51 protein-coding genes and 9 pseudogenes are annotated in these 49684 nt (G+C 68.7%); 30 read left to right on the forward strand and 30 right to left on the reverse strand.

Annotated features, from left to right (window positions below):
- The first annotated feature begins 152 nt into the window (after positions 1-152).
- Positions 153-1084 (forward strand): IS5 family transposase gene (locus tag ACIRVH_RS45035; RefSeq protein ID WP_403966604.1). Its coding sequence is split into 2 segments (ribosomal slippage): positions 153-519 and positions 519-1084, totalling 933 coding nucleotides; the frame shifts between segments, so codons are not numbered across the junction.
- A gap of 35 nt (positions 1085-1119) precedes the next feature.
- Here ACIRVH_RS45035 and ACIRVH_RS45040 read toward each other — a convergent pair.
- The 3 genes and pseudogenes from ACIRVH_RS45040 to ACIRVH_RS45050 all read right to left on the reverse strand — a co-directional run bounded on the left by ACIRVH_RS45040 (position 1120) and on the right by ACIRVH_RS45050 (position 3672).
- Positions 1120-1467, reverse strand: a pseudogene (locus ACIRVH_RS45040) (VOC family protein).
- A gap of 88 nt (positions 1468-1555) precedes the next feature.
- A complete protein-coding gene (locus ACIRVH_RS45045; protein ID WP_381659069.1) occupies positions 1556-1759 on the reverse strand; it encodes a cold-shock protein in 204 nt (67 codons plus the stop codon).
- Between the two features lie 503 nt (positions 1760-2262).
- Positions 2263-3672 (reverse strand): hypothetical protein, encoded by a 1410-nt coding sequence (locus ACIRVH_RS45050; RefSeq protein ID WP_403966466.1) that lies wholly within the window; start codon positions 3670-3672, stop codon positions 2263-2265.
- A gap of 734 nt (positions 3673-4406) precedes the next feature.
- On the opposite strand from ACIRVH_RS45050, the gene ACIRVH_RS45055 reads away from it, so the two are divergent.
- From ACIRVH_RS45055 to ACIRVH_RS45065, 3 genes are all read left to right on the forward strand, one after another.
- Positions 4407-5000 carry an NACHT domain-containing protein gene (locus tag ACIRVH_RS45055; RefSeq protein WP_403966468.1) on the forward strand — a complete coding sequence of 198 codons (594 nt, stop codon included), beginning with the start codon at positions 4407-4409 and terminating at the stop codon, positions 4998-5000.
- Positions 5001-5361: 361 nt separating this feature from the next.
- Positions 5362-5490 carry a hypothetical protein gene (locus tag ACIRVH_RS45060; RefSeq protein ID WP_403966471.1) on the forward strand — a complete coding sequence of 43 codons (129 nt, stop codon included), beginning with the start codon at positions 5362-5364 and terminating at the stop codon, positions 5488-5490.
- Positions 5491-5514: 24 nt separating this feature from the next.
- Positions 5515-5964: a hypothetical protein gene (locus tag ACIRVH_RS45065; protein ID WP_403966473.1), complete on the forward strand. Its 450-nt coding sequence runs from the start codon at positions 5515-5517 to the stop codon at positions 5962-5964.
- Between the two features lie 527 nt (positions 5965-6491).
- Here the strand turns inward: ACIRVH_RS45065 and ACIRVH_RS45070 are convergent.
- Positions 6492-6610, reverse strand: a pseudogene (locus tag ACIRVH_RS45070) (IS5/IS1182 family transposase); the annotation flags it as partial.
- Between ACIRVH_RS45070 and ACIRVH_RS45075 the strand changes: the two are divergent.
- Positions 6611-7309 carry a hypothetical protein gene (locus tag ACIRVH_RS45075; protein ID WP_403966610.1) on the forward strand — a complete coding sequence of 233 codons (699 nt, stop codon included), beginning with the start codon at positions 6611-6613 and terminating at the stop codon, positions 7307-7309.
- 510 nt (positions 7310-7819) lie between these two features.
- Here ACIRVH_RS45075 and ACIRVH_RS45080 read toward each other — a convergent pair.
- The 5 genes and pseudogenes from ACIRVH_RS45080 to ACIRVH_RS45100 form a co-directional block, all read right to left on the reverse strand.
- Positions 7820-8512 carry a hypothetical protein gene (locus ACIRVH_RS45080; protein ID WP_403966476.1) on the reverse strand — a complete coding sequence of 231 codons (693 nt, stop codon included), beginning with the start codon at positions 8510-8512 and terminating at the stop codon, positions 7820-7822.
- A complete protein-coding gene (locus ACIRVH_RS45085; protein WP_403966479.1) occupies positions 8512-9120 on the reverse strand; it encodes a hypothetical protein in 609 nt (202 codons plus the stop codon). The genes ACIRVH_RS45080 and ACIRVH_RS45085 overlap by 1 nt, the downstream gene beginning before the upstream one ends.
- A gap of 726 nt (positions 9121-9846) precedes the next feature.
- Positions 9847-10086 (reverse strand): annotated as a pseudogene (locus tag ACIRVH_RS45090) (helix-turn-helix transcriptional regulator); the annotation flags it as partial.
- Positions 10087-10128: 42 nt separating this feature from the next.
- Positions 10129-10560 carry a hypothetical protein gene (locus tag ACIRVH_RS45095; protein WP_403966482.1) on the reverse strand — a complete coding sequence of 144 codons (432 nt, stop codon included), beginning with the start codon at positions 10558-10560 and terminating at the stop codon, positions 10129-10131.
- A gap of 957 nt (positions 10561-11517) precedes the next feature.
- Complete coding sequence (locus tag ACIRVH_RS45100) at positions 11518-11883, reverse strand: hypothetical protein (RefSeq protein WP_403966485.1); 366 nt, start codon at positions 11881-11883, stop codon at positions 11518-11520.
- 951 nt (positions 11884-12834) lie between these two features.
- Here ACIRVH_RS45100 and ACIRVH_RS45105 point away from each other — a divergent pair.
- The 5 genes from ACIRVH_RS45105 to ACIRVH_RS45125 all read left to right on the forward strand — a co-directional run bounded on the left by ACIRVH_RS45105 (position 12835) and on the right by ACIRVH_RS45125 (position 17051).
- Positions 12835-13287 (forward strand): hypothetical protein, encoded by a 453-nt coding sequence (locus ACIRVH_RS45105; protein WP_403966487.1) that lies wholly within the window; start codon positions 12835-12837, stop codon positions 13285-13287.
- Between the two features lie 73 nt (positions 13288-13360).
- Complete coding sequence (locus ACIRVH_RS45110) at positions 13361-13618, forward strand: hypothetical protein (RefSeq protein ID WP_403966490.1); 258 nt, start codon at positions 13361-13363, stop codon at positions 13616-13618.
- Between the two features lie 239 nt (positions 13619-13857).
- Positions 13858-14709, forward strand: coding sequence for a hypothetical protein (locus tag ACIRVH_RS45115; RefSeq protein ID WP_403966493.1), 852 nt, complete (start codon positions 13858-13860; stop codon positions 14707-14709).
- A 101-nt stretch (positions 14710-14810) separates the two neighbouring features.
- Positions 14811-15653, forward strand: coding sequence for an IS5 family transposase (locus ACIRVH_RS45120; protein WP_403966496.1), 843 nt, complete (start codon positions 14811-14813; stop codon positions 15651-15653).
- A 198-nt stretch (positions 15654-15851) separates the two neighbouring features.
- A complete protein-coding gene (locus ACIRVH_RS45125; RefSeq protein ID WP_403966499.1) occupies positions 15852-17051 on the forward strand; it encodes a flavin-containing monooxygenase in 1200 nt (399 codons plus the stop codon).
- 748 nt (positions 17052-17799) lie between these two features.
- On the opposite strand, the gene ACIRVH_RS45130 is transcribed toward ACIRVH_RS45125, so the two are convergent.
- The 3 genes from ACIRVH_RS45130 to ACIRVH_RS45140 all read right to left on the reverse strand — a co-directional run bounded on the left by ACIRVH_RS45130 (position 17800) and on the right by ACIRVH_RS45140 (position 22396).
- Positions 17800-19218, reverse strand: a complete 1419-nt coding sequence (locus ACIRVH_RS45130) for a hypothetical protein (protein WP_403966502.1) — start codon at positions 19216-19218, stop codon at positions 17800-17802.
- Between the two features lie 111 nt (positions 19219-19329).
- Positions 19330-20601, reverse strand: a complete 1272-nt coding sequence (locus ACIRVH_RS45135; RefSeq protein ID WP_403966505.1) for an integrase — start codon at positions 20599-20601, stop codon at positions 19330-19332.
- Positions 20602-21481: 880 nt separating this feature from the next.
- Positions 21482-22396 (reverse strand): alpha/beta hydrolase, encoded by a 915-nt coding sequence (locus tag ACIRVH_RS45140; protein ID WP_403966508.1) that lies wholly within the window; start codon positions 22394-22396, stop codon positions 21482-21484.
- Positions 22397-22591: 195 nt separating this feature from the next.
- On the opposite strand from ACIRVH_RS45140, the gene ACIRVH_RS45145 reads away from it, so the two are divergent.
- Positions 22592-23644 carry an Lrp/AsnC family transcriptional regulator gene (locus tag ACIRVH_RS45145; protein WP_403966511.1) on the forward strand — a complete coding sequence of 351 codons (1053 nt, stop codon included), beginning with the start codon at positions 22592-22594 and terminating at the stop codon, positions 23642-23644.
- Between the two features lie 265 nt (positions 23645-23909).
- On the opposite strand, the gene ACIRVH_RS45150 is transcribed toward ACIRVH_RS45145, so the two are convergent.
- Positions 23910-24296 (reverse strand): DUF6415 family natural product biosynthesis protein, encoded by a 387-nt coding sequence (locus ACIRVH_RS45150; protein WP_403966514.1) that lies wholly within the window; start codon positions 24294-24296, stop codon positions 23910-23912.
- 220 nt (positions 24297-24516) lie between these two features.
- On the opposite strand from ACIRVH_RS45150, the pseudogene ACIRVH_RS45155 reads away from it, so the two are divergent.
- The 3 genes and pseudogenes from ACIRVH_RS45155 (at position 24517) to ACIRVH_RS45165 (ending at position 26159) form a co-directional block, all read left to right on the forward strand.
- Positions 24517-24777, forward strand: a pseudogene (locus tag ACIRVH_RS45155) (hypothetical protein).
- On the forward strand, positions 24749-25276 hold the full coding sequence (locus ACIRVH_RS45160; protein WP_403966517.1) for a DUF6879 family protein: 528 nt from the start codon (positions 24749-24751) through the stop codon (positions 25274-25276). Before ACIRVH_RS45155 ends, ACIRVH_RS45160 begins: the two are co-directional and overlap by 29 nt.
- A gap of 28 nt (positions 25277-25304) precedes the next feature.
- Complete coding sequence (locus ACIRVH_RS45165) at positions 25305-26159, forward strand: helix-turn-helix domain-containing protein (protein ID WP_403966519.1); 855 nt, start codon at positions 25305-25307, stop codon at positions 26157-26159.
- A gap of 340 nt (positions 26160-26499) precedes the next feature.
- Here the strand turns inward: ACIRVH_RS45165 and ACIRVH_RS45170 are convergent, their stop codons facing one another.
- Both ACIRVH_RS45170 and ACIRVH_RS45175 read right to left on the reverse strand, forming a co-directional pair.
- Entirely contained in the window at positions 26500-27870 is a 1371-nt protein-coding gene (locus ACIRVH_RS45170) for a hypothetical protein (RefSeq protein WP_403966522.1), read from the reverse strand.
- 226 nt (positions 27871-28096) lie between these two features.
- The gene (locus tag ACIRVH_RS45175) at positions 28097-28573 is read right to left on the reverse strand and encodes a hypothetical protein (RefSeq protein WP_403966525.1); all 477 of its coding nucleotides are present in this window, start codon (positions 28571-28573) and stop codon (positions 28097-28099) included.
- A gap of 139 nt (positions 28574-28712) precedes the next feature.
- Here ACIRVH_RS45175 and ACIRVH_RS45180 point away from each other — a divergent pair, with 139 nt between their 5' ends.
- Positions 28713-29519 carry a CGNR zinc finger domain-containing protein gene (locus ACIRVH_RS45180; RefSeq protein WP_403966528.1) on the forward strand — a complete coding sequence of 269 codons (807 nt, stop codon included), beginning with the start codon at positions 28713-28715 and terminating at the stop codon, positions 29517-29519.
- A gap of 172 nt (positions 29520-29691) precedes the next feature.
- The gene (locus ACIRVH_RS45185) at positions 29692-29904 is read left to right on the forward strand and encodes a hypothetical protein (RefSeq protein ID WP_403966531.1); all 213 of its coding nucleotides are present in this window, start codon (positions 29692-29694) and stop codon (positions 29902-29904) included.
- Between the two features lie 374 nt (positions 29905-30278).
- On the opposite strand, the gene ACIRVH_RS45190 is transcribed toward ACIRVH_RS45185, so the two are convergent.
- A complete protein-coding gene (locus tag ACIRVH_RS45190; protein ID WP_403966534.1) occupies positions 30279-31259 on the reverse strand; it encodes a zinc-binding dehydrogenase in 981 nt (326 codons plus the stop codon).
- Positions 31260-31343: 84 nt separating this feature from the next.
- Positions 31344-31928, reverse strand: a complete 585-nt coding sequence (locus ACIRVH_RS45195; protein ID WP_403966539.1) for a TetR/AcrR family transcriptional regulator — start codon at positions 31926-31928, stop codon at positions 31344-31346.
- Between the two features lie 13 nt (positions 31929-31941).
- On the opposite strand from ACIRVH_RS45195, the gene ACIRVH_RS45200 reads away from it, so the two are divergent.
- Together ACIRVH_RS45200 and ACIRVH_RS45205 are read left to right on the forward strand one after the other, a co-directional pair.
- Entirely contained in the window at positions 31942-32358 is a 417-nt protein-coding gene (locus tag ACIRVH_RS45200) for a transposase (RefSeq protein ID WP_403966542.1), read from the forward strand.
- Positions 32355-32763 (forward strand): annotated as a pseudogene (locus ACIRVH_RS45205) (IS5 family transposase). The gene ACIRVH_RS45200 and the pseudogene ACIRVH_RS45205 overlap by 4 nt, the downstream one beginning before the upstream one ends.
- A 169-nt stretch (positions 32764-32932) precedes the next feature.
- Here the strand turns inward: ACIRVH_RS45205 and ACIRVH_RS45210 are convergent.
- On the reverse strand, positions 32933-33847 hold the full coding sequence (locus ACIRVH_RS45210) for an NADP-dependent oxidoreductase (protein ID WP_403966545.1): 915 nt from the start codon (positions 33845-33847) through the stop codon (positions 32933-32935).
- Between the two features lie 361 nt (positions 33848-34208).
- Between ACIRVH_RS45210 and ACIRVH_RS45215 the strand changes: the two are divergent.
- The 3 genes and pseudogenes from ACIRVH_RS45215 to ACIRVH_RS45225 form a co-directional block, all read left to right on the forward strand.
- Positions 34209-34559: pseudogene (locus tag ACIRVH_RS45215) on the forward strand (transposase family protein); the annotation flags it as partial.
- A complete protein-coding gene (locus ACIRVH_RS45220; protein WP_403966548.1) occupies positions 34553-34870 on the forward strand; it encodes a transposase in 318 nt (105 codons plus the stop codon). The pseudogene ACIRVH_RS45215 and the gene ACIRVH_RS45220, both read left to right, overlap by 7 nt.
- 206 nt (positions 34871-35076) lie before the next feature.
- On the forward strand, positions 35077-35715 hold the full coding sequence (locus ACIRVH_RS45225; RefSeq protein ID WP_403966551.1) for a hypothetical protein: 639 nt from the start codon (positions 35077-35079) through the stop codon (positions 35713-35715).
- A 98-nt stretch (positions 35716-35813) separates the two neighbouring features.
- On the opposite strand, the gene ACIRVH_RS45230 is transcribed toward ACIRVH_RS45225, so the two are convergent.
- On the reverse strand, positions 35814-36251 hold the full coding sequence (locus ACIRVH_RS45230) for a hypothetical protein (RefSeq protein ID WP_403966554.1): 438 nt from the start codon (positions 36249-36251) through the stop codon (positions 35814-35816).
- 23 nt (positions 36252-36274) lie between these two features.
- Here ACIRVH_RS45230 and ACIRVH_RS45235 point away from each other — a divergent pair, with 23 nt between their 5' ends.
- Entirely contained in the window at positions 36275-36715 is a 441-nt protein-coding gene (locus tag ACIRVH_RS45235; protein WP_403966557.1) for a MarR family winged helix-turn-helix transcriptional regulator, read from the forward strand.
- 230 nt (positions 36716-36945) lie between these two features.
- On the opposite strand, the gene ACIRVH_RS45240 is transcribed toward ACIRVH_RS45235, so the two are convergent.
- A complete protein-coding gene (locus ACIRVH_RS45240; RefSeq protein WP_403966560.1) occupies positions 36946-37866 on the reverse strand; it encodes an alpha/beta hydrolase in 921 nt (306 codons plus the stop codon).
- Between the two features lie 104 nt (positions 37867-37970).
- Here ACIRVH_RS45240 and ACIRVH_RS45245 point away from each other — a divergent pair, with 104 nt between their 5' ends.
- Positions 37971-38537, forward strand: coding sequence for a PadR family transcriptional regulator (locus ACIRVH_RS45245; RefSeq protein ID WP_403966563.1), 567 nt, complete (start codon positions 37971-37973; stop codon positions 38535-38537).
- 80 nt (positions 38538-38617) lie between these two features.
- On the opposite strand, the pseudogene ACIRVH_RS45250 reads toward ACIRVH_RS45245, so the two are convergent.
- The 3 genes and pseudogenes from ACIRVH_RS45250 to ACIRVH_RS45260 all read right to left on the reverse strand — a co-directional run.
- Positions 38618-38734: pseudogene (locus tag ACIRVH_RS45250) on the reverse strand (IS5/IS1182 family transposase); the annotation flags it as partial.
- A 49-nt stretch (positions 38735-38783) separates the two neighbouring features.
- Complete coding sequence (locus ACIRVH_RS45255) at positions 38784-39131, reverse strand: VOC family protein (RefSeq protein ID WP_403966565.1); 348 nt, start codon at positions 39129-39131, stop codon at positions 38784-38786.
- A gap of 74 nt (positions 39132-39205) precedes the next feature.
- Positions 39206-39868: a MerR family transcriptional regulator gene (locus ACIRVH_RS45260; RefSeq protein ID WP_403966567.1), complete on the reverse strand. Its 663-nt coding sequence runs from the start codon at positions 39866-39868 to the stop codon at positions 39206-39208.
- A gap of 113 nt (positions 39869-39981) precedes the next feature.
- Between ACIRVH_RS45260 and ACIRVH_RS45265 the strand changes: the two genes are divergently transcribed.
- Both ACIRVH_RS45265 and ACIRVH_RS45270 read left to right on the forward strand, forming a co-directional pair.
- Positions 39982-41010 (forward strand): hypothetical protein, encoded by a 1029-nt coding sequence (locus tag ACIRVH_RS45265; RefSeq protein ID WP_403966607.1) that lies wholly within the window; start codon positions 39982-39984, stop codon positions 41008-41010.
- On the forward strand, positions 41007-41510 hold the full coding sequence (locus tag ACIRVH_RS45270) for an ABA4-like family protein (protein WP_403966570.1): 504 nt from the start codon (positions 41007-41009) through the stop codon (positions 41508-41510). Before ACIRVH_RS45265 ends, ACIRVH_RS45270 begins: the two co-directional genes overlap by 4 nt.
- Positions 41511-41979: 469 nt before the next feature.
- Here ACIRVH_RS45270 and ACIRVH_RS45275 read toward each other — a convergent pair.
- The 5 genes and pseudogenes from ACIRVH_RS45275 to ACIRVH_RS45295 form a co-directional block, all read right to left on the reverse strand.
- Positions 41980-42129, reverse strand: a pseudogene (locus tag ACIRVH_RS45275) (MBL fold metallo-hydrolase); the annotation flags it as partial.
- A gap of 101 nt (positions 42130-42230) precedes the next feature.
- Entirely contained in the window at positions 42231-42599 is a 369-nt protein-coding gene (locus ACIRVH_RS45280) for a DUF6234 family protein (RefSeq protein ID WP_403966573.1), read from the reverse strand.
- 47 nt (positions 42600-42646) lie between these two features.
- Positions 42647-42970, reverse strand: coding sequence for a hypothetical protein (locus ACIRVH_RS45285; protein ID WP_403966576.1), 324 nt, complete (start codon positions 42968-42970; stop codon positions 42647-42649).
- Positions 42971-43049: 79 nt separating this feature from the next.
- A pseudogene (locus ACIRVH_RS45290) lies at positions 43050-43190 on the reverse strand (serine hydrolase); the annotation flags it as partial.
- 137 nt (positions 43191-43327) lie between these two features.
- A complete protein-coding gene (locus ACIRVH_RS45295) occupies positions 43328-44275 on the reverse strand; it encodes a LysR family transcriptional regulator (RefSeq protein ID WP_403966579.1) in 948 nt (315 codons plus the stop codon).
- Positions 44276-44346: 71 nt separating this feature from the next.
- Between ACIRVH_RS45295 and ACIRVH_RS45300 the strand changes: the two genes are divergently transcribed.
- The 4 genes from ACIRVH_RS45300 to ACIRVH_RS45315 all read left to right on the forward strand — a co-directional run bounded on the left by ACIRVH_RS45300 (position 44347) and on the right by ACIRVH_RS45315 (position 47146).
- Positions 44347-45081: an SDR family oxidoreductase gene (locus ACIRVH_RS45300; RefSeq protein ID WP_403966582.1), complete on the forward strand. Its 735-nt coding sequence runs from the start codon at positions 44347-44349 to the stop codon at positions 45079-45081.
- Positions 45082-45500: 419 nt separating this feature from the next.
- Positions 45501-46280, forward strand: coding sequence for a methylenetetrahydrofolate reductase (locus ACIRVH_RS45305; RefSeq protein ID WP_403966585.1), 780 nt, complete (start codon positions 45501-45503; stop codon positions 46278-46280).
- Positions 46281-46515: 235 nt separating this feature from the next.
- On the forward strand, positions 46516-46725 hold the full coding sequence (locus ACIRVH_RS45310) for a hypothetical protein (protein WP_403966588.1): 210 nt from the start codon (positions 46516-46518) through the stop codon (positions 46723-46725).
- Positions 46726-46816: 91 nt separating this feature from the next.
- On the forward strand, positions 46817-47146 hold the full coding sequence (locus tag ACIRVH_RS45315; protein WP_403966591.1) for a hypothetical protein: 330 nt from the start codon (positions 46817-46819) through the stop codon (positions 47144-47146).
- A 207-nt stretch (positions 47147-47353) separates the two neighbouring features.
- On the opposite strand, the gene istB is transcribed toward ACIRVH_RS45315, so the two are convergent.
- Entirely contained in the window at positions 47354-48100 is a 747-nt protein-coding gene (gene istB, locus ACIRVH_RS45320; RefSeq protein ID WP_403966594.1) for an IS21-like element helper ATPase IstB, read from the reverse strand.
- 143 nt (positions 48101-48243) lie between these two features.
- A complete protein-coding gene (locus ACIRVH_RS45325; protein WP_403966598.1) occupies positions 48244-48579 on the reverse strand; it encodes a hypothetical protein in 336 nt (111 codons plus the stop codon).
- 530 nt (positions 48580-49109) lie between these two features.
- Here ACIRVH_RS45325 and ACIRVH_RS45330 point away from each other — a divergent pair.
- Positions 49110-49595, forward strand: coding sequence for a hypothetical protein (locus tag ACIRVH_RS45330; RefSeq protein ID WP_403966601.1), 486 nt, complete (start codon positions 49110-49112; stop codon positions 49593-49595).
- Positions 49596-49684 lie beyond the last annotated feature (89 nt).

Genomic DNA, 49684 nt, shown 5'->3' on the forward strand with positions numbered 1-49684 from the left:
CTCGTCGGCCCACAACCTGACATCAGCAAGGTCCCCACCCATAACCAGACCAACGACCCAGCTGGCCAACAGTCACGGCATAGACCGTTGCAGTACTAGGACTTGTCCGGCCGATCATGTGACTACTCCGTGTCCGGCACGTTGATGTGGACATGGGGCGGGGTGATCTGAGTGATGCCGAGTGGGAACGGCTGCGGCCGTTCCTGCCGGTCAGCAACAGGCGTTGTGGCAGGTGGCGGGATCACCGGCAGGTAATTGACGAGATTCTGCACCGGGTCCGGACCGGCGTACAGTGGCGCGACCTGCCCGAGCGGTTCGGTCCGTGGAAGACCGTCTATGAACGGCACCGGCTGTGGTCGGGCGACGACACCTGGGAACGACTGCTCCAGCAGGTCCAGGCCGAGGCCGACGCAGCGGGTGAGATCGACTGGGACATCTCGGTTGACTCCACCATCGTGCGGGCGCATCAGCACGCCGCCGGTGCCCGCACCGATCCGCCGCCGGCGCCCGCATCAAAGGGGGACCCGCTGGCAGAACACCAGGACGAGACGCCGTGGCAAAGCCTCGTCGCCCGCCTGGTGGAGGTGGTGTTGGAGGCGAGGGCCTGGGACGCTCGCGCGGCGGGTTCACCACCAAGCTCCACCTGAGCGCGGACGGCCGCTGCCGCCCGCTGTCCTTGGTCGTCACACCAGGCCAGCGAGCGGACTGCACCCAGTTCAAGCCCGTGTTGGAGAAGATTCGCGTCCCGCGGCTCGGGCCGGGCAGGCCCCGAAAGAAGCCGGAGAGTCTCGCTGCGGACAAGGCCTACAACAACGGGCCCTGCCGCGAGTACCTGCGGCAGGGCGGTATCCGGCACACCATCCCGGAGAAGGCCGACAGCCAGGCCGCCCGCCTGCGCAAAGGCTTATGCGGCGGACGGCCACCGGGCTTCGACGAAGAGCGGTACAAGAAGCGCAACACCATCGAACGGGCCATCAACCGGCTCAAGCACGCCCGCGCCGTCGCCACCCGATACGACAAGCGCGGCTACGTCTACCTGGGCACGGCCACCGCAGCAGCCCTCGCCATCTGGCTCCGCACATGATCTCGCGCTTGCGCGGCTGGAACACTGACCTGTCCTCAGTGACGGACCAGGCAGAAAGGATGCCCTGCGGGATCGGCATAGATACGCCAGCTCCGTCCCTCGGAACCGTCATCCAATACGGTCGCCCCCATGGCCAGCACTTATTCTTGGGCTTGGTCCAGGTCCGCAACGCCGAAGTCCATGTGGAACTGCTGGGGACGGGCAGGGTCCGGCCACAGAGGCGGCCGATAGTCCACTGACCGCTGGAAGGCCAACACGAGACCGGAGGGCGTGTGCAACGTCGCCCAGCCGTCGCCGACTGCCCACCGCCGATCCTGCTGATTGACGGTCCCGCCGAGCCCAGATTGGTAGAACTCGGCGAGTCCCGCCGGATCCGAGCCCACAAGACTTCGACAGCGAGCCTAGAAACAGCCGTACGAACACGGCTCAGGTCCCGGAGGAGTTCCGGGACCTGAGCCGAACGAGGCCAGATCAGGCGGGAGTGATGTTCTCCGCCTGCGGGCCCTTCTGGCCCTGGCCGACGTCGAAGGTCACCTTCTGGCCCTCCTGAAGCTCACGGAAGCCGCTGGCGTTGATGTTGGAGTAGTGCGCGAAGACGTCCGGCCCACCGCCGTCCTGGGAGATGAAGCCGAAACCCTTTTCGGCGTTGAACCACTTGACGGTTCCGCTGGCCATGCTGACAGCCTTCCAGTTGATACCGGACCCGCACCGCGCGGACCCGGAAGAGACACCCTTGGTCCGGCACCGCACAGCAAAGCGCCCACGCCAAAGCGCGGGCGGGCACTGGGAGCCAGAGCATCTAATGATCACGCTACACGGCGAGACCGGACCTCACCAGAGAGCAACGGGCACACCACCTGCCACGCGCGATCGAGTGTGTCCGTGTTGGTCATCGGGCAGGAGCCGCCTGATGTCTTGCTGCCGCTGCTATCAGGCGGAGGGGCCCCCGCACCTACTCCTGGCCGGCGCCGTTCCGCCTTGGGAATAGACGCCGGAACCGTGACCAGGGTGTCGGCCGGTCCGATGTGCCGATTCTCGTACGCAACGGTCCATTCCCTTGGAGGCACAGGCCGACCGCGGTAAGGCGCTCGGTCAGCTGCTCTGGCCTGAGGAATCCGCGCCGGGTATCGACCTGCGGCGCTTGCCCATGCGCAGGCCCTGCGCCAGCACAGACGGCGTCAGCTGCCCACCCTGAAGCGGTGGAACAGGTCCGGAAGGAACTGCCGGAGAAGGGCTTGGGCGTTGTCAAAGGGCCTGAGTTCGTCATGGCCGAAGCGGAACACCTCGTACCCCCTGAGCTTAAGATCTCGATCAGCGGCGACCATGTCCGCGTACTTGCCTGTATCCGGAGTTCGGCCGCGGTCGCGGGTGTAGTGCTGTGATCCGTCGACCTCCACGACGACGCGCTGTCCATGAGGCAGCAGCAGGAGAAAGTCCATGCGGGAACGCAGCAACGCCTCCGGGCCGCGTTCTTGAACGGTCCTGTGGTCCCAGTGAAGCCAGACTTCGGGTAGGAGAGCAGGATCCTCGGGAGAGGGCCCGAGAATCTGGTGGTAGGCGATGAAGAGGTTCCTCTGGCCCTCCGAATTGTCCGGCAGGCTGTTGAGGAGCCGTTGGTACAGATCCCCTCTGGCCTCGGCCTCTCTGCTGATCTCTCGAGCGTCCTGCCACCAGGCATGCAGATCACGCCAGCGCAGGCCTTCGACGGGAACCTCACGGTCATAGACGAGGGTGTCGTCCGGGTTCCTCCCGACGATCTCGATGTCGTTGTCCACCGAGGACCGGAAGCGGATGTCCGGCTTGGTGAGCGAGGCAAAGATGATGTTCTTCGGCCGCCGGTTGCCATGCAGTCGCGTCGATACCACGGTGAACACGGGATAACCGCCGTCGTTGCCGGTCACACTCAACTCCACCCCACCAGGTCGGAGATGAGCGTTGATCGTGTTGGCGGTCTTCTCCTGGAGGTACTCATCGAGGAGGACGTCCGCTGATACCAGGCCCTCCAGGAAGCGGGCGAGCCTGGCGTCCCCGGCCTCGAACACCCCGAGGTTGTCGAAAAGGTCTTCCGTAGACCAGTCCCCAGGATTGCGGAAGACGTGCCGCTCGATCAGGTCTTTCAGCGTCACCGGACGCATCCCGTTCAGCAGTAGGTCCTCCACCTCCTCAAAGGAGAAGCCAGGGTCCTCGGCTATCCAGAAGCGCTCAAGTAGCCGCAGGAAGCTGTCGTGGTGCTGGGCCAACTCCGACAGGTCAAGGGCGCGCGCCAGTTCACGGCGGGCCTTCTTGGGTATCTCGGGCGGTGCGTCCTCTTCCCACAGCAGGTCCTCGAGCTGGTAGCGGCGCGACGGACTCACGTGGACGTGGCTCTGCTCCAGGATGCGTCGCGTGACCTGTGGCAGCTCACCGTCGGGTACCTGACTGACACTCAGTTCGATCCGCTCGCGCTTACTCCCCGCATCATCAGGGACCTGTGGCATCCCCAGGTGTTCGAAGACTGGGTTTAGCTCCCGGTGTGTCAGGCTGCCAAGCCCCGCGACGACCTCGCCGACCAGTGTGCGCAGCGCTGAACGATCCCTGCTGTCGACCATGGGCAGATGGTCGCAGAAACCGACAGGATCCGGCATCGGCACCCGCACCCGCACCCGCACCCAGGCGATGAGGCCGCCCGGCTAACACCGGCCGGGCGGCCTCAGGACGGTAACTGCCGAAGGCGGGTGGACCCACCCACCAAAAGCGGTACTTCGGGGCGTCGCTGCCAACGCCGCCGTGGACGGGCTGGTGCGCTGCCGAGCCCCGCGCTCGCCAGCCACCTGACGTGACCGCCATCGACGCGCACAGGTCACGTCACCGCTCCGGCGCTGTCGGCTATGCCGGATCCCGGGAATATCGTCCGGGGCCCGCATGATCACGGTGTGAGACGTGTACCGAAGTGGGCTGGACTGCTGTACGTCGCCGTGGTCGTAGTCGTGGTCGTGGTGGGAGCGGCATTGTTCCTTGAGCATGGCGGCCAGGCAGTATCAGTACTGAGCGGTGCTTTCGGGGCGTTCAGCGTCCTGATCGGGCTGCCTGCAGTACTGCGGGTCGCACTCCGCCTTGGCACGACGGCTCCGGAACCTGTCCCTTCTGTGAAGCAGGTCGCTGACGAGCTAGCCAAAGGGGTTCGCTACCAGTGGGAGGCCGAGGTGCCGGTACGCCGCCTCAACGACCCTTTCCCGCTGTCGGTCGAATGGGGGGCGGCCGACACGGACCTCGTCGAGTCGTGGCAGCACTTGAGGGAGTTGGCCGTGGACTGGCCTGGCCAGACCGCCGAAGCCACCTCCACGTGGATTGCCAGCCCCAAAGGGCTGTTCGGTATGGGGGCGACATCGCCCAAGTCTTCGAGCGCGTCCCCACCCGCCGCCTGGTGGTCCTCGGCGAGCCCGCCGGCAAAACCATGCTGCTGATCCGCCTCATTCTGACCCTGCTTGAACATCGCAGGCCCGGCGGCCCCGTCCTGGCCCTGTTCCCCCTGGCCTCGTGGGACCCGGCCCGCCGGGACCCGTACACGTGGATGGCCGACCAACTCGCCCAAGACCACCCCGCCCTACGCGCCCTCGCCCCCGCCGACCCCCCGCAGGCCAGCCCCGGCACACTGGCACGCGCCCTGCTTCTGCAGCGGCTGATCCTGCCGATCCTCGATGGCTTGGACGAACTCCCTGAAGCCGTGCGCGCCCTGGCTCTGCGTTCCATCAACCAGGTCCTGCCAGCCGGGCAGCCACTGCTGCTCTCCAGCCGCACCGCCGAGTACCGCAGCGCCCTGCCCCCACCGTCGGCCCGCGTTCTGCGGCCCCGTCACACTGCCCGTACCCAACGACCCCGAGGCGACCTGGCATGCCCGGTATGCTGCCGTCAGGCGGCCACGACCGCCGACCGCTGAAGGGGTGTTCCGCTCACGCCGGGGTCCTCGTTGGTAGGCCAAGCCGTCCTTCGACGCATCGTGCACCTGAATCTGCCTGTCTTCAGAGCGGCGTGTGCGTGGGGCGCGTTGCTGTACGGAGTCAGACATGCCTACGAGCCGACCCAGGAAGTTCCGGAAGCGCACGCGGGAGATCCGAGAGCAGAGCCGGACTACCGGCACGCGGTACACCGAGGCAATGCGGGGGAACGACCGCGCCCGAGCTGGCGACCAGCAGTCGCCGCCGCCGCGCCTCACCCCCACCCGCACCTTGCTGTTGCCGCTCGCTCAGAACGCCCTGCCTGGCCTGTTCGAACTGGACGAGCTAATCCGGAGACTCCGAATGGACATGGTTCTGGACCATGAAGGGGAGCTGGTGGGTTACCGGGACAGCGGGGGCGTGCCGATCCCCGGCGCGCCGATCCAGGACGTCGAAGACGCGTACTACCGGGTGCGCGACGCGCTGCCCTAGGGGACCGAGCAGTTCGCGGACGGGATGGTGAACGAGTACCCGCCCACGCCCAACGTCCTGTTGCTGCTCGGGCCCGACGGCGGGAACGTGGTGCACCTGACCACCATTGAGGTGGCCGAAGCGGACCTCGCGCTGCTCGCCGAATTCGCCGACGCACTCGACCGCGCGGCCGGCCCGCGTCCCGGCCCGGAGCTCGAAGCCCTCACCGAGGCGCTGGGCGAAATCGGGCGAGTGCCCTACTACCCGTGGATGCCCGAGGGCGACAAGGCCACCGTCGCCCGCTGGGTGCGTCAGTCACTGTCGACGGTCCTACACTCACCATTTGAGGGACCGCGCGGCGCCCCCGACCACGAGACGCTGTCCAACGTGCTCCGGTACGCCGAGGGCTGGGAAAGCGTCGAGGTGGACCAGGACGAGGAGCAGGCGGCCGAGCGCGCGGCGTGGAGCATGGTGCGCGCGGCGCTGGGGATCTGACGGATCGCCGGTGCCGCGGCAGTCGTGAAGTCTCCTCCCGCTGAAGCCTGCTCAGCACCGCTGTGCTGCCGCGTCGGGCTCGGAGTGCGCGAAGAGGTCCCGCTTTTCACAGCACGGGGCTTGCCGCGGGCCTTTGGGTACCTAGTGCTCTGACCGGGAAGGTTCGCCGGGTGGCATTCCGGCGGTTGGATGAACGGTGATGTCGGATCCGACTTCTGGGTGCGGTGGCTGAGCCTGTCCGTGTGCGCAGGTTGACCGACCAGGAGGGCCAGAAACTGCAGCAGATCGTGCGCCGGGGTAGCACCAGTTCAGTGCGGCACCGGCGCGCGGTTCCGACCGCTTACGCTGCTGCGTCGCTTTCGATCCAGTGGAGGACGTCGCGGGCACGCAATGCGCCCTCCTTGGTAGGGATCATGATGAGGAGGTTCAAGACGAGCTCGGTCAATTGACAGGCAGGATCGGGGCCTTGTTTGGTGAGCTTCCGCCATGCCGGGCGCGTGTTCTTGATCAGCGGCCGGGCCTGGGAGCACGTGGACGCGAGCCTTGGCCGTCTCGAAGGCGGGTGCGTCACCGGCCTGGCCCGCAGTGACGGTGAACGCCAAAGCCGTGCACGGCCGTCCGCGGCCAAGTGGACCATGGCGCTTACTTGATCACCTGCTGGACGACGCTTCGCGAAACCGCGAGGCTAGCCGCCGCGATGACCTGGCCTTCGACGTTAGCGCCTGCGTTGGTGGGCCACTGGGTCAGCGACTCCGTACGCCCGAGTGGTACCGCGCGGACCGGCGACCTCGCTCCCTTCAACGGACTGGCCTATGGCGTCATCGACGGCCACGTGCTCGCCGGCTGGCAGACCCGGGACAAGGAGGACAGCACTGCCGCCAATCCGGTGTGGTCCGTACACGATCTGGGGACAGGACGTCTTCAGGCATCCATGACCTGCGGCTACGACCTGAACAACAACATCAACGCGGGCAACTACGGATCGCACCGTGAGTACGGCGTGGTCGCATCACCCGACGGCCGCTATCTCGCCGCCGGGCCCGTCGTCTTCGACCTGCGGCGCAAGAAGGGCATCTGTCTGGCCAAGAGTGGCGACCGGAAAGCCATCGTGATCGTCTCGATCCGCGACGATGGAACCGCCTACGGAGCGGTCCAACAGGACTCGACTGCCGAAGGCACTGAACCCGCCGCCGTGCAGGTAGATCTCAACGAGGGCCCGGATACTGCGAAGGTCCTCGGCCGCGGCACCATCGCGCCACTCGTGACCAACGTAAAGGGCGCGGGACTCTTCCTGAGCCGGGACGACAATGGGGCCCTGCGCGTCTCCCTGCGCCGCGAGCGCTGACGTTCACCGTCCCACGCCCACTCCTCACAAACCGCCGAGCACCCGCCGACGCGAGGGACGAACACCCATCGGCAGCGTGACCGGACGGAGCCGCTGATCACCTGCCCGACGCTCTCTAGGGTGCTCTGACTGCAGAAACTTACTTCCGCTCCGGGCAGGCTGCGTCCGGACCAGGCTTCCTGCCACAGAGGGGTGAACAGGGGGTATTTCTGCCGCCACTTGGCCAACACAGTGCCCGGGACGGTGATGCTCTTCCGCCTGCAGATGTCGGGGTAGACGGGGGCGTCCCGCTTGGGCCTGGGGATGGTGGGCAGGGCTGCTGGGGTACGGACAGTGGGAGCGTCGAGGTCGACGACGGTGGACGGGCGTGGCTGGGGCCGGCGGTAGCAGGTGACCGTGGCGTGGGACCCGAGGGCGGGGCACTGTCGACGCTGGTCCCCTGCGCTGCCGCGTCGTGCTCGCCATGGCCGACGTGATCAGGGATCTCGCCCTCCAGGGCGGACTCCAGCACTAGCGCCGCTTGCGCTTCTTCTTGCTCCGGTTGTCGGCGTTCGGCCTGGCACCGCTCGGCCGGCCGGACCCCGTCGGGTTCGCCGCGGCCTCGCGCAGGCCGATCCGGCGAGTATGCCAGGCAGTCAGCTCCCACAATCCGATCGCGACGCCGACTCCCACGAAGCCGACGGGGAGGGAGCTGAAGTCGGCATCGGCGGGCTGCGGGGCCAGCCAGCCGCTCGGGTCCACCAGCAGGTCCTCGGTGGTGCCCGCGTCCTCCGTGCCGTTGCAGCCCATGCCGACGATGTCGGCGTGGTCCATCGGCCTGCCGTCGGTCCGCTTCAGCCTGCAGTGGTAGATCGGGCCAGTCTTGCCCTTGGTGGTGTACACCGAGGTGATCCGCACCTCGGTACGCTGCCCCTGGCTCTGCATCAGCGCGGCCTGGAAGACCAGCCCGGAGCCGAGCACGACAGCTAGTCCGGTGATCAGCCCGGCGAAGAACACCCACCCCTTGGTCGCGGTCGCCATCAGCACCGCGATCGCGAGGGCCACGGTCAGCACACCGAGGATCAGCGCTGCCGGAAACCAGTCCGGGCTGGTGCCGAGCACGCCGATGCCCACCATCGGCAGGGGGACGAGCGCGGCTATGCGGGCGAGCCGCCGCACCACGTGCGGGGGCCAGGCCACGTTCTTCCGGGACCCGGGCGCCATCAGTGGCCCTCGAACCGGCGCAGCCCGACCCGCCGGGACAGCCAGACCAGCAGCTCGAAGAGCACCAGTACCACCGGCAGGGCCCACGCGGCGATGTCGATCCCGCTGTAGTCCGTCTCGGCCAGCTCCGGCGCCGTCCAGCCGTGCGGGTCGACGAGCACGTCCTCGGTCTGCCCGACTTCCATTGGCCCGTCGCAGGAGTCGTGGCCCAGCTCGGCGTGCTTGAGCGGCTTGCCGTCCACCCGCCCCAGAAGGCAGGTGTACTCCGGCCCGTGCTTGCCCTGGAACGTCTTCACCGAGGTGACCCGCACCTCCACCCGCTGCCCTTGGTGCGCCATCACCTCCGCCTGCAGCACCGGCCCCGGCCCGGACAGCGCGGTGATCCCCACGATCACCCCGCCGACGATCAACCACCCGTTCGGCGCTGCGATGATCATCAGCGAGAGAGTCGCGATCAGCGCGAAGGTCCCGAGCACCAGTGCGAGCCCGCTCCAGTCCGGATTGGCGGCCAGCAACGACAGCCCGACGATCACCGGCGGACCGAAAAACGCCGGCGTGGTGAGGCGGCGGACCTGCCGGGACGAGGTGGCGGTGGCTATTCGAGGCACGGCGTCAGTGTGACGAACGGGGTCGTCAGGCAGAAGAGCGGGGTTCGTTACTACAGTCGTTGCTCTCGATGAGCACCTGTGATCCGAGCGATGTGGCATGCCTGGTGCACCGGGCACCGGCCCTGGCGTGAGGAGATGTTCCGGCCCGGCGAGCGTGCGATGGCCTACTTCTGCTCCTGCGGTGAGCAGTTCTGGGCCCTCACGAAGGAGCCGCCCGCGGTCCAGGGACGGCCGGACAGGCGCCCAGATTAGCGCTGAGCTGCGCAAAGCCTTCTGGGTCACCCCTCCGGACCACACAAACCCCTGCCCTGTGACGGACTGGCGACGGGTGGGGCCCTGATATGTAGTGGCTTTTGCCAAGCGGTGCAGCGTGGTCCGCTCCCCGGGAGGTGGAGAGATGGGGGCCGGCGGGAGGTCCGAGTGAGATGCGTGTCGTGGCGACGACGCGCGGTCAGCCTGATATGCGCGGGTTGGTTACCACATGACTGGTTGTGCGTCCTGGAGCCCCGCCCAGCTGCCATGCACCGGGTAAACGCGGGGCGCGGCCATAGCGAGCACCCCGGACTGCCTCAGCATGGTCGCCGCATAACGGGCCATCGAAGGCTGGGCCCGTCCGAGGTGAATGCGCGAGTCGCCGAATGCGGCCGGGTCCGCGGGCATCTGCCCCGGGGCGAGCGACGCGGACTCGTTCCATCACCGGTGCGAGTCGCAGGCCTGAGCGGCAGATCACGATCGTTCGTGATCGCGGAAGGCTCCCGGTGTGTGGCTGGTGGTCCGGGTGAAGAACTTGCCGAAGTTGGTTGGCTCGGTGAATCCGAGACGCTGGCTGATAGCGGCCACGGGGAGGTCGGTGTGCGCGAGGAGGCGCTTGGCCTCCAGAGCGACGCGGGTGTCGATGAGTTCTTTTGCTGTGTGGCCGGTGGCGACCAGGCAGGCGCGGTTGAGGGTTCGCAGCGAGTATCCGGTGCGGGCTGCGTAGTCGGCAGCGTTGCGGGTGGTGGTGAAGGATCATTCGAGCTCGCGCTGGAAGCAGGGGAAGATGTCGCCGCCGGTGTCGCTACGGTCGGCTGTTTCTGGGGCGGGTAGCCGGGTGATGCGCAGCAGGAGTGCGCTGAGTAGTTGCCGCAGCAGGTCGATGGTGATGTCGGCGGCGTCCGCCTCGTCGACGGCGCGGCGGTATTCCTGGGCGAGTTCGGCCATGGCGCGTGCCATACTTTCGCGCTCGGCCTGAGGGATGGTCCGGGCAACTGGCCCGAAGGGATGGTTGAGCAGCGGATCGGTTCGCTGCAGCCGGGGTGGGAAGGCGGCGGTGAACCGCACCATGACCGCCTGGAAGTCCTCGGGGTGTCCGGCGGCGGCCTGGGGTAGGCGCTGCACCTGTCCGGGGGAGACGTGCAGCAGGGTCCCGGGCGCACAGCGATGGTGAACGAAATCAACCATCGCGGTTCCGGCGCCGCCCGGGGCTCTGCGTGAACTGGTCTCCTCTTTGCCGGCGGACTTCCGCTACGAGCGCGCCCGGGTCATCGTCGACGGAGACATGGTGCCGGTGGTCGAGGACACCGCCAGCGGCCGCTCCCAGACTGATGGGCCTACCCCCGCCGCCCGGCAGAGCGGATGCTCATCATGAACAACAAGGATCTGGTTCTCAAGGCAATTGGGGAGCTGTTCGGCGACAAGGACCCCTCCGCGGTGGACCGCTGGGTCTCTCCAGCCGGGCACGGGAACCTGCTCGATCTCCTGGCGCATCCGCTCCCCCGTTCCTCTCGGGGCTTCCCACCGAAGTGCTTGCGTCCGCCGGTAGCCCGTGGACGCTGCTTGTCGTGTCCTCGCCGGTTTCTGATTCCGAATACGTGCTGTCGGATCGCGGCGGTGCGGCCAGCGGTGGTGGGGATGCCGAGGTCGCTGAGGAGGGCCGCAAGGACGTCGGGATGCAGCGGTTGCCCGGCTCGGCGGCCGGGGAACAGCCACCGGGAAGCGTGGTTGGTCGCGGTGTTCATGTTGTCCCGGCTGTCGATCCAGCGGAACAGGAGTTCCGCGAGTGGTGCGGGAACTGGGGACGGGGGCTCGCCTAGGCGGAGGAGGGCCTGCTGGTCGGCGCGGGCGATGTCGTCCAGCGTGAGGCGGACGACGCGGCTGAGTGGCTGGGCGTAGAGCAGGACGATGACTCCTGCGACCCGGGTCCGCAGAGGCAGGCTCTGGTCGGTGAGAAGACGTCCAATCAGATGCAGGCGCTCGGTCTGTGGCATAGGGGTGGCCCGCGGATCTGGATGGGAGGCAGCCGGAAGGGGCGGGTGAGTGCGCTCGCTGAGCACCAGCCGATGCACTTGTGGGCCTGCCCGGCCCCGCCCCCGCAACCCCGCCCCGGGCACAGCGGGGGCGGATGGGCCGGCGTGCGGGTCAGGTCAGGTCGCCGTCCGGCCACTGGGACAGCGGGACGAGGTCGCCGGCCACGCGGGTGACGGTGGTGCCGGGCGGCATGAAGGAGTCGAAGTCGATCCGCGGGTCGCCGATGTCGACGGTGACCAGCAGCAGGTACTGGTTCAGCTGGGACCACACGTCCCCGCCGAGCAGTTCGATCTTCGAGACGTTGCCGGAACGGTGGGGCGGCTGCGCTGGCAGAGCAGCGAGATAGGGCGAAACGGCGTCCAGGAAGGCCTGCCGGGCCTCCTTCTCCTGCGCCATCTCCTCGTCGGTGGGACTGCTTCCGTCGCCCGTGACCTCGATACCGGTGGGGGGCGCGACGATGCGAAACACGGTCACCATCAGTGGGAACTCCGAATGTTCAGGGATCGGCCGCCACACGGGACGTGACCCGCGGGCGCTCCGGTCCGCGAGCGGACGACAGCGGACCGGGCGGCGTCGGGCACGCCGCCGGGCCTGTCTGGCAATGCTGGCGCATCCAGCCCGTCCCGCCGGGTCGGCACGCCCAGCGGCCTGCCGAGTCGCCCCAAGGAGCCACGGCGAGCCACTTGGGGCTGGTCCCTCTGTGACTCCGTGGCGACCCGACAGGTTGCGAGACCCGCCGGGCCCAAACAGCCAGCGCGGTGAACATCCCCTCGCCCGGCGCCCGAAGTGCAGCTCGCCGGCCGACCGCAAGCACCACTGTTCCGCCACCATCGCGTGCGTGGAGACCGCGTTCAGCACCCGACCTCGTACAGCCCGCGACGGCCGCCGACAACACCTTCCACGGCCCCGCCGACGTCGCGGTCGGATATCACAACAGGCAGAGCACGCCCGGGCGACGTCAACTTCGCTGTCGCCTGCTTGCGCAGGCCCAAGCCGGGAGCGCCGCCCGGCTACGCGGGCCCCGCCGCAGTCGCGAGGACAACGCCTGGATCACCGACGCGCGCACAGGGATCGCCTGACTTGACGGATCATCAGTGAACGGACGGGCCGCCTGCACCAAGCGGTGGACCCGGCTGGATGAGTCAGGGCGTGCCGCCCCACCCTCGCTGGACGGCGAACTACCGTCGACAGCGCACCGGGGGCAGGACATCACGGCACCGAAAATGGGAAACCATGAACGACAATCGATTCGACCGGCCGGGTGACCATCTACCAGCTCCGCCCGAAGGGTGACACCACAGCGGAGGGTATCGAGGCGGCGGTGCGCAGTCTCACGAAGACCTGAGAGAAGGGCAGCCGCGTCGGACGGGGAACATTACACGTGTTCGCCTGCTGCAGGACGGGCGAGAGAACCGGTATCTGTTCCTGGTGTCGTCGGACACGGGGTTGTCTCCCGGCGAACGGATCGACGCGCTGAACCCGGTCATGACCGTCGAGAAGCTGGGCGCGTTCGGGGCCCAGACGCTGCCGTCGGTCACCGACGACGACCTCGCCGTGGACCCGGACGACCCGGACGCCCGCGAGTTCGACCTGGGACGGGGTATCTCGATTGCCGAGCTGCGGCCGCCCCCAGGGAAGACCAAGGGCGACGTGGCCGCAGCGGTCGACTCGCGCCTCGTCCCGTTCCTGCACGAGGGACCGAGTCGCGTCGGCAAGGTCGTGAACGTCTCCCTGCTCGCACAGGACGACGGCCACCCTGACCTGGTCTTCTTCGGACTCGACTCCGGCGTCCTCGGCGGATTCGACCACCGCGTGGACGAGGTGGATGACACCGCGGCCGTCGAACCTATCGGCTTCTTCCACCAGCTTTGCGACGTGTAACGAGAGCTGAAGGAGGAATCGAACGACTCGCCCGGGAGGCCGACCGGCACTACAGCGACGTGCTCGCACCTCGATGGGCCAGCGAGCCGTCTACCGGGCAGGTGCGACCTTCCGCAGCACGCTCGGATCAGCCGTCCGCGCCCGCCGGCTCGCCTACAACCCCGCGCTGCACGCAATCACGGCCCGCCCCAGGCCGGCGTACTCCGACACCGCGTCGGCATACGCCGCCCCGTCGGCGTTCTCGGCCGCCTGCCGGCGCTCTCCGCCGACATCGTCAGCTCTCGCCGAGGGACTACTGAACCAGTTCGGACTTGACATCCTGCCGACGTGAGGACGGCGACACGGGCATCCGGGGCGCGGGCGGCGTTGTGCGCCAGCCGAGTGCGCCCCCCTGGCGCCCTGGTGGACCTGGTGCAGCGCGCCCGCCCGCACCGTGATCAATCTCAGCGCCAACCACGGTTCCATTGATCCCCGAGGCCGGTGGTGGCGCGAGGTGCCGCCCCGGATGATCTAGAGTTCCCGCGGCGGGCAGTTGACCCGCCGCGCAGACACTCGACTCAGGGGTGGGGATTGATCACTTCAATATCGGCTGCTGCTCCGCAGCGGCACAGCCCCTCGGCTGCGCGGCGCGCGGCCGCCGCGGCGGTGGCCGGGGGCATGGCGCTGGTGTGCGTGGCGCTCACGGCGCCGTCCGCGTACGCGGCCGACAGTGACATCTCGTTCTCGAACGTCGTGTTCAACAACGGCAAGCCCATCGTCGTCGGCATCAGCGCCGAGGTCGAGGCCCCGTTGACGTACACGGTGAAGAGCAACGTGACGCTCGACAGCTGGTGGGTTGAGGCGTACCGGGGCACCTACGGGACCAATGAGTACAAGCTCGCGGTCTTCACGACCCGGTGGAGCTGCAGCCAATCCTCCGCGGGCGGCTACACCTTCCACGACTGCGACGAGACGATCACCGTGGATCCCGACAACATGCCGGGCGGCAATGGCAACAAGCTGGTCAACAGTGACGCCACCGACTGGAAAACCGTCGGCACGGCCATCAAGAAGGGCGGCGGTTACGACACCGACCTGCTCTCCGCGACGGTCCGCCTCCAGCGTGCCTCGCGCATCCAGAACATGAACGCCTCCCCCGAGCCCGTCACCAAGGGCAGTCCGATCACCGTCACAGGCACGGTGCAGCGCGCCAACTGGAGTCTGCATCGCTACGACAACTACGGCGGCCGACTGGTGAAACTGCAGTTCAAGCCCGCCGGTTCCAGCACGTACACCACGGTCAAGGAGGTCACCGCCAGCAGTACCGGCTACCTGAAGACCACGGTGACCGCCTCCCAGGACGGCACATGGCGCTGGCGCTACAGCGGCAACACCACGACCGGCGCCAGCAACTCCTCTGGTGACTACGTAGACGTGAACTAAGAGCTCACGCAGATAGGCGGCGTGGGGAGCCCCGGCAGCAGGGCGGCCACAGGTCCCAGTGATCATGGAGTTGCGACGCTCTGTGATCACTGGGGGAATCTGTGCCCGTGCTGCCATCACGGCTGACCGACCCGCTCTGGGACCAATTCGCCGCCCTGCTGCCTGAGCGCCCGGCGGTCGACCCGTCCCATCCACTGGGCTGCCACCGGCCCCGCATCGGCGACCGGATCGTGTTCGACAAGCTGTTGCAACTCCTGCGGTTCGGCTGCTGCTACCAGGCGATCGCTGACACGACCTGCTCGGCGACCACCATCCGCAACCGCCGCGACGAATGGATCCGGCTCGGCGTCTTCGCCCGGCTCAAGCAGATCGCGCTCCAGTCCTACGACCGGATTGTCGGGCTCGTGCTCGAGCAGATCGCCGTGGACGGCTCCATCACCAAGGCGCCCGGCGGGGGCGAGGTCGCCGGGCGCTCACCGGTCGAACGCGGCAAACAGGGCCTGAAACGCTCGGGTATGACGGATGGGTACGGAATTCCGCTCGGCCGGGTGCTGGCCGGCGCGAACCGCCACGACTCCCCGTTGTTCGCGTCGACGCTGGACCTGCTGGACGATCTCGGGCCCCTGCCCGACGACATCACGGTGCACTTGGACGCCGGTTACGACTCGGACAAGACCCGCACCGAACTGGCCGCCCGCAACCTGCACGGCCGCATCGCGCACAAGGGTGAGAAGGCACAGGTCCAGGCCCGTCAGCGGTGGCACGTCGAGCGCACCCACGCTTGGCAGAACGCCTTCCACCGTCTCGCCCGCTGCTATGAACGTCGCGCGACCGTGGTCAACGCCTTCTTCGATCTCGCCGACACGATCATCACGATCCGTAGCCTAATCCGCAGGGCCTGGACCACCCACCGCTGGGTCAAGCGACCGAACCGCCGCCCATGAGCACACGCCCATCCGCACCAGCTCTGAGCGCCGGATCGCGGCACGGCGGCCGCACGTCGACAATCGAGATATCGCGGCAGCCCGTGCCACGCAGACAGCCGCTCGCCGAAGCGTCGGAATTCGCCGGGATCCACCATGACGGAGCCAGCCCATCCCCCAACCCAGCCGCCGCAAGCCCGTCCCGAAGAGCACGATGTCGTGATCGTGGGCGCGGGCCAGGCCGGCCTGTCGATCGGCCACGAGCTGGCCCAGGCCGGCACCGAGCACGTCGTCCTGGAGAAGGGCAGGGTCGGGCAGAGCTGGCGGCACCGCTGGAACAGCTTCTGCCTCGTGATCCCCAACTGGACCGTTCGGCTGCCCGGCGCGCCCTATTCCGGCGCCGATCGCGACGGGTTCATGGCGCGCGACGAGATCGTCGCCCACCTCGCCGAGTACGCGACCAACCTGCGGGCGACGCCGGTGCGCGAGGGCGTCGAGGTGACCCGCGTCGACACCGACCCGAACGGCGGCTTCCGGCTCGCCACCTCGGCGGGGCCGCTGCGGGCCCGGCGCCTGGTGCTCGCCTCCGGCGGCTATCAGAAGCCGCACCGTCCACCGGGCTGGACGACGCTGCCCGACTCACTGGCCATCCTTGACGCGGAGGACTACACCAGCCCAGGCGCGCTGCCGCCGGGCGGGGTACTGATCGTCGGCAGCGGTCAGACCGGCTGTCAGATCGCTGAGGAGCTGACCGAGTCCGGGCGACATGTCCACCTTGCCTGCGGGCGCGCACCCTGGATCCCGCGCCGCATCGAGGGGCGGGACATAATCTCCTGGCTCGTCGAGGACACGCCGTTCTTCGTGGCGAAGGTCAGCGACCTCCCGGACCCGGGCATGCGGCTGCTGGCCAACCCGCAGTGCAGCGGCCGCGACGGCGGCCATGACCTCAACTACCGCACCTTGCAGGCGCTGGGCGTCACCCTCACCGGCCACTTCCTCGGCGCCCAGGACGGCGTCGCGCACTTCGCCGACGACCTGCCGAGCTCTGTCGCCTTCGGCGACGTCCGCTACACCGAGATCGGCAGCCTCCTCACCAGCTGCCTGACCGGACGCGGACAGCGGACCCCGCGTCTGCCTCCACCCCCGCCATTCGCGGCGGAAGCCGTCACTGAGCTGGCCCTGGGCGGAGTCGGCGCGGTCGTCTTCACGTCGGGCTACCGTCCGGACTTCGCCAGTTGGGTGGGCTTCCCGGATGCCTTCGACGCGATGGGCTTCCCTATCCAGACGAACGGGAGCAGCACAGTCGTGCCAGGGCTGCACTTCATGGGCGTGCACTGGCAGCGGAACCGGCAGTCAGCGACCTTCCTCGGCGTCGCCGAGGACGCGTCGGTGCTGGCGGAGCGGCTTGCCACGGAATGAACCGGTTCCCGAGGGGGGTGCAGCCGTGATGCGATCAGAGGCTCAGAGTCCCAGAGCGGGTCGGTCAGCCATGATGGCAGCACAGGCACATGTCCCGCCGGGTGATCACAGAGCGTCGCAACTGCATGATCATCAAAGCCTGTGGCCGCTTGGCAGCCGAGGCTCCTCCACCACCTATCTGCGCGAGCACTAAGTCTCCTGGGCGCCCTCGACCTGCGTCTCGGTCGCCGAGCCTGACCGCGCAGGGAAGGCCCCGAAGCGGGGCCTTCCCTGCGCCGGAACACGATGCCCGCCCCTGCCCGAGTGGCGTGCCGACCACCGGGTGCTGCCCATTCTCGTGAACATCGAGCGGGGCTGGGATCGAGTGCCGCCCGACGTGCTGAAACAACCGCTGTCGGCGCTCGTGAACAGAACCAGGTGGTCATCCGGCAGGCGGCGAGGAGGCGTTCGAGGGCGGCGAAGTCCTTGCCGGTGAGCGCTCCGCCGTCGCCGCGGCGGTAGGGCGCCAGCGGACACCTGCCGGGTGACGGCGCGCAGCTATCCGGGGGCCAGGCGGCCAGGTCCAGGAAGCTCACACGATGCCCGCCGGTGCCTCCGCGGCGCTGCGGGGCGCGCTCCTGGAGGACGGGCTCCGTCGCGCCGCGCAGCAGGCCGACGTCGCCAGGGAAGAGGCCGACCCGCTCTCTGCCGCGCTGCACCAGGCCCTCGCGGAAGCCGGACGGCTGCGCACGGCTGGCGACGTCCGCGGTCAGTCGCTCTTGACCACATACACCGTGTCCAGGAACGGCTTGTCAGCCGGGCCCTTCGGGTGGTCCAGGACGGTGATGTCCTGATGGGTGCACCCGCCGTCGCGGTGCAGCGCGGGGTTCATGCAGTGGTCGCGGGTGTGCTCGTGGACCATCCACCGGCCCCGGTCGTAGCGGCGGGTCGGGCCCGTCCCGTCCGCCTCCGGGCGCGGGCGCGGCACCGACTCCAGCCGGCCGCGGATGGTCACCAGGCGGACCGTGCCGTCGTCGGTGATCCCCCGGCGCCGGTCCGCGCGGACCTTGACCGGCTCGCGCTCTTCCTCGGCGACGTCGACCACGCCCTTGCCCACACGCTCCTGCGTGATCAGGTCCCAGCACGCGACGACCGCGCGGACGGCGAAGTCGGCGTTCTCCGCGGCCGCATACTTCTCGGCGAGCACATCCCCGGCGCTCAGCCGCTCGAAGCCGACTGGCGCGAGCGGCGGCGTGGCGGCCCTGTGCGCGTACACGGTCAACGACCACGTCATCGGGGCGCCCTGACTCTGGCCAGGCGCCTGCCAGACGTTCCAGGACGCGGCGACCAGCGGCGCCATCCCCGGCGCGTAGTCGACCGGCTGGTCGAAGACGAGGAACCCGGGGGCGGACGGGACGCGCTGGGGATCGAGCGGGGACTTCCGCGGCCGAACGGCCTTGCGGGTGGCGACCGCCGTGGTGTCGGCGTCCGCGTAGTACATCCGCGCACCCCGCAGCCGGCCCCGCTCCTGCTCGCACAGCAGCCGGGCCCGGGCCACGTGATCCAGGCCGGGGAACAGGGCAGGCGGGAAGATGGCGGTCAGGTGCTCCTCAGCCAGCTCCAGGGCCGTGCCCTCCGACGTCGCCGGCGCCTCCAGCCGGGCCACGAGCTGGCGCCGCCACTCGGCGACCTGACGGGGCTTGGCCAACCATGGGGGCGCCTCGGTACCGTCCAGCGTGAACATGGGCAGCGTGCCGTCGGGGTCGAGCACCGCGGCGACGCCGCTGAGCGCACCAAGCAGCGGCACCAGGGACCTTCCGCCAACGCGCTCGAAAGTCGCAACCTTCCACTCGAAGGCGCTCCAGTCGTGGCGGGTCAGGTCCTCCACGGCCGCCCACGCGCGCCGGTCGTGCCCGACCCGTTCGGCGAGGACGGCCCTGACCTCCGACGGCACGACGTGGCGGCCGTGCTCCTCCTCGAACTGGATGAACTGGGAGGCGCCGAACAAGGCGACCTCGGAGCCCCGGCCGCCCTTCTCGGCGTCGCCGCCGGTCGCGGTCTGCTGGATGGCGCGGGCGTACCGGTCCGCCTCCAGGGCGGGGTTGCGCTGGAAGGCGCGGGCGCAGGCGGTCAGGTGCCGCCACGCGTTCGCGGTCGCCGGGGTTGCGTCGAAGACGCCGGGGAACACGGGGAACTCCTCACGGAGGAACGGGCGCGTACGGGGCGAAGCCGGTGGCCGCTGGAGGACTTCGCTGGCCGGGACCTGGCGGGTGACGCTGGCCAGCGATCCGAGAGCGGGTCAGGCGGCCAGACCCAGGAAGCGGGTCGGGTTCTGGTTCCAGGGGACCTTCTCGCGGCGGTAGGCGTCGAAGGCGGTGCTGCGCAGGGAGTGCCGCGAGTGCAGGGCGACCGTCTCGGGCGGGTTGCCGACGGCCAGGGCCTGCTGGATCCAGCCGCGGCGGAAGCTGTGGCCGGTGATGCGGCGGACGGTGGTGCGGGCTGCGCGCCGGGCGGTGCGCCAGGCCTTGAGGACGGCGTTCGCCTCCTCGGCGGTGCGCGCCGCGTCGGCGGCTGCGAACGCCTCCTGCCTGGCCCGGGCGGCGGCGCGCTCTTCGGGGGACGGCGTGGGGGTGAGCTGGGCGGCGCGGGCGGCGGCCTTGATGATGTCGTTGACCGTGTCCGCGGTGATGCCGCCGCGGCGGCGGTCGTCCTTGAGCGGCCGTCCGGCGGCCTTGGCGCCGATGTTGCCGTGCCGGTCGATGCGGCGCAGCAGCGGGCCGGGGGTGAGCTGGCCGTCGTCGGCGAGGACGTGGAGCCATGCGCGCAGGGCGTGGATGGGGCACAGTTCCTGGTCGGCGGGGGCGAGGATGCGCACTTCCTGTCCGCGCGCGGCCTGGTCGGCCTTGGAGCGGCGGATCTTGATGATCAGGGCCTGGTGAGCCGTCTTGCGGCCGTTCTCGTCCTCGATCTGCACGGTGGTGATCTTGGCGTCGCGCAGGTTGAGGCGGTCGGGCTCGGATGCGCGGGCGGCCATCCACCAGGCGATGAGCAGGACGGCGGCGTCCCGCTTGCCGCGCACCGTGGTGCGGTCCAGGGTGCGCACCATGAGGCGCAGTTCGTCCAGGTCGACGGCATCGGCCTGGAGCGGGCCGGGCTCCACCAGGGGGTCGTCGGCCTCCTCGCCGGCGCGATGGCGGATGACGAGCTGGCGGGCCTTGATCTCCTTGTCCGACAGCGGCTCGCCCTGGATGGCCCGCATCGCGCGCAGGGTGCTGAAGTGGGCCTCGATCGAGTTCGCGGGGTGCCCGCGGTCGCCGAGGTCCGAGAGGTAGGACAGCACCGCGTTGGGCTCGACCTCGGCCCAGTCGTAGGTGGCGCACCACAAGGCGTACGAACGCCAGCGGCTGGCTCGGGCGTTGCGGGAGCTGCGCGGGACGGCGTTGGTGAGCTTGCGGGCGGCGGAGGCGGAGATCCGCTCGCCGGTGGGGGACACGATGTCCGGCTCGGCACGGCGCCGGCGCCGGACGGCGGCGGCCCGCCCGTTGACGGGGACCAGGTCGGTCGATGTCATGACGCGGGCTCCTCGCTCGCGGTGCGGATAGCTGCCCAGTCAGGTGCGTATTCGAGGCAGGCGGAGCACAGCGTGCCCTCCGCGTCGGCGGGCATCAGAGCTTCGCACCTCGCGCAGGCGGTGAATTCTCTGCGGGTAGCGCAGGTCGGGCCGCGGGTTAGGACGGGTGCTCATGCGGCGCCGCCCGCGAGGGTGGCTACGAGTTCGCGCGAGGTCATGACGTCTGCGGCTTCTGGCGGCGAGCCTTGGCGGCCGGCGCCCGGGCACACGCCGCACTCGGCGCCACGCCGATTGCGGCGCGCGAGGTGCGGGGGGTGTGCGCACGGCTCGTCGGGCATGGGCCGCCAGATCCTCACCGTCATCGTCTCCCCCGCTCCCCTCCAGCCGTCTCACAGAAGTCCTTGCGTGAGCCGGATACCTGTGGACGCTACTTGTCGTGTCCCCCGCGGTTTCTGATTCCGGCTAACAGAAGACTAGTCAGAATCAGGATGCCGGGGACCAACAAGGTTCGGAGCCGTCGGGGCTCGTTGTCCCGTCTCACTCAATCGAGTCGGTTCTCGACGAGCCGAGTCGTTCGGGCTTCTGTCTCAGCGAACCCAGTCGCGCAACTGAGTGCGCTGGGGGTGCTGGATGGCTGTGCCGGCTGGGGTGGCCTCTGGATGGCCGGGCGTGGAGTTGTCGTCTGTGGACGCGGTGCGCTGACGTCGTTTGCGTCCGCTGCGGGACCGTGTGACGGGCCGGTTCGAGGATGTCGCTCCGGTACGCACGTTATCGCTGGTTGCGCGGCGAGTGTCACCTCCCGGGCTGGTACTGGGCGGCGTCGACCGGGCGGCACGTCGGCTTCGAGTCGTGGCTGGTCGATGGAGCGGGTGATTCTGCCTCACCTGGGATCGCGGGGCTCCAGATGCTTCTCCAGGAAGGAGATCTCCGCCGCGACGGCCTGTTCGTGCGACTCGAGGAACGGGGCGTAATGACTGCCCGTCAGGTGAACCACTTCGGACTGAGGCGCGTTCCGGGCGGCCCGGACGGCGGGGCCGGGAAGCACGCTCTGGTCCTGGTCGCAGACGACGACCAGCAGGGGGCACCGGATATGGGAGGCATGGCGGCCGGGCCGGTACACGCCGATCTGCAGGGCGATCCGTGCGGCGACCGTCTGCTCCCAGTTCGCGTGGCGGCGGTCGGGATCGAGGGCCCGGTCGCCGTCCATGGCGTCGGGCGTGGTGAGCGAGGCGACCGCGCCGCGCGGTCCTGCGGTCGGGACCAGCAGCGGCGGCCGCCCGACGCGGCTCCCGAGCGCGTCGGCGACGCCCCGGCCGAACAGACGTAGGGCCGCCAGGGGCGTCATGGAGCGCAGCGCGTGGGGAGCGACTGCGGGGCCGTCGACCAGCGGGGTCTGCGCGATCGCGCAGGCCAGTCGCGGGTGGTCGGCCGCGACACGGAAGACGTGGCCGCCTGCGAGCGAGAAGCCCCAGACCGAGATCCTGTCCGGGTCGACGTCCGGCAGACCGGTCGCGCACTCGATCGCGGCGTGCCAGTCGGCGACCTGCTCGTCGAAGCGGACGATCTGGCGCGGCGCGCCTCCGCTCTCCCCGAACCGTCGGTGGTCGAAGGCCAGGACCGCGAAACCGGCGTCGTTGAACCGCGCGGCGAACAAGTCCGAGGCCGGCTCCTTCGTCACCGAGGTTCCGCCGGCCATGATCACGCAGCCGCCGTTCGACCCCGGATAGTGCCAGGCGGCACACGAGGTGTCACCGCTGGCGAAGCGTACTTTCTCCCGTTGCTTGAACGCGGGCACATGGACCTCCGTGGTGAATCGTCGTTCTCGGAGTGCTGAAAACCGCAGGTCTGCGGCGTCGTCGCACCGCAGGTCCCCTTCGCCCCGGGCCGCCGGTCAGCCGATCAGGCCGGGCGGAGTGGATGCCCTCCATGCTGGGGGCGCAGTCCCCGAGACGGGCTCCGCACGGCGACGGAATGAGCGAAACTTTCCTTCATGGCGCGCGCATCGGCGGATTCCGTACTGAGCATCATGGATCAGCGGCTGGTGGCCGCGCTGCAGTGCGACGGCCGCCTCACCGCGGAGCGGGCGGCCCAATTGCTGGGGCTCAGCCCCGCCACCGTTCGCCGCCGGCTGCACGCGCTCGGCGCCGACGGCACCGTACGCGTGGTGATCTCACCGGTCGCGCGCCCGCGCAACGGCGGCTCGGCCGGGGCCCTGTTCCTGCGCATCCGGGTCCTGCGGGGAAAGCTAGACACAATCGTGGCCGCGCTCGCGGCGCGCGAGGATATCCCGTTCATCGACGTCACCACCTCGGGTGACGAGATCTTCGCGGTTGCCCGCACCGAGCCGGGTTCACGCGACCCGCTGGTCTTCCGCCAGCTGCCCTCCACCCAGGCGGTGACGTCCTTGGACAGTGCCACGATCCTGCACGTCTACCGGCTCACCTCCGAGTGGCGGCACCAGGTGCTGACCGGGCCCGAACGCGCGGCGCTGAGCCCGGCCGAGCCGGTCCCCGGGGCGACGGCTTCCGGTTCTCCGGGCCCGTACGGCGTCGACACCGATGCCCTGGAACAGTCCCTCATCGACGCCCTCACCCGCGACGCACGTCTGAGTGCGGCCGCCCTGGCCGCCCGAACCGGCCACCCGGAGACCACGGTGCGCCGCCGCCTCGCCCAACTGACCGCCCAGGGCCGCCTGATCACCCAGGTCCTCGTCGATCCGCGCCGCCTCGGGCTGCCCATCGAGGCCAAACTCCTGCTGCACGTGCCCCCCGACCACCTGGCCGCCGCCGGGCAGGCGCTGGCCGACCACCCCTCGGTGCACGGTGCGTTCGCCACGTCGGGACCCTCGAACCTGCACGCGGCCGCGTACTTCCCAGACCTCACCGCCCTCTACGACTTCCTCTCCCGCGACCTGGTCGGCCTGGGCATCACCCATGTCGAGACGGCCATCGTCAGCCGCGCCGCCAAACGCACTCCCGCGCCGGTCCAGCCGGTACCAGGTGGCCAGGGCCAGGTGAACGCCACGTCGAAGAGCTACAACTGACACCTGTCTCGACGAACCCAGTCCACGCGTCTCACCCAATCCAGTCCACGCAGGCCAGCGGCGCCCGAAGGACTAGCTTCGTTGAGACAGGACACTCGTTCAGTGCTTCCGCATCTCGCCCGAAACCTCAGCGGGCGGTTCAGCAGCTCGTGGAGTCCCTCAGCGGCCTGCTGTGTCCGCAGGTCAGTGTGCTGCACGCGGCGCCGCGAGGGTCCGGGCGCCGTGAGCGCCCCGGGGTGCTGAAGGACGGATTGAGATGGCACTGTCACGTTGGCGTGCCGCCCAGGTTCTCGTAGTGGTCGGCCAGGGCATTCACCGACCGAGCCAGCTTTTGCACGACGGCGCCCCGGACCGGCATCGTCTGGCCGTTCCCGATGCGTAGCTTTCTGCGTGCCTCCCCCACGCACGCGAGCGCGCAGTGCCACGGGATGCTGTCCCTCGGCTGCCGGCCTGCCATCGCCTCGACCTCGGGGATGAGCGCCTCCATGTGGCCGCGCAGGGCACAAGCGAGCGCGTCCATCTGACTGGCGTCCATCTCGCCGAGGGGCCCGCCGAGGGCACGTCGCACGCTGGCGCGCATCGTCTCGATGTCCGGCGGTTCTGTGGGGGCATGCCTTGCCGTGCTGGGCGCTGCAGGGGTAGCGCGCGTCATGTCGACTCCTTGCAGTCGGCCATGCCCCGGGAGGCTCCGCCGCCTCGCCGGGGTTCGGTGTCTCCCGACGCTAGGAGGGTGGGCAGCACTGCCAGTGATGTGCAGATGTGTGCACACAGTGCGTTGTTCCGCTCCTTGGCCAGGAACATACTCTTGCAGACGCCGCCGCGGTGGACGACTCTTGTGCACAGTCCTGCACATCCCGTCAGCGGAGGCAGCCGTGTCCTTAAGGTTCATCGGGATCGATCCGAACACCGGAGACCACGAGTCACCAACGATCTGGGTCGACCAGGAGAAGAACGAACTCGTGCTCCAGGGATGAAAAGCAGGCCCCGAACTCGAGGCCGAAGCAGCGGCGTTCAAGGTACCCGGGCACGCCGTCGGGATTCCCGCGACCGAGACCGTGATCCGTATCCCCGCCCGCATGGTGCCGATGATCAGGGAGGCCTGCGATGCCCTCGACACCGACCGCGTTCGCTGACCTTCTGGCCGATGCGACCCGGTCCGCCGTGCATCTGGAGATGCGCGACACCTACGCCGTCGACTACGAGAGCGGCCCCTTCGCCGACTGGCGCGCTGGATTCCGGTACGACCCAGACGACCGCGCGTCCTGGTCGAGGGACTGGCTCGGCCTGGTGGCGGAGTCGACCGCGCGGGGCGTAGTGATCCGGCGGGCGCGGATCGTGTCGGAGCCGGTCAGCGAGTACACGCACTTCCTGCACAGCTTCACCATCACCAACATCGTCGCGGGTGAGCACGTCCGATGGCTCCCCCGACGGCAGGCGTCGGAACTCTGCCTGCCCGGCAACGACTTCTGGCTGTTCGACAACCAGACGGTCTACTGGAACCATTTCACTGGCGCCGGAGCATCCGCCGGCGGCGAAGTCTCCAACGCCCCCTCAGCTGCCAAACTCTGCAGCGAGGCCTTCGAGGCCGTCTGGGACCGAGCCACCCCACACGACCAGTACAAGATCCGCTAACCCAAGCAAGCACCGGACAGGCCAGCTGATGCCCATCTCCCCGTCCTCGTCCGCCCAGGCAGCACGCGAGGTCGTCGCCCACCGGCTGCGCGACCTACGCAAGAGCGCGGGGCTTTCGGTCACTGAGCTGGCCAGCCGCTGCGGCTGGCATCACTCCAAAACCAGCCGCATCGAAAACGCCAGGACGGCACCCACCGTCACCGACATCCGCCTGTGGTGCCGCGCCATGGACGCACTCGACCAAGCCGACGGCATCATCGCTCAGTCCCTGCACGCCGAGTCGATGTACACAGAGTGGCGCACCCAAGTCCGCTCCGGCCTCAAGGCGCTGCAGGACCGCGAGCCGCGCCTGTTCCAGGACACCCAGCTCTTTCGCGTCTACTCCTCGTCCCTGGTTCCCGGCCTCCTGCAGACCGAAGGCTACGCCGCCGGCGTCCTCGGCATCAGCGCCCGCTTCCGGGACGTGCCCACGGACGACAGTGCGGAGGCAGCCCGAGCCCGTATCGAACGCAGCCGAATCATCCACGAACCGGGGCACCGACTGGCGGCCGTCATCGAGGAGGCGGCACTGCGCTATCAGGTCTGCGATGCCGACGCGATGGCGGCGCAGCTCGGGTATCTCCTCACCGCCGGGGCCCTCCCCCAGGTGTCCCTCGGCATCGTCCCTATGGCGACGGCCGGAAGGGAACAGTGGCCGCGCGAGACGTTCCACCTGTACGACGACCGCCTCGTCAGCGTCGAGCTTGTCTCCGCACGCGTACGAATCACACAGCCATCCGAAGTCACGCTGTATCTAAAGGCGTTCGAGCAGTTGCGCACCATGGCCGTGTATGGCGCCGACGCTCGCTCACTGATCGTGAAGGCCATCGACGAGCTGCGATGAGGCGGGGGATCGCCGCACAAGAGCGAAGTTGCGGAGGGGACCACTCCCCCGGGCGCGGGTAGCACTACGAGCGCTGGGGGGACGGTTGCCGATGTTGGGACCATCCCCGCAGATGCAGGGAGCCCACCTCGCGCGGGGGCACTGTCAGATCACCCTCCTGTTTCTCTACTGATGGTCGTCACCGCCCGCCCGAGGGAGCAGCCCCTGGACGTGCTCAACACACGCCTGTCGGAGGCACCATGACAGGCCTGTTCATCCATCGTGCCACCGCGCGGTCTTCGCCAGTCCCGTCCCGGTCGGCACGCGTGCGCGGCCAGTGATGGTGCCCAGGCAGCAACCGTTACTCAGCTGGAGTGTTCTCCGGGTGGCGTACGAGTCTCCGGAGCTCCTTCTCGACCTCGTACCGGTTGAGACGCTTGGCTTGGGCGTACTGGGTGACGGCGGACTGCGCGGCGTGCGCGGCTTCGAACCACACGTCCCGCTGGCGCTTGCGTTCGTCGTTGCCGGCCATCTGCTGCAGCCTGAGGTGCTCCTTGTCCGCGACCCTCTGCAGCACGATCAGGGTTTCAGGCAGCCCTGTCTGGATAGTTGAGCCGACTTGGTTCTCTTCATCTGTTTCGGCTTCCGGTGGTGCGCCCGGGGCGGTGCGCGTTTCGATGGGGGGCGCGGGGGGCTGGGTGGGCAGCACAGGGGAAAACGTCGCAGGGCCCGGGACGGACGGTGGCGCGGACAGCGTGGATGTGGTGGCGATGAGCTCGGGACGGCAGGTAGGACGGTTACGGCTGGCGTTGGCAGGAGCACGGGTGTCTTCCGGGGCTGCTGGGAGCTGGGTGTCGTCGCTGAGCAGGTCGTTATAGCGCTCCTGGTCGCTGTCGGTGACCCAGAAGCGATAGAGCTTGGTGGGTGTGCGGAACTGGATCGGCACGATGGTTCCGGCGGCGGTCTGACGGACCAGGTCGTCGAACATGACGTCCTTGGGCACGGGCGTGGCATGTGCTTTGCCGCAGCGGCGTACTCCGTCGGGGCAGGGATGGACGGCGTGGACGTCACAGTGCCAGAAGTCCAGCTTGCGGAAGCCGGAGATGACGCGCAGGTCGCCGGTCCTGGCTATGACGTAGGCAGGGAGGTTGTTGCTGCGGGTCCAGTGGGTGTCGTGGCGCTGGCCGTAGTCGGCGCGGTCGGTGTGCCAGGCGGGGGTGATCCCATTCTTTTCTGCCTTGGCCGCGCGGGCCCGGACGCCGCGCAGACCGTCAGATCCGATGGTGGACAGCTGTACTTCCCAGCCGATGCGGCGGCTGTCGGCGCCTTCGACGAGGGTATCGGTCTGGATCCAGCTGCGGCCGACCCGGGTGCGTACCTCGCTGTCGCCGTGGAAGCCGCCTTCCTCCGCGGCGCGCAGGATCCGCTCCTGGTAAGCCTTGTGCTCGTCGCTCATGGGCACGGTATGGCGGGCTTCGTCCTCGCTGCGCTCGTGAACGGCTTCCCGTCGGCCATTGCGCACACGAAGGTGCATCCAGGCCTCGACACCTGCCTCCCGGCATACGCCCCCGCACTGCAGCTCCCGCTCGCGTACGGGTGTGCCGAGTCGCCCGTGGTACCGGTCTATCCGGTAGATCGTCTCCCACAAGTCGGGAAACTCCGGATGATCAAGGTCGTCCTTGTTCAGGTCGATGAATATCCGGAGCTTCGTGTGCCAGACGATATTGGCCACCTACTGCCATCCCTTCCCTGGCAATTCCTCGTCGATTCCACCGTAGGACGCGGCACTGACAACCAGTCAGCGCATCGGTCTTCCGCCCCGCAGTTGCGCTATCTCCCGCTCCGCCCAGCTTCCGGCACCGGCGGCGGCCGCTGACGCTGCCGGCCGTCTTCGCGGATGCGGGACCTCGGCCCTCGATGTGCAACGACATGCAGTTCCCGCAGCCATCTGACTGCCATCAAGCAGCGAGAGCAGTGCTCGTACCAAAGACTTCCTCGAAGAAATGGGCCTGCTGTGTGGTGATCAGGACCCAGGCTCCGCTGGAATGGCGGTGTGCGTGCGTGCTGTAGTGGTGGACCTCGGAAGGGGTCAGAACTTTCAGATCGCCGAAGACGTAGTAGAGCGGCGGCGGGGCGTGGGCCGTGGTGAAGAGCAGGCCGGCGTTCAGGGCGGCGGTGCTGATGGCATAGCGGTCAGTATGGGTGCTCGGCATGCGGTCCTTGGTGTCGACGGTGACCAGTTCGCCGTTACGTGCGGCTATCAGGTCGGGGAAGTACCGCAGCGCGGAGTCGGCGCAGGCCAGGGCGTCCCGGATTGCGGGTGGGTAGGTGCCCCGCCCGCAGCGTTGGACCGTCCACCCTCGCGTCTGCAGTAGGTCGGCGACGTGTTGTTCGTGTGCGTCGCCGACCTTCTTGCGGTCCTGAAAGTGCCTCACCGCAGCTGCCCCTCCCACAGTTTCAGGTTGCGTGATACGAACGACTCCCTTTTCGTGCTACTCCCGCATGGCTATGATGCCCCACATGGCGGCATACGTAGACCCACGCTTTCGTCCTACGCTCTGGCCTGGAACCCCCGTGCCCGCACCCGAGTTGAGACCCGCGCCCGGAGCGCGGGCAGACGGCGAGTGGATCGTCTGGGAGGCGCATCTGCGATCCGAGGGGAAGACCATTCCACTGCCGGAGGACTTCTATCTGCGCGAGTTCATGGAACTTGATCCCTCAGATCTCGACGCCGTGGCCACCATGATCCGCACCTACGGACACCTAGGCGGCAGCATCAACACCGGCAGCTGGGACGCCGACGAGTACTACCGCCTCAAGGAGCTCACCGAACGCGAACACCCGAGCCGCGGACCGTTCTCCCTGCACGGCGAACTGGCCACGCTCTACATCACCGACGCCCAGGCGGCCATCACCACCTGGCTGGCCCTGCGACACGAGGCCGGACTCGACACGCTCATCGAACCCGAAGTCAGCGAAGAACAGCTGGCGCAGTGGCGGTCCGAGAACGCGGACCGGGAGGAGGTGTGGCCGCGCGACGTGGACCACCTGCGCGAACTCGTTCTAGACATAAGGATCCGTGACCTGGTAGGCGAGCTGAACGCCGCGCTCAAGCCGTTCAGCATCGGCATCGGCAGCCTGAACGACCGCTACCCCACCATCCTGTCGGTCGTCTTCCTCCAGCTCTACAACCACCTCGCCGAGAACGCCACGATCCGCGAGTGCGCCAACGAAACCTGCCGCCGACACTTCGTCCGCCAACGCGGCCGCGCCGAATACGGACAAAACCGCACCAGCGGCATCAAGTACTGCACCCGCGAATGCGCCCGCGCCCAGGCACAACGCGAACACCGCCGACGCCGAAAGCAAACCGCCCCATGAGCCAGTCCAACCCCGGCTACTCCAGCGGGAATTCACCATTTTCACTGGAGTACTCCTGACCGGCCGCAGGCCTTTCGACCCCGAAGGCACGCTCGACCACGTCGAACAGCATGTACGCCTTGGTCCGCCGCTTCGGCCTCAAGTCGGCACCACCCCGTGCATCCGCGACAGCGTGAACACCCGCTCCTCGTCACGCGTCCCCGACGGCATCGTCGGTGAGGACCACTGGTGCGGCGCACCGCGCTGGTGGACCAAGGCCTGGTGCACCGACCTCGCCAAGGCCCGCGAACTCGCCGATGCCCTGGTCGCCCACCGGCTGCACACCACCGAGCGACCGGCCGGAGGAGACATCGACCGGATCAATCAGAGTGCCTGCCGGGACTGACCGACAACGGACCGCCTACAGGCTCCGAGCGTGCCACGCGGCAGGTCCTGTACGGACCACCCCGGCGAATGCCGGTACGCGGCTGAGACTGCTGACGATGTCGGGCCACACCGGTGGCGATGTCCGCCAGGCACTGCCTGCCGGGTGGTCCTGCCCGCACTGCGCCGAGTCCTGCGCTTCGGGTCAGAACGGGCCGTGGAGGCTGCCGAGTCGGCCGATCAGACGCAGGTTCCGGCAGCTGGACTGGCGCCGCCGGCTTCGGCGCCCACGCCCGGTTTGTCAGCCGTCCAGGCCGGTCCGTGCAGTCGCAGCGCGGGGAGAACCCGGCCGATTTCCTCCGGCGCGGCAGACGCACTCGGCGGCTGGTTGGGGGCTCAGCCGAGAAACACGACCATCTTGCCGAGGGCTTCTCCGGCCTCCATGACCCGGTGGGCTTCGACGATCTCGTCAAACTGGAAGACCCGGGTGGGACGGGCCCGGAGGGCACCGGCTGCGACCTTTGCATAGATCTCGTCCAACGGCACGTCGGTGAGCGGGAATGCGGGGGTGCCCAGGACGAAGGCGCTGCCGAAGAAGCTGAGCTGGACCCCGCTGGGGAGATCGGTGATCGGGTCGAAGTCCCGCACCGGGTCGAAGCCGCCCAGGAAGCCGAGCTGGCAGACCCGGCCACGGGGTCGAACCAGGGCCAGTGAATCGCGCAGGACGCTGTTGCCGACGACGTCGAACACCGCGTCGACGCTGACCTCCCGCTCCCTGATCTGGGCGGCGAGCGCGCCGTCGTCAATGAGCACGTCGGTGGCCCCGAGCTCCTTCAACAGCGGTACGTGTGCCGGGTTCCGGGTCGTGGCGAGCAAGGTCGCGCCGTGGTCGACCGCGAGGTTGGCGGCGGCCTGGCCGAGGGAGGATGTCGCTCCCCGCACCACGATCGTCTCGCCCGGCCGCAGGTCCAGATTGCCGAACAGGCCGCTCCACGCCGTCGCGTACACCTCGGGAACCGCGGCCAGGTCTGCCCAGTCCAGCGACGAGTGCACGGCCACCACGTTGGTCGCCGGCACGGTCACCAGTTCCGCGTAGCTGCCGTTGCGGGTCCGGCCCATGCCGCCGAGGATCGCCACCACCCGGGTCCCGACGGGGAGTTCGCCGGATGGGTCGGCCTCGACCACCCCGGCGCACTCGATCCCGGGGACGGCCGCCACCTCTCCCCAGGCTCCGCCACGCATGTACGCCTCGGCGTGGTTGAGACCGAACGCCTTGACCCGGATCAGCACTTCGCCGCCGGTGGGCACCGGGTCGGGCAGTTCTGTGAGGGTGAGCACCTCGGGTCCGCCGTGGGAGGAAATGACGATGGCCTTCATATCGCGACTCCATTCTTGAGCATGTATTCAACTATTGGGCGAAAATAGAGGGCCACCCCGTACGGTGGCCCGTGTGGCTGGCCGTCAGTCGAGAGCGGTGAAGGCGTTGTCGACGATCGCCCGCAGGAGCGCCTCGTCGGGATTCGCCTTTCCGACCACCATCAGCCCCTGGCACGTGGCGACCAGCAGCTTGGCGCTGCCAGTGCAGTCCAGCGAGGCGCGCACCTGGCCCCTGCGAGTGGCGTTCTCCAGCGCGTGGGTCATGCACCGTTCGAGCCGGGCCAAATGGCCGCGTACGACGGCCGCCGCCTCGTCGTCCTCGGCGGCCTTCTCGATCGCGGTGTTGACAAGCAGGCAGCCTTGCCGGCCCTCGGGGCTGAGCAGGTCGCGCACCAGCCCGTCGAAGTAGCCGCGAATCTCGGCCACCGACGCGCCCGGAGCCTCCAACTCGCCCAGCTTCTTGGGGACGACCAGCCTGGAGTAACGCTCCAACGACTTCAGGAACAGGGTGTGCTTACCGCCGGGAAAGGCGCTGTAGAGGCTGCCGGGCTTCACCCCGGTCGCCTTCACCAGATCCTCGATGGACGTCGCCCGGTACCCGCGCTCCCAAAACCGCAGCATGGCCACGTTCAGGACGGCGTCGGGCTCGAACTCTCGAGGTCTGGGCATGAGACAAACATAGATGAGCGACCGTTCAAGAACAACTCCTGGCGTGCCGGATGAGCTGTGGGACCGCCTGGAACCGTTGCTGCCGCAGCGTGAGCGGCGCTTTCGCTACCCGGGTCGTAAGCCGTTGCCGGACCGCGAAGTGTTGTGCGGGATCCTGTACGTGCTGCACACCGGCATCCAGTGGGAGTACCTGCCCAAGGAGTTAGGCCCCGGCTCGGGCATGACCTGCTGGCGGCGGCTGCGGGATTGGAACGAGGCCGGTGTCTGGCAGCGGCTCCCCGAGGTCCCGGTGGCTGAGCTGAATGCGGCCTCACGCCTGGACTGGTCCCGCTGCGTAGTCGACTCCTCGCACGTCAGAGCCCGAAAAGGGGGAGCCATACGGGTCCGTCGCCGGTCGACCGGGGCGGGGCCGGCTCGAAGCACCACTTGATCACGGATGGCCACGGCACTCCGATTGCAGTCCTGCTGACCGGCGGCAACCGCAACGACGTCACCCAGCTCCTGCCTCTGCCCGACGCGATCCCACCGGTCCGCGACCGGGTGGGCCGTCCGCGCCGCAAGCCCGACTCGCTCTTCGCCGACCGCAGCTACGACCACGACATTTACCGCGAGCAGCTCCGCGATCGAGGCATCGTGCCTGCCATCGCCCGGCGCGGCACCCGCCACGGCACCGGAAATGGGCACCTGCCGCTGGGCGATCGAGCGGGGTTTCGCGTGGCTGCACGGCTTTCGACGTCTGCGGATCCGATGGGAACGACGGGCTGACATTCACGAAGGGCTCCTCAAGCTCGCCTGCTGCCTGATCACCCATCGACAATTCGGCTCACTCTGTTAGCCGTTGTAGCAGTGTGGGTTACGTCCTGCCGTGGCGGCCGCGGCGCGGTCCCGGCGTGAGCAAACCTCGCCAGCACCTCCTCGGTCGCCCACCCTCGGCCTGACGACTTCTCGATCGCGCCTGGCGGGCACCGTGGCCCAGCGTCGGGATCGGGCGGTGCCCGGCCGGGTCATGCTCGGGTGAGCACGATCTTCTTACCCCCGGCCCGTCCGGTAACCACCCGGGCGAACGCAGCCGGTCCCTCGCTCAGCGGCAGGGGTTCTGGTGAGAGTTTCAAGGCCCCCGCGGCTGCCTGCTCCGCCAGCTGGACAAGCTGCGTGGCGTTGGGCTCGAGGTAGAGGTCCCAACTCGTGATGCCTCGTTCCTCCGGAGGCGCGTCCGAGGTCAGGGAGCACAGCCGGCCGCCGTCCCGGACCAAAGGCAGGGCGGCGTCCGCCGTGCCGGTGGCGATGGTGAGGGCGGCGTCGAACCCGCCGCGTACCTTGGCCGGCCAGTTCGGGTCGTGGTAGTCGACGACCTCCATCGCTCCCAGACCGAGCAGGCGCTCTGCGGCGGCAGCAGACGCGGTCGCGGTCACCTCGATGCCCTTGGCCGCGGCGAGCTGGACGGCCAGGGCTCCGGTGGCCCCGCCTCCGTTGGTGATCAGGAGCCGCTGTCCTCGGCTGAGGTCCAGCTTCTCCAGGGCCTGCAACGCGGTGAGTCCGTTGACCGGCAGCGCCGCCGCGTGCACGGCGTCCAGCCCGGGTGGGCAGGCTGCCGTGTGATCCGCGTTGATCAGAACGCGTTCGGCCCAGAAGCCGCTTCCCCCGGGCAGCGGGGCCTCGTGTGCGAGCACCCGGTCGCCTACGGCAAACCCGGTGACACCCGCGCCGACGGCCCGCACCTTGCCCGCGCCCTCCACTCCCAGCGCCGCCGGGGGGCGCAGCCCCACGTCCCAACCAGCGCCGTTCAGCAGTTCGTCCCACGGGCCGACCCCGGCCGCCTCAACCGCCACCAGGATCTGACCGGGCCCGGGAGATGACGGTTCGGGCAACTCCAGCAGGGCGACTTCCTTCTCGGTACCGGATACTCCGCACGCCTTCACAGCAGATCCCTGTCCTCTCACTCAGTCCGGCCGACCGGGAGGTATGGGCCGGAAACCCAAGGCAGGCACCAGTGTCGACCTCGGGAACCCCTACAGAGGTCGCTCCTGGTCTCAGCCGCATTCGTGTCGAGCCTAGGCAGCTAGGGCCCGGGCATGTGGTCCATTTGAAGAGTGACTAGCTGGGCCAATCGCGGAATAGATCTGCACCTGGACCTTGGGCTGGGTCGAGGCGTACGTCAGCGTGTTCGAATAGCGAAAGCGCCGCTCACGCTGCGGCAGCAGCGGCTCCAGGCGGTCCCACAGCTCATCCGACACGATCCACGGCGACGTCCCCGCATCGAACCGAACGCTCAACTCCCGCCTCGGCCGGCCGCTACCCGGAAACCGCAATGACTGCAAGGCGTGGGAGTTGTCCGGCGCCAAGGACGCCGTGGGCGCGACCACGGTTATTGCAGACGGCGGCTACCGGGGCACCGGTCTGGTCATCCCGCACCGCCGTGAGCGCGGCCAGGCCGAACTCCCGGCCTGGAAAGAGGAACACAATGCGTCCCACCGCAAGGTCCGCGCCCGCGTCGAGCACGTCTTTGCCCGCATGAAGGGATGGAAGATCCTTCGCGACTGCCGGCTGAAAGGCTGTCGCGCGTCAGACTATGTGGCAGGGCTCGTTTCTTGCGGGTCCTGCTGCGTGAAGGAGTCTGATCGTTCATGGTGAGGCCGCCGGCGTTGCCGCCGGAGGAGAAGGTCCGGATCGTGCTGTCGATCCTGGCCGGTGAGATAACCGTCGCCGAGGCCGCGCGGCGGGCGAAGGTGTCTGAGCAGTCGGTCGGGAACTGGAAGCGCCAGTTCCTGGAGTCCGGTCGGGCCGGACTTGCGGCCGGGAAGTCCAGCCCCAGCAGCCGGGAACAGCAACTCGAGGCCCAGGTGGCCGACTTGACGCAGGCGCTCGGTGAGGCCGCGGTCGAGCTGCGGGTGTGGAAGAAGTCCGCGGAGGGCCGGCTGGGCCCTTCGAGGACCTCGAGGTGATCCGCGTCGAGGCGGGCATGCCGACCGCGAGGTTCTGCCGTCTGATCGGCGTGCCGGAGCGGACCTGGCGCCGTCATCAGGCGCGTGCCCGGCGCGGCGCTGAACCTCGGGGGCCGTGGCCGCGTCCGGCCCGGGAGCGGGTGCGGGACGCTGCCCGTCGGCACGCGCTCGCGCATCCCGCGTGAGGGCACCGGAAGGTGTGGGCGATGTGCCGCCACGACGGCCACCGCGTGTCGCAGGCCACCGTGCTGCGGCTGTTGCGCGACGAGGGCTTGCTGCTGGAGGCGAACTACCAGCGCGAGCGCAGGCAGCTCGCCGCCCGGCGCAAGGCGGCGTTCGCGAAGGAGCCGACCGGCCCGAACCAGGTCTGGCAGCTGGACTTCTCCGAGTTCGAGACCACCGGCGGCGGAACCTGGCGCCTGGCCGGCTGCCGGGACTACTGGTCGAAGTATGAGTTGGGCTGGCACGTGGCGCCGACCGCGAACCAGCACGACGCGATCGCGGCGATCGAGCTCGCCCTGGCCGAGGCCGAGCGCCTGGCTGGGCGCCGACTGGTCGATCTGGCGCCTCGCGACCCGGGCGGCGCGGTCCAGCCGCTGGTCACGATCGTGACCGACAACGGCGGGCCGTTCCGCTCGTTCCGGTTCGAGGCGTTCATCGCCACGCGTCCGGAGCTGCGGCACGTGCGCACGCGGGTCCGCACGCCGGGCCAGAACGGCTCACGCGAGCGCGGGTTCGGCTCGCTGAAGTACGAGAAACTGTTCATGGAAGAGATCCCCGACGTCCTCGACCTGGTCCGCCATGCCGAGGACTACCGGATCGAATACAACCGTCCGCCCACATGAGGCGCTGGCCTGGAACCGGCCCCACGACGTTCACGCCGGCGACGCCGGCCCCTCCGCTGCCTTTACAGATGGTGGGCTTTCGGCGCGATGACGTTGTGTCAGTGGCTGACCCACCCTGAGGTTTGCCGGATCCGTCCCAGAGGCCGGGCGCGGACTCCAAGCAGTCGGGCCGCTGTCAGCAGGGCTGTGGCGAACAGCAGGGGGCCGATGGTCTGAGGGACCTGCTGATGGACAGCACCGATCACTGCGTCGACGATCTGGACCGCGCCGTTCAGCGCGAGTAGCAGGCCAAGGGAACGCCAGGCACGTATGGCCAGCAGCCAGACCATTCCGCCGAGCAGGACGATGCTGCGGGCCGCCATATAGGCGGCGTACGTCCTGGGCGCGGCCTGGTCGCCTCCAGGCACCGCCCCGCCTGGGTCGACCAGGCTGGACTCGGTGAAGTAGCCGGACGTGACCACAGTGAGGAGCGCGACAAGCCCGGCGAATCGACGGACATTTACTGAGGGAACCATATCGTTCGGGTGCCGAATCATATGGCTAGGCTAACGTTGCCGATGTGGCAGCGGAAGAGTCTTTGACCGACACGGTGGGCTTCTTGTTGGGCAAGCTGGGCCAACAGGCGAACGTGCGGTTCGCGGACCGGCTGGCCCCGCTCGGACTGCGCCCCCGGCACTGCGCCGTCCTGGAACTCCTGTCCGGCGGGCCGCGGGCGCAGCTGGAACTGGCCAAGGCCGTCGGCGTGACCGCGAGCGTGGTCGTCGACATGCTCGATGAGCTTGAGCAACTCGATGCCGTGCGACGGGTACGCGATACCGCAGACCGCCGGCGTCAGCTCATCGAACTGACGCCGACCGGCCGCGAGCTGCGACATCAGACGCTCGCACTGGCGCGGCAGAACGATGAGGAACTGCTGACCGCGATCAGTCCCGCCGAAGCAGCGGCCTTGCTCCACACCCTTGGCCGGATCGCCGCCGCGACGGGTCTCATCGCGAAGTGACTCACCAGGCAAGCGGGGCAGCGAGGACATGGCCGCCACGATCCGCAGCCTGGTCCGCCCAACCCATCATCCGCCGCTGGGCAAACCACCCCCCAACGACACCGCTGACGATCGCCTATCTACTCAAGCTCTTAGCGAAACACGCTTCCGCTTACTGAGCGTTTCAGGATGAGGCGGGTGTTTCGGCCGACAGCTGACGGTTCGCCTGGGCAGGGTTCGGTGCGGTCGGTTCAGACCAGGGCTGAGGTGATGGCCGACGTCCAGCTCGCGGTGGCGCGCCGTGCCAGTTGGCTGTCGGGGGCGTAGCCCTCGAACAGGTGGAACGCTCCTGGTACCACGTGCAGCTCGGTGTGGACGCCAGCGGTCATGAGCCACCGGCCGTACTCCAGTGCCTCGTCGCGCAGAGCGTCGGCCTGGCAGATCTCGAGGTATGCCGGGGGCAGGCCGGCAAGGTCCTGCGCGCGTGCCGGGGCGGCGTACTGGTCTGCGGCGGCGGAGCCCAGGTACAGCTTCCACATGCCGCGAGCGACCCTGCCGTCGACGATCCGGTCGTCGATGCACTCGCCGACCGAGGGCAGCTCGCAGCGGTCGTCGAGGGCAGGGACGAGCAGCAGCTGGAACACGAGGTCGGGTCCGCTGCGGTCGCGGGCCGCCAGGGCGACGGCTGCGGCGAGCGCGCCACCGGCCGAGCGTCCGGCGACGGCCAGGCGGGCGGGGTCCACGTCGAGGGCGTCGGCGTTCTCCGCGGTCCAGCACAGGGCGGCGTAGCAGTCGTCGAAGGCGGCCGGATACGGGTGCTCGGGGGCCAGCCGGTAGTCGACGGAGATGATCACCGCCCCGGCGGCCAGGCAGATGTCGCGGCAGTTGCCGTCGCCGGTGTCGAGGTCGCCGGACACGAAGGCGCCACCATGGAAGTACAGCACGCCAGGGCGCGGGGTGGAGCCCTGGCCGGTCGGCCGGTAGATCCGGACGGTGAGATCACCGGCCGGCCCGGGGATCGTGGTGAGGCTGACGGCGATCCGCGGGTCGTCGGCCGGGGAGGCGGCGGCCAGCAGGGAGCGTACGTATGCCCGGGTCGCTGCTGGGTCGGCCAGCGGGTCGAACGGCGGGACGCGATCCAGGACGTGGGCTATCTCGGGGTGCAGGCGCATCGCCGACTCCATAGTCTCATTGATACCGTTGCAGCGCGGGAGACGCTAACGGTCCCAGTGATACGGTGTCAACGAAGTCATGTGGAAGGAAGGAGAACGGGTCCATGACGAAGGATCTGACGCCGTCCCAGCTGGTGGTCCTCGGCCTCATCGCCCGGCACGGTCCTTTGACGCCCTATGACCTCAAGGCCAAGGTCGAGGCCTCCGTCGGCCACTACTGGCCGATCCCGCACGCCCAGCTCTACCGCGACCCGCCGCGCCTGGCCGAGCTGGGCCTGCTGCGCGAGGAAGCCGAGGAGCACGGCCGCCGGCGCCGGGTCTTCCACCTGACCGGAGCCGGACGCGAGGCCCTGCGGGACTGGCTCGCGGACCCCACGACACTGGAGCCGGAAACCCGGAACCCGGCCCTGCTCAAGCTGACGTTCGCGGACCTGGGCGCCCCCGGACAGGTCGCCGAGCTGGCCGCGACCCAAGCGGCGCAGCACCGGCGGTGGCGCGACACGTATCAGGACCTTCGCACCCGGCTCGACCCGCAGGCCCCGGACACTGCGGCTCGAACCCGGCTGCTCACGCTCGGCATCGCTCACGAGCAGAGCTACGTCGCGTTCTGGGAGGCGCTGGCCGCCGACCCGAAGGGGACCGGCGAGGCGAGGCCAGAGCTCGGCGGCTGATGAAGCGCAGAGCATGCGTGACGCCGGCCAGTGGCCCGCGTCGACACATTGACCGCACACTGATCATCTCGGCACGACTTGCGCAGCCACCGGAGGCAGATATTGCTGCAGGCGAGTTCGAACAGGCCTTGATGGAGGTCGGCTCGGCGTCCGCAGCATCGCGGTCCGCTACGAAGCGACCGTGCTGGTCGCAGCCACCAACGAGTGGCTGTGCCCAGCACGGTCGCAGGTCGTGCGAGACTGGCGTCAGCGGTGGCCCAGCACGTTGACCACCCGGCCGTTGGGGTCGCGGACGAAGAAGCGCCGCACGCCCCACTCCTCGTCCTGCAAGGCATGGACGATCTCCGCACCACTGTCCCGCATGAGCGCATAGGCCGCGTCCACGTCGTCCACTTCGATACTCATATCGGGAGTGACCGGGGCAGTCTTGTCGCTGGTCATGAAGCTGACCTGCGCCGCCGGACCGGACGAGGAAGCGAGCGTCATGATCCAGCCGTGATTCATGACCTCCTCGAAGCCCAACAGGCCATAGAACTCCCGGCTCTCCTGCACAGCCTCTGACTGAATGTTGGGCACGACACGACGAACGGCCATCGACGACTCCAGGTGAGAACAGACTTGCCTCCGAGACCCTCCACAAGTACTACGGCGCAGCCGCCGCCGCACACCTAGTCCGCAACCTTGCTTTCGGTCTCAGCGGCAGTGTCCCGTCCGAACAGCCTCGCCGACGCGTCCACGTGCACAAGGCGGCGCATCGCGTTGAACACCGCTTCACCGAGGACAGTGCCGATCACCACGCTCTCCACCAATTCATCGACCGCCACCCGCCTGCCGACATAGTCGAGGTCGGCGCGGGCGACCAGCTCGGCAGCGTCCGCGTAGTCGTCGAGCAGTTCCACGAACGCCCCGTGTCCGACTCGCCACATGGCGGCAAGCGCCCGGGTCAGGTCTCCTGCGGCCGGGTTCGACTCGTGCGTCCGCCAGCCGCGCCGCGCGATCAACTCCGCGACGACCGCGCTCGCGGCGGCCGACTCCGCGTCGTCGTCATCGCTGTGCGCCGTGCCGAGCCGGTCCGCCACCGCGCCGAGCACCTTGTGCACCGGGCGTGCCGGATCGTCGACCGCGCCGAGTACTTCCGCGATCGCGGCCACCTTCAGTCCGCCCACATCGAGCAGCGCGCGGATCAGCCGGAGCCTGCGTTCGTGCGTCTCGCTGTAGTTCGCCTGGTTGGGGCTGGTCAGCTCGCCGGATGGGAGGAGCCCTTCGCGGACGTAGTACTTGATCGTCGGCACCGGAACGCCGGTCCTGCGGCTCAACTCGCTGATGCGCATTGCCTGTTCACTCCTCGTCCCGCTGCCTCGCGCTTGCCAGGCCCACATCCATGATAGATAGTGGTGCTATCAGATAGCGGATAGCACCACTATCCGTTTTCGAGAGGGTGGGTATGGCTTCATGGCGTTTATGGCACCGGCCGCTGGTGGTTTTCTCCCTGTCGATGGTGGTTCTCGCCGTCATGTCCGGGGTGGGACTCGTCGTCGACGACCGACGGCTCGTGGGGTCGCCGATCTGGTTCAAGCCCTTCAAGTTCTCGGTCTCGTTCGTGGCGTACGGGCTGTCGCTGGCGTGGGCGCTGTCGCTGCTGCCGACCCGCCGTGCGCGGCGTGTGGGGTGGTGGGCGGGCACCGTCGTCACGGTGGCGGGCGTCGTCGAGATGGCGATCATCACCGGGCAGGTGGTACGCGGGAAGCGCAGCCACTTCAACTACGAAACGCCCTTTGACGAAATGCTGTACGACGCCATGGCCGTCACCGTCGTCATCCTCTGGCTCGGGACCCTGGCCATCGCCGTACTTCTGCTCCGCGCCCGGCTCGCCGACCGCGCGTCAGCCTGGGCGATGCGGTCCGGCATCGTGCTCGCCCTTGCCGGGGCAGCTGTCGGCTTCCTGATGACACGGCCGGCGCCCGGTCAACAGCGCGGGGTATCCAAGGTGGTGGGCGCCCACAGCGTGGGCGTACCGGACGGCGGCCCCGCGATGCCGCTGACCGGCTGGTCGACGACTGGAGGCGATCTGCGGGTCCCGCACTTCCTCGGCATGCACGCGCTGCAGCTGCTTCCGCTGGTGCTCATGGGGCTGACGTTGCTGGCACCGCGTCTGGCGCGGTTGCGGGCCGAGCGGGTCCGGCTGCGTCTGATCCTGGTCGCCTCGGCCACGTACGCCGCCGTCTTCGCCCTGGTCACCTGGCAGGCGCTGCGCGGGCAGCCGCTGGTTCACCCGGACAGGACGACCGTGACGGCGGCGGGGCTGATCTTCGCCGGCGCCGCAGGAGGCACGTATGGGGCACTCCGGACCGCGGGCCCCGGCCACGCGGCAATGAGCCGTCCACGTAAGGCAGTCGAAACCGCCGATCTCTCCACCCCCTCCAAGGCTTCCGAGCCCTCCGATGCTTCCGACACCAAGGAGTCTTTGGCATGACCGGTTTCCTCTTCGAATTCTCCTTCTGGCTGGCCGCCCCGGTGTGGCTGCTCATGATCTTCGCGCCAGGGTGGGGGCCGACCGCCCGTATCGCCGCGTCACCGTTGACCGTGTTGCCCGTACTGGCCGTCTATCTCGTGATGGCGCTACCGGTCCTTCCGGAACTCTGGGCCGCCGTCAGCAGCCCCGACATCGACGGATTCCGTGATCTGATGGCGCTCGCCAATGGCGCGGGTGCGATCTGGGCCCAGGTCATCGCCTGGGATCTGCTGATCGGCCAGTGGATGTACCGCGAGGCCCGGCGGATCGGGATCCATCCGCTGGCCATGGGGCCGCTGCTGGTGTTCACCATACTGCTCTCGCCCTTCGGGCTGCTGCTCTTCCTGCTGCTGCGCGCAGCGAAGCAGCAGGCGAGGGCCAAGGACCGTGTGCCTGAGCCCAGTTCAGGAAGTCGGCCCTCGCGATGTGCCAGCCGGTCTCCGGTCGTGCAGGAACGGTAGAACACCGCCGAGCGCGCTGTGCTGGGAGTCTGGCGCACCGGCGACCCCGTGCAAGCCACTGCACCTGCTCGCCGCCGGGACCGCAGACGAGGCCCGCTCGCACATCCTGGCCTGATGCGGGCGGCCTCCGGCTCGGCGTCCTTCGTGTGGGCCGAAGACACGTCGCCCGAGCGGCGGTAGGCGTTGTTCTCGCTGCGCGCCAGGACTCGACGGCCGGAGCCCCCCCCCCCCGGCACCTCGCCCGGTGCTGCGGGAGTCTCGCCGTACTTGACCGTGAGGGCGACGGCCGGAACAAGGCCGGCACCGACAAGAGGTGTGCGACGGACGGTTGTTGAGGTGGACATGGGGCGACTCTGTCACTCGGACCGGCTACCCGTATCGGTGGTTTCGCGGGCAGGGACTGAAGAGTGCTCACGACAGGTGACCCTCAACGTGCCCCTCAGCCCCCTGCCCACTGACCTCGCGGCGGTCAGCGGCTCGGCCGCATGTCACCGCCGTACGTGGTGCGGTAGTCCGGGACGACGATCCGGCTCGCCGCAGACGCCGGGCGCACCCGCGCGATGAACGCGTCCAGGTCCATCGAGGGGTCGCGGCACGGAGGCTCGCTGAGCAGTTCCTCGGCGCTCATGGCGCCAGGAGATCAGGCAGCGGCTGCCTGCGGCCAAGTCCAAAATGCGGTCGGAACGATACGTGAGCGCTTATGGAGCCTGGTCACGCGCGTCACCGTGCGTTCGTGCAGTACGACGCGGCCAGGCCCGCGTTGCATGCCTGCCGCTGCTGCTTCGAGTGCGCGCTTGTGCCCAGCGCATGGGTTCCCGCCATTGCGCCGAGGGCGAGGGCCACGATCAGGGCCTGGGTCCAGGCCATGCGCCAGGTACGGCGTACGGCGGCTGCGAGCGCGGCCACCACGGCGAGCGCGGCCACCCCACCCATCTTCTGGACGTAGGGGCCGACGCGTGGACCGACGTGCTGCGGATCCCAGTTGAAGTAGGTGTCGCCCCACCAGGACAGGAAAATCACCGCGAGGGCCGCCAGTTCGGCGGTGGCCAGTGCTGCGGCGGCACAGCCGCCGGGGGTTCTCTCGGTCACCGGATCATCGCAGCACCGCGCTCTCCGGGGCACATGAGTATCCGTACTCAGCCGCCGCAGAATGTCGACCTGATCGACTCCACGATGCGCGCGGCCTGTTCGTCCGTCGTGAGGAAACGCTCTGCCGTTGCCTCCCGTACCTCGTCCTCGGTCCGGCCGGCCTTGATGGCCAGGCAGATGCGCCGGGCGTTGCCGACGGCCACGTCCTTGTCGGTGACGAGTTCCGGGGCCAGAGCCTTCAGGTCATTCAGTAACAGCTCCTCCTGGTCGGCGTCCGGTGACGGGATGACGTGCGCGGGGCCGCCTGCCACCACCTTGGACTCGTTCTCCGATTCCGAGGAACGGTCGTCCGCACCGCATGCCGTCAGCATGGCGGCCATAACTGCTGTAGCTATTAGCGCAGCTGTAGTCCACTTCATGTCTCTCCACGCCCCGTGCGACACCAGGTTGTGGCCAGACCTGCAGGCCGAGGACGCGGCGGATGGAGGCGCCGTGTTCGGGCGTGCAGGCTTCGTCGCACCAGACCGCGCCAGACCGCGCCGAGCAGCCGGGTCATGCCGCGCGGGGGCTGCGATGGGCGCGGGCCGGATCAGTCGACGATCTTGATCGTGCTGACGCTGCATGCGCATGGCGGTGGCGGGTGAGGGGGTGCTGGCCTTTCTTCGCGCTGGTGGTTGTCTGAAATCAGTGCTGCAGTGATCGTCATGGCGAGGGGTGAGTACCCCCGGTCAGTAGGCCAGTGCGGTCATGTGGTCGGGGTGGTGGGCGGCGACGTCGTGGGCGGCTTGGACGAAGGCGGCGACGGCTGCGGATCGCGAGGTCTCCGGCCAGGCGACCATGACCGCGCTGGGGCTGAGGCCGGTGACCGGCCGGTATGCGATGTCCGGGCGCTGGTGCCGCTCGGTGGTGGAGAGTGACAGGAACGCCACCGCCTGCCCCAGCGCGACCACCTCCAGGAGTTGCTCGACGCTGGCCACAAGCGGCCCCTCAGGAGTGTCGGCCGGCACCAAGCCTGTGTGGCCATCGCCTGCTTCCGCTCCGTCGCATCCTGTGTAGTAGGCGGTGGTGGAGGGGGCGGCCCCCTTCCAGCGCGGGATCGGTTCACCCTTGAGGTCGGTCAGCCGCAGTCGCCGGCGTCCGGCCAGGCGGTGCCCGGCGGGGAGAACGGCCAGTCGCGGCTCGACCACGAGCGTCTGGAAATCCAGCCCTTGACCGTCGAACGGGCTGCGCAGCAGCGCTACATCGGCACGGCCGTCCCGCAGCATGGCGATCGGCTCTCCGCTGCCGCCGACGACGACTTCAGGCGGCGGCAGATGCGAACCCGTTCCCCGGTAGGCGGCGAGGATCTCCCGCAGCAGCCCGGCATCGCCTCCCGGCTTGACCGCCACGACGAGCTGGGGTGTCAGCTGACCGGCCCGGCGTGCACGCCGGGCCGCCGCGTGCACCGCGTCGACCGCGATCCGGGCCTGGTCGAGCAGCACCTGACCGGCGGTGGTCAGCCTCACCTGCCGGGTGGTGCGCTCCAGCAGGCGCACCCCGAGCCGGGACTCCATCTGAGCGATCGCCTTCGACAGCGGGGGCTGCGCCATCCCCAGGCGTTGCGCGGCCCGGCTGAAGTTCAGTTCCTCGGCGACCGCGATGAAGTACCTCAGCTCCCGCACCTCTAGCTCACTCATATCTGTGGACTATAGATCCAGAGTCTTCTGGTCTTTCCCTGCCGCCCGTGGGTGAGGGGAGGCTGGGTGCCATGACGACTTCGCAGAAGACTGCGCTGATCACCGGCGCGAACAAGGGCATCGGCAAGGAAACAGCGCGCAGGCTCGCAGCCCTCGGCATCACCGTGCTGATCGGCGCCCGCAACGCCGAGCGTGGCGAGGCGGCGGCCGAGGAGCTTCGCCCGGGCGGCGCCGACGTACGGTTCGTTCCGCTGGACGTCACCGACGAGACCTCGGTCCAGGCCGCCGCCAAGCACATCAACGCCACGTTCGGCCGCCTCGACATCCTCGTCAACAACGCCGCGATCGCAGCCGGACCGCAAAAACCGAGTGAAACCCCCGCCGCCACCGTCCGGCAGGTCTACGAGACCAACGTGTTCGGCGTCATCGCGGTGACCCACGCCATGCTCCCCCTGCTCCGCCGCTCCGCCGCCGCACGCATCGTCAACATGTCCAGCGAACTCGGCTCCCTCACCCACCTGGCCGACCCGGGCAGCCCGTGGTCCGCCTACTCCTCGATCCTCCTCCCCTACTGCACCTCGAAGAGCGCGCTGAACGCGATCACCGTGCTCTACGCCAATGAACTGCGCGCCGAAGGGATCCTGGTCAACGCGGTGAGTCCCGGCTACTGCGCGACCGACCTCAACCGCCACACCGGGATACGCACGGCGGAGGAGGGCGCGGCCGTGGCGGTTGACCTGGCGACTGTGGGCGAGGACGGCCCGACGGGCGCCTTTCTGGCCGAGGACGGGCCGATTCCCTGGTGAGACCATGCCGCGCCGTCTCCGCCCGAAGCCTGCCGGGGTGTTTTCAACCTCCGCCGTGACGATCACTGGCCTCTTGCGCGGCGCCCATCCCCACGGGCTTTACTGGTAGTTGGTGGGCGCACAAGCCAAGACGGCCACGAGGTGATCACTCATCTCGCGGAGTCAGCGTCAAGAGCTGGGCCGCGGGTCAGCCGGTGGCTTCCATCGCGGTTGTGTGCTCGTCGTGTTCACGCAGCATGCGCATGACGGTGGCGGGTGTGATTGTGTCGGTGGGAAGCAGCAACGGCTGACGGTGAGTTCCGAGAACGGTTGACGGGGTCCGACGGTGGACGTGTCGGTGAGTTTCGGCAACACGGTCCATCGCGTCGAGCTGGCCCGAACTCTCTGATCCCCAGCTGAGGCGTCGGTAGGATCAGGGCATGGCTGATCGTCGTTTCGAGCTGATCTGTGAGGTCGAGCCGCCCACTCGGCCCGACCTGACCCGGGTGCGTCACCAGATCGGTGTATTGAGCCCGATCGCCGATTCGTTCCTGATTCCCGACAACCACATCGGCCGGGCGACCGTCTCGAGTGTCGCGGTGGCTCACGAGGTCCAGGCCATGGGCGCACGCTCCATCGCCTGTCTGAACTCGCGGGATCGCAACTTGCTGGGTTTCCAGCGCGACTTGCTGACGGCCGCCGCCTATGGGGTGGAGCGGTTCCTGTTCGTCCATGGCGACAAACCCAGCGCGGGAGGCCGAACCAGCGAGCTGACCGTCCGCGCCATGATCGAACAGGCGCGGGCAGCGGAGCAGGACCCGGCATTCGGCGGATGCGGGCCCTTCGGGGCCGGAGTCACCTCCGGGCTACGTCCGCTCCCCGGGTGGAAGAGCGCTGCCGACTTCGTCTTCGTCCAGGTCAGCTACTCGTTGGAGAGTCTGCTGCGCTGGCGCGACAGCGTTTCGCTGAGCGTTCCGGTGTATGCAGGGGTGATGGTGCTGGCCAGCGCCGGCATGGCCCGCAACCTCGCAGCCAAGATCCCCGACATCGACATCCCCGACCAGTTGGTCGCAGACGTGGAACGCGACCGCGACGCCGGCGTCGCAGCAGCATGCGAACAGATCCTGGCCATCCGTGACAGCGACGCATTCGACGGTGTTCATCTGGTGCCGGTCAGCCGGTATCGGCAGGTCGCCGCGCTGCTGGAACGTGAACTGTGACCGGGGACTGATTCCTGAGACGAAGGCCGAGCCGGGCCGGAGACCGGACGCCGAGCACCCTTTTCCCCTTTTGCTCAGGTCGCGGCGGCCTGTTCGGCCTTGGCCCGGGACTGAGCGAGGCGGTAGACACCTCACGGTGCCAAGCGGTCAAGCCGGTGTCGTGGGAGGCCCGTGTAGCCTTCTGCCTGTTCGATTTCAGGCAGGGGCTGGGGATGCGATGCACGTAGCGCGGGTCATGGAGTCGTTGGCAGAGCAGGGTGTGACGGTGTTGTTCAAGGTCGACGCCGAGCGCATGCGCGATGGGACGAAGCCCTGGACCTTCGTCGCGAGCGCGGCTCCGTTTCGGGATGATCTCCTGGTTCGCACGGACGCCGTCTCTCTGGAGGCGTGCCTGGATGTCTGCCTTCCGCAACTGCGTGAGCTTGGCTTGGTGATTCCCGATTGACGGCGCGGTCCAGAGCGGGCAACGAGCCGTGATAGAGCTTCCCGAAGGGTCATGGTGGGACTGGGACATCGTCGCCTGGGACTCCGGGCGGTTGCGTCTGGGCGCCGGGCACGACATCTCGTATGCCCACGGCCTGGAGCTGGTGTTCAGCGACCCGGTCTTCGTCACGTGCCCGGCCGCCTTCCAGGACCCGGTGTTCCGTGCACCAACGCCTGACGAGGTCCGACTCGTTGCCCGGCAGGTCGATGAGACACCTCCCGTACTGATTGCCTTCGAGGCCGATGCGGGCGGGCCGAGCCTCGCCTCGGGCCTGATCGCGGCCAGACAGCTCGACATCGTCCTCGGAACCGTCTTCCGGTACTGGCGCGAGAATCTGGCAGTCGGGGAACGGCTGGCTCCCTGGGTGAAACCTCCGGTTTGATCCGTCCTCGGCCTATGCGGCCGCCGCACCGAGGGCTTCACCCGAAGACGCCGAACGCCGCCGCTCTACCGCGAGGGATCAAGAGCCAGGAGTCAGTCAGGCATCCGTTCGACGCCCACGGGACGCCACCACCGCTACGAGTGCCGTCTCCGGCATTCGAACGGACCAAGAGCTGCAGCTTGTCTCCCACGATCCGTTAGCAAGGAATTAGGAGTCGGTGCCGGTCTCGATGATCGTGCCGTTGAAGGTCAGCCGGTCGACGATGGCCGCGCAGAGCCGGGGATCGGTGAAGGTCTTGGTCCAGCCGCCGAAGGCTTCGTTGGAGGCGATGGCGACGCTGTTCTTCTCCTCGCGTTCCGTCAGAACCTGGAACAGCAGTTCGGCGCCATGCTTGTCGAGCTCCATGTAGCCGAGTTCGTCGATGCAGAGCAGGTCGACGCGGCCGTATCGGGCGATCGTCTTGGTCAACTGCTTCTCGTCCGCGGCCTCGACCAGTTCGTTGACGAGCTTCGTCGCCAGGGTGTACTTCACCCGGAACCCGGCCATCGCCGCCTCGGTCCCGAGCGCGATCAGCAGGTGGGACTTGCCGGTGCCGGAGTCACCGATCAGGCAGAGGGGCTGCCCTTTCTTCACCCACTCGCAGGTAGCGAGGGTGTGGACGACGGCGGGGTCGATGTTGGGGTTGGCATCGAAGTCGAACTCCCGCAGCGACTTCTGCCGGGGAAAGGCCGCGGCCTTACTGCGGCGTTCGGAGCGGCGCCGCGCGCGGTCGTCGCACTCGGCCAACAGCAGTTCGGCGAGGAAAGCGAGGTAGGACATCTGCTCGCGGGCGGCCTGATCGGCCAGGTCCGGGAACTTCGCGCGGATGGTGGGCAGTCGGAGCATCCGGCAGGCGCCGACCACGGCGGTCTCGGCCGCCTGCTCGCTCATCCGGCGGCGGCTGGTGGCGTTCATGGCATCTGTTCTCCCTTGATGGAGGCACGCCCCCGCCGATGAGGCCTGGCGCTACGGGAGCCCGATCGTCTCGCCCGTTGCCTTGAATGTGCATCAGAGCCGCCGACGGTAGCCCCCTTGGTCAACAGCGTCAGCGAGGCGGCCTACTGCTGCGCTGCGGTGTGGCGGCGGACGAGCGCCTGCCAGCGCCTCTCGAAGTCGGCTGCGTTCTCGGTGATGTAGCTCGGCGTGCTGGGCTTGTTGTACTGGGCGGTGATTCCGCGGTCTGCGCACTCCTGCGCGACGTCGTCCGCCGGAGGTTGCTCACTGCGCATGCGGTACTCGGCCCAGACGTTGTACACGCGGGACGGCAGGAAGTAGCGGCGCAGGGTGGACGGGCTGACCGGCTGCCCCCCGCGCCCGCGCATGTCCTTCTGCGCAAGGTAGGCGGACAGCTGCTCATCTGTCGGTTCGTCACCGTGCTCGGTCTGGTACTCCACCCACGCCAGGTAGTAGCGGTCGACGGTGGTGAGGGCAACCCGCTCCCCCCCCCGGTGCCCTCCGATTCGAAGAGTGGCTCCTCGATGGCGGCGCTCACCCCGCGGGCTGCGCATCTCTTTGCACGGGCGGCGACCCAGTGGTCGGCCAGGGCGCTCTTGCCGACACCGCCCAGCCCGTGCAGGGCGCACCACCGCCGCCCCCGCACCGTCGTAGCGCGGTGTTTCCATATGCTTTCAGTTCCTCGGGAAGCACGAACTACCGGGGAAGCCCGAAGAGCACTCGCTTTCGTCGCCACTACCACCGCTGTCGTTGTCCAGGTCGCACGGGCTGTCGGGGCAACAGCTGTACGAGACGCTGAGATCCCCACGAGGAGGATCGACCGGTCGACGGATGAGGTCAGAAGGGCTAGATGTATTGATCAAGACCATGAGTGTCAACAACGCTCGTGATCAATACCCCTAGTCCGTTCCGGCGGCCGCAGGGCGTGTGGCGCACGGCGGGGCCGCGAGCGCTGCAACCCTCGTCGTCCATGGATATCGCCACCTTCTACGCCCTCTTCTCCGCGACCTGCTTCACCCTGGTCGGCCTGTGGTGGAACGTCGTCCAAAGTCATGGCGACTGGATGCACGACCCCGCCCAGCGCCGCGTCGTCGGCGGGGTCTACCTGTCCTTCCTGCTGCCCGCCGTGATGGGCCTGTTCGCCCAGGTCGGCGGCACCGAACAGCCGCGGATCTGGCGGGCGGCCTTCGTCGTCCTGGCCGTGGTCGGCTGCGCATGCACCCTGCGGCTGCTGACCCGCACCCGCGGCGACGGCTTCGTCGCCTGGCAGCAGGCCGGTGCCACCCTGCTCTACGCCCTGATCGCGGTTGTCGGCGCGTCCCCCGAACTCGCAGGCCACGTCGGGCTGCGCCCCATCCAAGCCGAGGCCCTGATGCTGATCGCCCTGGTCGTCCTGGGCCACGCCCTCGTCTGGCGGTTCATGGCAGGTGAGGGCCGTGCCGCGGAGCAGGACTAGGGCCTGTGTGCGGTCGTGATCAATCTCGGGTTCTGGTCCCGTGCGGGGGCCGGACCTGGTAGGACGCTGGGTGTGACACGTAGGCAACT

Origin of the sequence: Streptomyces sp. NPDC101165 (genome assembly GCF_044768135.1) — a bacterium.
Classification (GTDB): Bacteria; Actinomycetota; Actinomycetes; order Streptomycetales; family Streptomycetaceae; genus Streptomyces.

What these genes read in the sequence shown, in the direction of transcription:
- ACIRVH_RS45045 (WP_381659069.1), bottom strand. Translation starts at nt 1,759, where the DNA reads ATGGCCAGCGGAACCGTCAAGTGGTTCAACGCCGAAAAGGGTTTCGGC.
- ACIRVH_RS45050 (WP_403966466.1), bottom strand. Translation starts at nt 3,672, where the DNA reads ATGGTCGACAGCAGGGATCGTTCAGCGCTGCGCACACTGGTCGGCGAG.
- ACIRVH_RS45060 (WP_403966471.1), top strand. Translation starts at nt 5,362, where the DNA reads ATGGACATGGTTCTGGACCATGAAGGGGAGCTGGTGGGTTACCGGGAC.
- ACIRVH_RS45065 (WP_403966473.1), top strand. Translation starts at nt 5,515, where the DNA reads ATGGTGAACGAGTACCCGCCCACGCCCAACGTCCTGTTGCTGCTCGGG.
- ACIRVH_RS45080 (WP_403966476.1), bottom strand. Translation starts at nt 8,512, where the DNA reads ATGGCGCCCGGGTCCCGGAAGAACGTGGCCTGGCCCCCGCACGTGGTG.
- ACIRVH_RS45095 (WP_403966482.1), bottom strand. Translation starts at nt 10,560, where the DNA reads ATGGTTGATTTCGTTCACCATCGCTGTGCGCCCGGGACCCTGCTGCAC.
- ACIRVH_RS45100 (WP_403966485.1), bottom strand. Translation starts at nt 11,883, where the DNA reads ATGGTGACCGTGTTTCGCATCGTCGCGCCCCCCACCGGTATCGAGGTC.
- ACIRVH_RS45110 (WP_403966490.1), top strand. Translation starts at nt 13,361, where the DNA reads ATGGGCCAGCGAGCCGTCTACCGGGCAGGTGCGACCTTCCGCAGCACG.
- ACIRVH_RS45135 (WP_403966505.1), bottom strand. Translation starts at nt 20,601, where the DNA reads ATGACATCGACCGACCTGGTCCCCGTCAACGGGCGGGCCGCCGCCGTC.
- ACIRVH_RS45145 (WP_403966511.1), top strand. Translation starts at nt 22,592, where the DNA reads ATGGCGCGCGCATCGGCGGATTCCGTACTGAGCATCATGGATCAGCGG.
- ACIRVH_RS45150 (WP_403966514.1), bottom strand. Translation starts at nt 24,296, where the DNA reads ATGACGCGCGCTACCCCTGCAGCGCCCAGCACGGCAAGGCATGCCCCC.
- ACIRVH_RS45160 (WP_403966517.1), top strand. Translation starts at nt 24,749, where the DNA reads ATGCCCTCGACACCGACCGCGTTCGCTGACCTTCTGGCCGATGCGACC.
- ACIRVH_RS45165 (WP_403966519.1), top strand. Translation starts at nt 25,305, where the DNA reads ATGCCCATCTCCCCGTCCTCGTCCGCCCAGGCAGCACGCGAGGTCGTC.
- ACIRVH_RS45190 (WP_403966534.1), bottom strand. Translation starts at nt 31,259, where the DNA reads ATGAAGGCCATCGTCATTTCCTCCCACGGCGGACCCGAGGTGCTCACC.
- ACIRVH_RS45195 (WP_403966539.1), bottom strand. Translation starts at nt 31,928, where the DNA reads ATGCCCAGACCTCGAGAGTTCGAGCCCGACGCCGTCCTGAACGTGGCC.
- ACIRVH_RS45200 (WP_403966542.1), top strand. Translation starts at nt 31,942, where the DNA reads ATGAGCGACCGTTCAAGAACAACTCCTGGCGTGCCGGATGAGCTGTGG.
- ACIRVH_RS45220 (WP_403966548.1), top strand. Translation starts at nt 34,553, where the DNA reads ATGGTGAGGCCGCCGGCGTTGCCGCCGGAGGAGAAGGTCCGGATCGTG.
- ACIRVH_RS45225 (WP_403966551.1), top strand. Translation starts at nt 35,077, where the DNA reads ATGTGCCGCCACGACGGCCACCGCGTGTCGCAGGCCACCGTGCTGCGG.
- ACIRVH_RS45230 (WP_403966554.1), bottom strand. Translation starts at nt 36,251, where the DNA reads ATGATTCGGCACCCGAACGATATGGTTCCCTCAGTAAATGTCCGTCGA.
- ACIRVH_RS45240 (WP_403966560.1), bottom strand. Translation starts at nt 37,866, where the DNA reads ATGCGCCTGCACCCCGAGATAGCCCACGTCCTGGATCGCGTCCCGCCG.
- ACIRVH_RS45245 (WP_403966563.1), top strand. Translation starts at nt 37,971, where the DNA reads ATGACGAAGGATCTGACGCCGTCCCAGCTGGTGGTCCTCGGCCTCATC.
- ACIRVH_RS45255 (WP_403966565.1), bottom strand. Translation starts at nt 39,131, where the DNA reads ATGGCCGTTCGTCGTGTCGTGCCCAACATTCAGTCAGAGGCTGTGCAG.
- ACIRVH_RS45260 (WP_403966567.1), bottom strand. Translation starts at nt 39,868, where the DNA reads ATGCGCATCAGCGAGTTGAGCCGCAGGACCGGCGTTCCGGTGCCGACG.
- ACIRVH_RS45265 (WP_403966607.1), top strand. Translation starts at nt 39,982, where the DNA reads ATGGCTTCATGGCGTTTATGGCACCGGCCGCTGGTGGTTTTCTCCCTG.
- ACIRVH_RS45270 (WP_403966570.1), top strand. Translation starts at nt 41,007, where the DNA reads ATGACCGGTTTCCTCTTCGAATTCTCCTTCTGGCTGGCCGCCCCGGTG.
- ACIRVH_RS45285 (WP_403966576.1), bottom strand. Translation starts at nt 42,970, where the DNA reads ATGCTGACGGCATGCGGTGCGGACGACCGTTCCTCGGAATCGGAGAAC.
- ACIRVH_RS45295 (WP_403966579.1), bottom strand. Translation starts at nt 44,275, where the DNA reads ATGAGTGAGCTAGAGGTGCGGGAGCTGAGGTACTTCATCGCGGTCGCC.
- ACIRVH_RS45300 (WP_403966582.1), top strand. Translation starts at nt 44,347, where the DNA reads ATGACGACTTCGCAGAAGACTGCGCTGATCACCGGCGCGAACAAGGGC.
- ACIRVH_RS45305 (WP_403966585.1), top strand. Translation starts at nt 45,501, where the DNA reads ATGGCTGATCGTCGTTTCGAGCTGATCTGTGAGGTCGAGCCGCCCACT.
- ACIRVH_RS45310 (WP_403966588.1), top strand. Translation starts at nt 46,516, where the DNA reads ATGGAGTCGTTGGCAGAGCAGGGTGTGACGGTGTTGTTCAAGGTCGAC.
- istB (WP_403966594.1), bottom strand. Translation starts at nt 48,100, where the DNA reads ATGAACGCCACCAGCCGCCGCCGGATGAGCGAGCAGGCGGCCGAGACC.
- ACIRVH_RS45330 (WP_403966601.1), top strand. Translation starts at nt 49,110, where the DNA reads ATGGATATCGCCACCTTCTACGCCCTCTTCTCCGCGACCTGCTTCACC.